Here is a 57,671-nt window from a genome sequence, read left to right as displayed (position 1 = left end):
AGTAAAAGTGAGAACCTCCGATGCTTTAGCTGAGGAGAGTATGTCAGAATATGTCAAGCGATATAGATATTTTGATAATTGCTGATGAAAAGCAAAAGATAATGAAATTGTTATGGGATAATAACTATGATGAACCTTTTGAATTCCACATAAAATATAGGGATGAAGCAAAATAATACTACCATAAATAGAGCCTTTTCCGGGAACTCTTGATAGAGTATATCAATTAATGTAATTTTTGAATAGAAATAAATCTAATGTTTTTCATAAAGTGTTGGGAAATTGTATATAGATAAAATAGTGTACTACATTTATTCATTCAACGGTATCATTGGACGTTTCTTCCAGTGACTTTCTCTCAGTCCTAACATATTCCGGCTTGAATATGTACAATAATGCTACTACTATAAATGCCAGAATAAAGAATGTCCCTGCTATATAACCTATATACTCAATTCCAAATACGACTATCATTGGCGTGAACAGCCCAAATATTCCGGCCTCGAATCTCATGGTAAACCAGACGAATCCTTGCCCAGAATTTCTCAGGCTTGTGGGAAAATGCTCCAGTGACAGAAGTCTTGTTGTTGTCCATATCCCCAGACCTTGTCCGATCCCAAATAACAGAAATGAAGCAAGAAGAATATACACATTCTTCAGGAATGGGGGGTATACAAGCAGGAAAAATGATATGGCTGCCATGGCAGCACTTGTCAGGTAAAGTGGAACCCGGCCAACCCTGTCTGAAAGGTAATAGAATATGACCAGCCCTGGAACTATGGCGCTTGCAAAGTAAATGGCCTCAAATGCATATGTGTCCCTGAGGCTCACAATATGGAGGGAACTGAATATATATGGGAAGAATTCACCATAGGTTGATGCAGGTATCCCCCACATTAGGTAAAGGAACCAGGCAAGAAGCATATACCAGCCATATTTTTTGAATAATTCCTTATATTTGTCGATACTAAATTTTTTATTCTCCTCGTCCTTAATATTTATGTGAAGCAGTTTAGCCGATTTCTCCAGATCAGTTTTATTTCCACGCATCATATCGTACCTGGGCGATTCTGTTAGATCTCTCCGAAGTACCCAGCTTATAAAGGCAAGAAGTCCCAGCATAATCCATATAACCCTGAAAAGCACCATTCCTGTATTATATAGAGCAATTGCGATGCCAAGTTCGACAAGGACTCCTACGTACCACATTATTGTTGTAATACTCATTAGCCTGCCACGATAGTTTTTTGGAGAAAATTCCGTTATTAGACTCCAGGATGTAGGAACATCGGCTCCAACTGCCATGCCAACAAGTGCATAAAATATCATTGCCCAGACTATATTAAAAATACGGAAGGGAAAAATTCCAGTTATTGCTAGTAATATTGCGGATACTCCATATATTATCATGTCTAACTGGTAAATGAATTTTCTGCCAAATTTATCCCCAAGCCTGCCGAACCCAAGGGCTCCGAAGGCTGCACCAAGAAGTGTGATCAATGCAGGAAGACCGTCCTCAAAAGTTGTAAAATTTAACAAAGTTCCAATTGCCAACAATGTTATACCAGTACCGGCCAGCATACCGGCATCCAAAAAATCACCTAAGGAGGCGATAAAAGTCCATTTAAAATGAGTACTCGAAAGGGCAGCATCGTCATAAGTTTTACTCTCCACCATCAATTCACCTGACAATATATTTGTACTATTGTATATATATTAGATTCCAAACTATTCCATAGAACATTTACTAAACATATGTAAATGTTAATATATTTATTCCTAAAATTCCAACTCACTGATACTGGGATCGTATGCCGAAAGTACATTTTCATATGGTTTTAACATATCATATGCTCTATAGCACTCAAAAATATTTTCAGCTATGCCCATAGGTATAAAGTTGTCTATATTTCTACTCTTAAACGATGCGTCGGTAAAAACAATATCTCCACTGTCTGTATTTATTATAAATGCCAGTGATGCCCGATGATGGCATCCTACCCATAGGGCGCTGATTCCAGGTATTAGTTCGGTTTCTGTTTTGGCCTCAAAAAAATGTATTCTTCCCCTCGCATCAAATGTTAGGTATTTTAACACGTGTTCAGGGATGAACAAATTGCGATCGGAATTATGGTATCCCGGTATCACGATATCCTTTACCCAACCTTCTTTCAGTATATGGTATCGCGCATTTTTGAATTCATTAGCTCTACCGTTGGTATAGTCTTGAATGGGTGTAAATGATATGTTCCTGATATCTGCAGCATCGAAACCGTATTCAGATAGGAGGTGTATAGAGTCTATAGAGATAAATTTTGCACGTTCCCCCGCAAATTCAACCATTGCACTGTTACGTTCATCAATATTTTTTGGCATTCCTGTATTAATCAGAAAATTTGTTTCATCGTTATACGCAAGCAGCATATGGAAATGAAGAGTTTCCCATTTTCCCCAGCCAGACATTCTATACACTTCCGGTGCCGGAACCTCAGATTGCCCCACCTTAAAAATTTTGACCTTGAATACATTTTTTGCCATTTATACCAGATATGTTATTCGTTCTCATTAAATAAAATATTCCCCGGACATTTCCTAAAAATATTTTAATTCCTGCATCTTGCTTATAACCATATGAAAAAAATCACAGGCATCATTCCAGCAATTCCTACCATATTCAAAGAAAACGCAGAGATAGATTTTGATGGTTTAATAGAATGTATTAATTTTGCCGTTAAATCCGGAGCCAAAGATGTCTGTTTGGTTAAAGTTAAAGTTAAAACAGTTCCTGGATAAATTCAGCATTCCCTGAACATATCACTTCTGTTTTTATAGTTTATATTCTAGTCCGAATCCTGGCTTGTCACTCAATGTAAAGTACCCATTTTTGGGGAAGGGTGTACCCCCCATATGCTGTTCCATCCATTCTCTGTACTTTGTCAGGAATTCAGCCACAGGAGTAACACTTTCTGGTTCTGAACCGATTACATGAAGGTTATAGACATTGCCCGTATGGGGGACTACTATGGCACCGTATGTCTCGGCCAGTGCGGTTATTTTCTTCATGGGTGTTATTCCTCCAGTCCATACAGCATCTGGTTGGAGTATTCTTATTCCTGCATCTAGAAGCCTCTTGAAATCATAAATGTGGTAGTGGTGCTCACCTTCGGATATGGGAATTCCTGTTTTCCATGAAAGCATTTTCATTGCCTCAAAGTCGTCTGGCATCAGTGGTTCTTCAATCCAGGCTATATCGTATCTTTCAAGTTTTTTAACCATCTTCAATGCAAAATTATAGTTCCAGGACATCCATGCGTCCCCTGCCAGTTCAATATCATATCCCACCGCTTCCCGGATGGCCTTTACCAGTTCAATATTCTTTTCTATACCATTAATATCAGAGGGTCCTGAAATAAATCTCATTTTCATTGTTTTATAGCCCTGGGAAACATATTCCCTTGCTTCATCCTGCAAATCTTTGAAGTCTATTGGATGAAGATGCGAAGCATATGCTCTTATATGTTTTCTTGTTGCACCGCCCATTATTTTGTATGCCGGTACTCCAAGGTACTTAGAATATATGTCATACATCATAATATTTATAGCGCTGAGGGTATGCATCAATACCCCAGATCTGCCCAGAGGGAGCGATAATCTATAAAGCATATCCCATGCCCTGTTAATTTCTGAAATATCAAATCCCACCAACTTTCCAGAAAATTCTACAACGAAACCAGCCACATCGGACGTAGTGTTATAGAATGAACTATATTCTCCTGCCTTCATTTCCAGTGTGTATACTTCATTTATCATTGCGGCTTCAGTGGGAGATACTTCACCTAGCGCATCCTTATAATAATCCGTGGGTTTCACATATCTGTAAATAGGCTGGCTGACCTTTTCTCTGCCGATTATGTTAATGCTGTCTATTTTCATATAATCATATTTTTAAGCCTTAATGAGTATTAAATCTATATCCGGATATGTTCATAAGATACTTAGGGATGCTTAAATGCAATATTTCGGTTTCTTGGAAACATTATTATTTATCCAATTTCCCATTTTTTATCCCTTTACAGATGATTTTTATATCATTATAATATAATATTTTATGAAAGCCGCTATAATCACTGTGGGTAACGAGATACTGAGCGGGAGGACAGTTAATACAAACTTCTCGGACATAGGCAAAATATTGACATATTCTGGATATGAAGTAATAAGGGGCATTGTAGTGCCGGATAGACTGGAGGATATTGCCGGTGCCTTCAAGGAGGCATTTTCTATTGCAGATCTTATAGTCTCCTCAGGTGGGTTGGGCCCTACATATGACGATATGACACTGGAAGGATTTTCCATGGCTTTCAATCTAAAGATGGTTGAAAATAACGAAGCACTGGACATGATAGTGAAAAAGGTACATGAACTGACCCCTGAGAGAGAGAAAATGGCATTAATTCCGGAAAATTCAATACCACTTGAAAACAGTGCAGGTACAGCACCTGGTATATATATTGAAATGTCAGGAAAGGTATTCATAATTCTTCCAGGGGTTCCAAGAGAAGTTGAAGCAATATTAAAAGAAGTAAGGGATAAAATAAGAATAAAAGGTTTCCACTATGTTGATAAATCTATGAACCTTTATAATGTAAAGGAGAGCTTAATAGCCCCATTAATAAGAAAATTAATGAAAGAGTATGGTAATAAGGTGTACATAAAAACCCATCCAAAAATTGACGAGAATGGAAAGCCATGGGTTGAGATTGAAGTTTCTGCATCTGGCACAGATACTGATGAATTAGAAAGTTTCGTGTCCCATATTCTGGAAATAATAAAAACAGATGTTGAAAAACATAATTATGCATAAATTTTTTTATGTTAACTCCTGATTGAGTGTTTTACCTTTCCGATAACTTAATTTGTAGAAATATTATTAACCGCTATGAACAAGGATTTAGCCAGAAAGCTTATCGCCATAGTGGCATCAAAGAAGGCGGATGGTTACAGCAAATCTGATTTTACAAACATTCTTTCCTTTAAAAGGTCACTGCTACCGCCGGATAATATAGACCGATTCATAAGTGTGTCTCTGGAGGACAAGCTCATAGTTGAAAAAAACGGGAAATATGTGCCAAACTTTAGCACTGAGGGAGTTATAGTCCCACTGGATTTTTCAGTAAGTGTTGATGAACTATTCTCTGAAGCCACAGAAAAGCCACTCATTGATAGAATGCTGGAAGCTGCATCAGCATCAGGTAAAATGACTAAGAAAGAGGCAATAATAAGGGCAAAAGAGCTTCTATCCGGAATGCAGTTTATTGATTTTGAAACGGCTATGATCACGGTATTATCAGACAGTGGCATAGATGTTTCACCCTTTGTTTCGGAGAAGGAAAACAGCTTCTGAAAAATTCAATATATTATATGAAATGCATCAGATACAGATGAGGATACCTTTATTCCTGTATCAGAGAACTGTGCCCTGCCACATATTATTCCATGATCACGGAGTTTTTCCATGCTTGATTCCATGGATTTGGTATCCTGCACTGTTATTCTGGCATAATCAGCAATGTCCGCGAAGTAAAGTGAAAGATCGTTGGCTTTTATTCTTTCCATGGTTTCAAGGAAGTGTTTATCAGGGTTTTCAATATAGTCAAGCCTTTCAGCTATTTCTGAATTAAGATTGCCCAGCCATAGAGGGCCCTCCATAGAATTCCTGTATTCCGGGGAAAGCCCGGAATGCCTGTCAAAAGTTCCTATGTGTTCAAGCTGTGCATCCGCTTTGTGTGAGGATGATACTATCTGGAATATTATCCTGTAATAGTGTGAATGCCACAGTGATATAATGGGTATTGCAGCTTTGTCCATGGCTGCAGCTCTCTTTACAATTTCTCCGATTAGGAGCCTTATTCCTGATTCGTGCCGGTAAACATCGTTTATGATAAATGCTCCGTAACGCCTGAAAGTTTTTATGGGCATGGAACCGGTCAACGCTGTGAGATCCGTTGCTGTAACACCTATGTAGCCCCGGTTCCGTATATTTATCATTGCGTCATCAATATATGGCAATACCGATCCATACGGATCTATATCTATATAATCGAAAAGATAATCATTTAATATTGCCTGGAACGTTTTATTGTATGTTTCAATGTTAGAATTGTTCAGTTCCCTGTTCATATTAATATATTCATATGATTTTTTGTTGATTTCCGATATAACTGTCTTTATACCTGCTTCCCTGTTTATCCTAAGTCCTCTTATGCCTGTACCGCCAAATGCATCCAGGGCTATCCTTGGCTTTGCTGTTTTGAGGAATGATATGGTAACATCCCGGTTAAGTTTCTGATCCATATTATAGAAACCTGCGGTTTTTGTTCCGGGTCCCTTGATGGAAAAGTTTTCCGTGGCAATAAATTCTATGGACCCTTCGGTAATTGTCTTAAATTGATTCTTCTTCTCCATTCAATACCTTTAAAATTTTAAACGGGAGTATGTTCTTGTTTATTGGAGTTATATCGAAAACTCTCACACTTTCATATCCACGGAATTCCTGAAGAACAGGATTTCTTGATTTTTTATGGAGTGTGACAATTATGGATTTGTCGGATTTCATTGTTTCCTCTATTTCATTCTTTATCTGTTTTGTTGTATTTTCAATTTTGCCAAGTTCGTCTATTATTATCACATCTGCTTCCTCCCTTGATTTCTGGAGACTTGGCACCAGTAATTCCTCCAGTGACTTAGTATCAACCCCCAGTTTGTCTACTTTTACCCTTGAAATAAGATCAATTCTGGCAAATTCCACTCTCTTTTTGGTAACTATATCTGTGATATAATAGGCTATTACCTTCCCATGTTCAATCTTTTCCGTTACAATTGTTCCCTCTATAACTTTTCCGTTGTTTCGAAGCATTTCCATAATTTTATTCAGTGCCTCGGTTTTTATTGAACCGATTGGCCCGGTTATCCCTACTTTTATTGCCATTGTTATTCCTCCAAATACATCAGCGGGTAATCCAGATCCTGCATGTACTGCATCCTGGCATTTACCTCCTGATCCTTATATTTTATGGTTAGCCTTACATCCAGCATATCCCCCGAAAGAGACATATACCGGAATGATGTGTTACCGTGCCCGTCAATGTTGATACTTACCGAAACGCTTTTAACAAATGGCTGTAACATTACGCTTTTTTCTATTGTCCTTTCTATGTCTTCCCTGTTGCTTTCATTTATGGGCACGCCCGTATACTGATGAAAGATTGCCCCCAGTTTTATGCCTGACTCGAATATCGCCCTTTCCCTATCTGTGCAATGAAAATATTTGCGGGCTGGGTCTATCATTATTTAGTGTATTGCATATAATTAATTAAAGATTGTTTTTTTATTGGCGTGGTTTTTTAAATGTTACTATAAGTACATAAGGGCTATTTAGATGCATTTATATGCATGATTATGATAACTTTATCAGCAAACCATCTAGATAGGTGAACCACTCTAATGTGGATCTACAGTCAGGCAAGACTGGACAGGACATGAGGTTCCCTGTCATAAACATGCACAACATAGGAGATCAATAACTATAAAAGGAGAAGAAAAGAAGATGGATATAAGCACGAAGAAGGTCGAACTGGTAAAATACGGCGAGGGATTGAGGTGAAATATATGAATGTTTACAAAAATCTCATGGAAACCCTGAAATATAAAAGGGTACACATGACATTAATTGATCCAGCTGCTCAAATTCCGGATAGGGCTGTAGAACTTGCTGAAAAGGCGGATAAAGCTGGTACAGATTTTTTTCTCATTGGGGGATCAACTGATATAGACTCCCGTTTAATGGATAAGACCATAAGCAGAATAAAGGAGAAGACAGATAAGCAGGTAATTATATTCCCCGGTTCAAGAAGCATGATAAGCCGTTATGCTGATGCAATTTATTACATGATGCTTATGAATTCGACAAACATAGACTATATAGTTGGCCATCAGATTGGTTCAGCCGGTATTCTTAAAATGCTAGGCATAGAGACAATCCCCATGGGCTATCTCATTTTCGAACCGGGAATGACGGTTGGCAGAGTTGGCAATGCAAGACTGATAGGGAGAGAAGATGAAAATACAGCACTTTCTTATGCCTTCGCAGCTGAATTTTTTGGATTCAAACTACTGTATCTGGAAGCGGGATCAGGAGCACCTGAACCTGTGGGCGGTAATGTTATAAGAAGAATAAAGGAATCAGTGAAATTACCGGTTATAGTTGGTGGTGGTATACGGGATTATGCAAAGGCAAGGTCTGTTATAGAGGCAGGAGCTGATATAATAGTTACAGGCACGGTAATAGAAAAGCATGAAAACCCATATATAGCTCTGAAGGACATAATAAACGCTATTTAAACATTATATCTTCACAAATTTCTGTTAATCGCCTAAATTATATTAGGAAAGAGAAAATATAGAAGAATGGAAGATAACAGCCTCAGCGACCCGCTTTATTTTCTTTACGCAATTCAGAGAAGCCCCTATGGTTTCAATCTTAAATGGAAGCATATAAAGCCTCTTATATCCTATATGTTTGGAGATGAAATTTTTGAGAAGCTTAAGGATGGGAGAGTAATAGGCACATATGCAGATGACAACATACTTGAAATAATCAATATTCCCAATATAAGGTATAATATATCCGATTCAGAAAAAGAAATTCTATTCCATAAATTTATAGATTACGTATCAGGACACAGCCTCATAATTGGCCTTATGAAAATTATGTACCTTGACAGAAAATTTGCCCAGTTCCTTATGGACTTATTAAATCAAAATCCCCAGAAAACATCCGATGATTTTACCAATTCTTCGGCATTTCCAATAGTGAATTTACCAGATTTTTATTATTCAAATTCATTTGCTGATTACTGCAAACCATATATAGAAAGCTTTACGCTTGACATGAAAAATCTTATAAAATACCTTGGGAGGGAATGGTTCATAAAACTGTCATTATTCTTAGAGATGGGTCATTTAACAATAACAGCTTTTCGAAATCCATAGAAAATAATGGATATGAATCCATATCAGGAGTAAAGGAATTAATAGAAAATGATTATCTTTCCCAGATCATAGTAAATCTTGATTCCTTCCTCAATGACAGGACTGTTAACAGAGCACTCATGACATATGCATCAAGGTCTGTGAGGGAACGTGGCATAAAAAGATTCTACGACTGGCTCTCAATAGCAAACGATATCATGGTGGGTTTAGAATTCGTTATTGGAAGTATATTCTTCCTGCCCAGCGAGTCAAAATATTCAACTCTGGGGGTTTATCTGTTCATAATAGGCAGTACACAGCTACTGATAAGGCCAATGATAAATATAGCAAGAAGAATTCATATATTTATCCTCCATAAAAACGCATAAAATTATTTCTTCCTGAGAACTCTTAATCTCTCTATTGTCTGAGATATTTCATCGGGTTTCATTTCATTTATATTTTTTCCTGAAAATAATGAAATTGCCGATCTAGTCAGCATTATTGTTTCTATTCCCGTAGCTATGGCCGCAACTATAAGCACCGTGAAACCTATGATGAATATGTGAATATGATGCGTGCCATAACCCGTATTTAATGTGAAATAAGTGAATGCAAAGAATGCTAAAATAAAAACTAAGGAGAGAGTGAATGTAATTAGCCTTATTCTGAAGAGCCTGATCGCCTCTTTTCTGTCGAGCTGAGCCATAACGAGTTAAAACAATGACAAATATTAAATTTTGCATTATCAAAGTTATTGAATGGATTTATATAAATAGATTAAACAGAGCCAAAAACGTAGGGTAAATACATACTAAGGCAGGTGGATTAAACCACATTATGAATACGGTATTCCATAATCATTACCATAATGGAGCTATAGTTAAAATCATTATACATGAATAGATAAATTTAATTTATTAATTAAAATACGTCTCCATGAAGGTTAAGGTTCAGATCAGATATTTGCCTAATGTTGAGGATCCAGAAGCGTTGAGTATAAAAAGAAACCTGGAACTGATTGGATATGAAGGGATAAAAAATATTTATTCATATAAAATTTATGAGTTCGAGACGTCACTTGACAGGGAAGACAGTATCAAAGAAATAAGGGAAATAACTGAGAAACTTCTGACAAATCCCGTTATACAGGAATATAAAATAGAAGATTTAAGTGAATAATTATGTATAATATAATTGAGGGCACAAATGAAGAACTTACTAAAATAGCATCAGGCCTGGGGTTGACATATGATGAGATAGTAATGCTCAGGAACTATTTCCGGGGGCTTGGCAGAAATCCAACTGACATTGAAATACAGGCTATCGCCCAGGGATGGAGCGAACATTCCTGCTATAAATCATCCAAACTTTACCTGAAAAAATATTTTTCTGGGCTTAAGAGCGATTATACAATACTCACAATGGAGGATGATGCAGGTGTCATATCATTTGACAGCAACTATGCATATGTAGTGAAAATGGAAAGCCATAACCATCCCAGTGCTGTTGAACCATATGGTGGTGCCGCAACTGGAGTTGGAGGGATTATCAGAGATGTTCTTTGCATGGGTGCACAGCCGGTGGCACTGGTTGATTCCCTATATTTTGGAGATCCAGATAATGAAAAGGGCAATTTAACCGAACGGTTTATAATAAACAGGGTAGTTGGAGGAATTAGAGACTACGGAAACCGTGTCGGCATACCCACAGTTGCTGGCTCAGTGAATTTTAACCCCATATACAATGGCATGCCTCTGGTAAATGCGGGGTGCATAGGCATTGTAAGGAAAGACCATGTGGTCAGGAGCAGGATAAGCAAGGAAGGAGACCTGCTTATTGTATGTGGTGGCAGGACCGGAAGGGATGGAATACATGGCGTAAATTTCGCCTCTAAGATTCTCAAGGCAGATAATGAAGAAAACAGAAATGCTGTACAGCTGGGCAATCCCATTATAAAGGAGCCACTCATACATGCCATACTTGAGGCAAATGAAGCCGGAATAATAGACGGAATGAAAGACCTTGGTGGCGGAGGGCTCTCAAGCGCAGTGAGCGAAATGCTTTTTGCCGGTGACATGTCAGGAATTATAAACCTTGACCGGGTGCTTTTGAAGGATAGTAATATGGAACCCTGGGAAATATGGGTCAGTGAATCACAGGAAAGGATGTTTCTGGCAATTGATCCGTCAAACCTTGAAAAAATAAAGAAAATTTTTGGAAAATGGGGTATAGAATATTCTGTCATAGGTGAAACCCTGAAGAGCCCCAATCTCATAATTCAACACAATGGAGAAAAAATACTTGATATGGATCTGTCATTCCTTACAGGAGGTCCTGTATATGCAAGGAGCTACAGGAAGCCTGAAAAAGTGGAAAAAACAGTATTAGACCGTGAGCCGGAGAACTACAGAAATTTTATTCTGGAATTCCTGTCCAACCCGAATATATGCTCAAGATTCAATATAGTAAGGCAGTATGACTTCACAGTGAGGGGGGATACCATTGTAAAGCCATTTGCCGGCATGCCTAACCATGAGACACACTCGGATGCAACAATCATAAAACCTGTGGAAGAATCCTACCAGGGTCTGTGCCTTACTTCTGGATCAATTCCGGAAATGGTAGGAATAGACCCATACTGGGGAACAATGCATGTTCTGTCTGAGGGGTACCGGAATATACTTAGTTCTGGGGGCACACCACATTCAGTAGTGGATGCACTGAATTTTGGAAATCCGGCAAACCCTGAGACAATGTACAGATTTATTGAATCCATTCATGCCATATCAGATTTCTGCCGGGCAACCGGGCTGCCACTCGTATCCGGAAACGTTAGTTTTTACAATGAAACAGAGTGGGAAATACTGCCCACCCCAAATATGCTCCTTATTGGAAAAATAGAGGATATTAGAAAGGCAAAGACTGTTGAGGCAAAGCATAGCCGTAATCCAGTCTATCTTGCTGGAACAATATTACCGGATCTGGCTGGTAGCCAGTATTCGTCTGCAATGCATACCAGACACAGTATATTGCCCCATATGGATATAAATGAGCTTATTGCCCTCAAGGATGATATAGATTCTTCAAAGGATTATATTGAATCCATGCACGATATCTCAACTGGCGGGCTTCTAATGTCCATTCTTGAGATGTCCTTCGGAAGCCACTACGGCATAGAGGCTGATATATCAAGCATTCCGGGAAGAACTAATGAAAAACTCTTCTCAGAACTGGGAAATGGCATACTGATAGAGGTAAGGAAGTCTGATGAGGAGAAATTCCGTAAATCCTTTAGCAGGTCTAAGTTGGAAAAAATAGGAGTTACCATTGAAGGAGAGGTAAGAATTATGGAAAACGGAAGGTATATATTATCTGAGAAAAGCAATAAACTACGTTCTGTATGGGAAAAAGGCCTTGATTCCTATATTTAGCCACATAAATTTATAATAATAGATACTAATATAGCTTTATGTCCGATTATATACACGAATTAAGATTCATGGAGGATAAGAATTTAACCCTGGAAGTTAGTTACAGGCTCAACTATGAGGATAAGGCATGTGGGTCTATACGTGTGTTTTCAGGGCAAATAGATCCAGAAAAGGACAATTATGAACTCTATATGGAAATTATTGAGTGCGGTCTTACAGCTGAAGAGGTTAATCAACGTGTAAAGAAAATGGAGGATGAAATCAATCAGGGAACACTGGATCTTTCACTTTGACAATAATTATATAATGATTTTAAATGCAAATAAATGGCAGGCAAGAAAGTAATTGTGGGAATAATACTCATGGTAATAGGAACTTCGCTTGCTATAGGGGGAGTTCTCACAATTACCGGAGAGCCATCGGGAAATACTGTAGATAAGTATTCAGGTGATATTTATACATCGCCTAGCTTCAATTTTTCAAACAATATGGTGCTTATAATGGTATCCTCTAACAATTCCTCTGCCGGCCTCGTCAGCTGTACAGAGTTCACGGAACATGCGTCCGGGTTTAATACCTCCAATATAGGGAATTATACTGTAACGCCAGAAAAATACGTTGATGGGGAACCATATTATGCAAATTTAAATGGCACGTATAAATATGTAATCATTACAGGCCATAAACCAACCATGGACTATAATTTTATTAAAGAATCAGAATTTCTAAGGGTTACCGATGCAAGCTATATTGCTGCCTTAGGTGCACTTCTTACAGGTTCTGGAATAATACTGACTATGGTTACCATACTTTTCAGGAAGATAAATTCCCATAAATAAATGGATTTTTTATTATTATGGATCTGATACCGCTCCGGTTATGTAACAAAAAAAACTTTAAACTAAATGTAATAGGCTTATATGATCGTTTCACCACTGGATTACCGATATGGCAGGGAAGATGTAAAAAACATATTTTCAGAAGAAACAAGATTACATATCATGCTCAATGTTGAAAGTGCAATAGCCCAGGCAGAGTCATATTACGGCATTATACCTGAAGAAGCTTATATGGACATAAAAAGGGTTGTTGACAATAATGAAGTAAAGATAAGCAGGGTAAAGGAAATAGAATCATCCATCAACCATGATGTTATGTCAATAGTAGAGGCACTTACAGAAAAATGCACAACTGGAAAAAATTATGTGCATTTTGGTGTAACATCAAACGATATAAACGATTCCGCATCGGCAGTCCAGATTAAGCGTGCTCTCAGTATAGTAACTTCTGATCTTGTAGGGTTGAGCAAGGCACTCATCAATGTTATAAGAGAAAATGAGGATACAATAATGGTGGGCAGGACACACGGCCAGCATGCATCCCCAATAACCCTCGGACTGAAGTTTTCTGTGTATCTTTCAGAGATAAACAGGCACCTTGAAAGAATTCAGGAGGGAAAGAAAAGGATGATAGCCGGAAAAATACTGGGACCTGTAGGAACAGGTGCAGCACTTGGAATGAATGCACTGAAAATACAGGAAAAAACATGTGAAATACTGGGGATAACACATGAAACGGCATCAACCCAGATAGTTGGGAGGGACAGGTATATAGAATACCTCTCAATAATAAACAATATATCGGTATCCATAGAAAAATTTGCAACTGAGGTAAGGAATCTCCAACGCCCGGAAATATATGAATTGTCAGAATATTTCGATATGGACAGGCAGGTCGGATCAAGCTCTATGCCATCAAAGAGGAATCCCATAGTGTCTGAAAATATCGTCAGTCTGGCACGACTGATAAGGTCTTTCATAATACCTGAGTATGAAGCTGGTGTGCAGTGGCATGAAAGAGACCTTACAAACAGTGCACTGGAAAGATTTACCATACCATATGTATCTATACTTGCCGACGATATTATAACAAAAATGACCGGTGTTATTAGTCATCTGTTTATCAACAGTGAGGAAATGAAAAAAAGGGCATACGGTGATCAGTTCATTATGTCAGAAAGTGTTACAACAGCATTAACAAGAAATGGCATGCCAAGACAGGATTCACACGAATTCGTCAGAGAAGCATCTATGTATGCATACGAAAATAAAATAACGTTCAGGGAATCACTGTTACATAAGGGCATACTTAACTTCATTTCTGGGAAAATCCTCGATGAAGCAATGGAACCAAAAAACTTTCTTGGTGTCTCAAAGGAAATTTGTGAAAATTCAATACGGAATTCCGAGAACCTTGAAAAATATCTAGCAGGTGAAATATATGATTGAAAATTTCGAGGAAACAAAAAGATACAAATTAATATTAAACGAAATCAACGGTGAGGAAAAATCCATTACCGGTATACAGAAATCACTTGAAGAGAAGGGAATAAGTATGCACAGGCTGGTACTTACAGGCTATCTGAATGCCATGGTTGAGCTAGGAATATTGCGGGAAAGGGAGATAAAACCTGCAAGAATATTTTCCTTCGCGGCCAATAGCAAACATGATATATACAGCATAGTAGGTTCAAGCATGAAGAGACTGGACGAGGAAAATGCCGGGTATAATTCATTATTAGTACTCCACTTCCTGTTTGAGAGGCCTATTTTCACCAGAGAGCTGGAAAAGTGCAATGTAAGTATTCCAAGCAAAAATGTAAAATCCATAAATTCACAGTACAGAAGTGACTATATCAGAAAATTGGCGGAAATGGATATAAAAATACCTGCCACCAGCCTACTTATTGAACCAGTAGATGTGGATAAAATTCTTGTAACAAAACTTTTGAACTATATTTTTTCCAGTGAATATGACCTCAAAAAATACATGGTAGTAAATACAAACCAAAAAACACTTGATTGATAAAAGTTATATCTCTTAAATATATTATAAAAAGAAAGAGTATGACAATATATATGTACGTTCTTGCGTATAAAATGAATGGAAGATTTTGGGCACTTCCAGAGGAAGAAAAGGAAAAGATAAACAGCAATATTATCAGTTTCGTTGGTGAATTGAAACAAGATCTTATTAGCATAAAATATTACAAATCAATCAGGCATGACAATGATATTCTTTTCTGGTCAGCCTCAGAATCACCACTTATCCTGGAAAAACTGAAAGAAGGTATAAACTCTGCAATAGGAATTTACGGGAAAAGTGAATACAGTATGTTCTCACTCTATGAGCATTCTCCATATACAAATGCAAAAAATAGCCTGGAGGATACACTAAAAACAGAACCGAAAAAATATTTTGTTGCTTACCCGATGAGCAAAGACAGAGAATGGTACCTTATTAACTATGAAGAGCGGAGAAAGATACTTGCAGGGCATATAGGAACTGCAAGAAGTGACAAAGAAAGCCCGGGAATAGTTTCTTACACAACATACTCCTTTGGACTGGGAGATCAAGAATTTGTCGTACTTTATGAGCTTGATGACCTCGCTGCATGGTCACACGTCACAGAAAAATTACGTGAGGTAATGGCTAGAAAATGGATAATCAACGAATCGCCCATATTCGTTGGAATATACAACGGGGATAAACTGGTGGTTTAATATGCCCATAAAAAACTATTTCAGGGGATTAGATTATTTCAGTCAGCCTCTGGAGCTGGAAGATCTAACGCCAGACAAACTTCTGAACCTTAAGGATAAATATGCCCTGATCGATGTCAGAACAGGCTTTGAATACAGGCATGGCCATATAAAAGGTGCAGTACACTACAAACTGGGTGAAGAGGATATGATAGAAAAGAAATTTCCAAAGGAGGATCCCATAATTCTCATATGCAAAACAGGACACAGGAGCCGTGCAGCAGCAAACAGACTTGTAAGGCTCGGGTATAAAAAATTATATCACCTTGAAGGTGGCATGAACAGATGGAGAAAAGAAAAATTCCCTGAGGAAAAATAATTTATGCGAGTCCTAGCTGTTCCAGTTCATTCTTTTCCTTAGATTTCTTTTTCAAAATATATCTTGTTATATAACCGGCAATAGCATTTGCCGTTTTTTTGGTCACAGTTTTCTCTATGAAACTGTGTAAAATTTCCTTATTGTGATTGAAATCCTCATTGAAAAGATCCTTGTTATTATCAACTAATTCTTCTGCTATTCTTTTTATGTTAGACGGCCTTATACTTCCCATTGGCACATTATTTTATAAGCATATATAAATCATTTCATTTACGCAATGCCATTTAAGATAACATAGATTTGATGGAAAATATTAGATAAATTTCTGAAATACAATAAATGAGATCTGCCAATTATATGTCAGAGGTTAAAAACTTAAACCAATTTAATATAAAAAATAATTATTCTTTAGGAGGTACAACGGTTACAGGTATGTCAGAATGGGCAATAATCCCTGAGCTGACTGATCCCAGTATAAGTTTGCTGAATCCACGTAACTTCCTTGTTCCTGTGACTATTAAATCAACTCCTTTTTCCCTGGCGGTGGTCAATACTATTTTTGGTATGTCCTCACCGTTTGAACTTATCTTAATTAGTTCATATTTTGCATCCTCTGTGTCCAGAATCTTCTTAGCCTTTTCAAGGATTTGATTCGCTGTTTTATCCTGGCCTTCATATACAGATTGAGGAATATAGGAATCAAAACTTGCACTTATCCCAACTATGGTAGGTATCACATAAACAATATAATATTCTTCTGTGGTGCATTTCAATCCAAGAGCGTACTTAAGTGCTTCTCTGGCCCCTCCCGACCCATCATATGATACTAAAATTTTCATATAAAATAATATGGTAAGACTATTTAAAGTTATTTAATAATGATGTTGCATATATTGAAACAGTGAAATTATACCATGTTTAACCATAAATAAAGGCTTAACAATAAAATAGGTATTTATATTAAAAAATAATACCAAATATACATTTATATTTGAGGTGACATATTGAAACGAAGTTCAAGAGACTGGAAGAAAAAAGGAAACATGCGTTGGAAATGGAGAAAAAAGAAAATAAGAAGATTAAAGAGAGCAAGAAGGGCAAGCAAGCAGTAAACCATAGATTTTTCTATGGTGGCTTTCACATTGTATCAATGCCAGTTTTTAGAGTAAAGTCATATATTTTCGTTAAGGAAATGTTATAAAGTTTTTATATGGAACTGATATATTCTCATTATCCATGAAACCAAAAGTATCAACATCAAATTATACCGCACTTCTAAAATCAAATTTAGCCCAGGCCATCAAGGTTCTTTATAACACAAGAAAAACAACATATTATCCTGCAAATAGAGATTACCCCAAATTAAACGAGGCCCTTGAAATTTTTAAATCCAATATAAGTGACCTTGAAACTAAGGGTGCAATGATAACTATGAATTTTAATGGAAGTTTCATATACAAAAAACTTGATGCAGCCAGAAAGGACAGCCTTCTTAATTTCCTTGACTTTCTTCTTATAATTCCACCACCAAAATTTTCCATAAGGAAAATCAGAAAAAATGCTATAATAAATGAAATAACAGTACCGAGGCTTTCATCAATTCTAGACGCATTGCTACACTTTAAATTCCCCAGATACTGGATAGACAAACAGGATGAGTATGAATCTATTGCCATTGCCATCATGGAAATAATAGAGGAGAACGCGGAAAACATGGAGGTGGCGGAATCAATATGGAGACTAAATAATAATATACCTGAAAAAAATTATGAAGCTATAAATAATTATAAAAATAAAATAAAAGAATGGTTATCTATGGGATTAATCCTATGATCGACCCTTTTTAATTTCTGGCATCACCAGTTTTGGCATCCAGTTAACATGCTTGTATGATGCCACCGCAATTTCTTCAAGAGTTAGTCCCTTAGTTTCCGGTGTGAAGAATATGGTAAACACGAATGCAAGTCCCATTAAACCCAGCAGTACGAAGAAAAAGGATGATCTGCCTATTGTGCTGGTTATAAATGGAAACATGAAGGCAGAAAGAAATGCCGCTATCCTTGTTACGCCAGTGGCTCCACCCATTGATGATGCCCGTAGTTTTGTTGGGAGCAATTCTATAGCATAAAGCCCCATAGTATTTCCTGGTCCTAGATTACCTATTCCATAGTCAATTACAAATGCCACTATGCCGACTACTATTCCCACACTTGCAACTGCAGCTTGATGCAGCGAAAAACATGGCCATGCCTATTGCCATTCCACCAAAACCGATGGCCTGAAGTGGCCTTCTCCCTACCCGGTCATTAAGGAAAACTGACCCGAGAGCTCCTAGGAATCCCACAGGCATGTAGAATATAAATGAAAACATAAGGGAAGAACTTCCCGATATTCCAAGTGAAGTCAATATTATGGGTGAATAGAGTCCTATACCGTAGGCTGCAAGATCGTAGAGTATCCACTGGAACCACACTATTGCTGTACGTTTCCCATATTCGCCCTTGAATAGTGCTGTAAAGGAACCGGCGGCAAAATTTTCTTCCTTTTCCCTTTCGGCAATTATTGCCTTTATGTCGGCCTTGGTAATTCCTATCTTTTCCGATATTGTGTTCAAGTTTTTTTCAGAAATTTTTGATTTTCCTGGTTCCATTATGTTCCATCTCACTGACTCTGGCATTTTTGTTCTCAGGATTATTGTAACTACTGCAGGAATTGCACCAATTGCCAGTGTCCATCTCCACCCAGTTAAAGGATTTATTAGATAAAACACATAACCGATTAAGAATGCTACCCCAGCACCAACGCTCCAGAAAGTCCAGACCCAGCCATATCCAGCACCCCTCTTTTTGTTCGGGTACATTTCAGTGGTGTATACAGGGCTTAATGCATAATCCGCTCCTACTCCCCATCCCACGAAGAACCTGAATATTATCATTTCATAGATATTCGTAGATACTGCCGAAAGTATGGCAAAAACGGCAAAGAATATCAAATCGAATATATACAGATACCTTCTGCCAATATTATCAGCAAAATGCCCAAAAAGAACTGCACCAACAAATGCGCCAAGAAGTGCTGATCCTGTAACGAAAGATTCGGTAAATGCACTGTACTGGAATATTTTATAGGTAACCAGCACAAGGGTAAATACAGATATCACACTCAGATCGTAACCATCTAAAAAATAACCCATTGCAGACAGAGTTGTAATGACTGACCTGCCAGGAATTTTAACCTGATTTTCCGATTCATTAGCTGTCATCCAACATTTAGTTAATTGTATGATATAAATTCATCTATATATCACGTAACACCCACTTATTTCTATATATATCTGTCATGTTTTATTGAAAAACAATTAACCATGCCAGTCAACTGCTCCGAGCTAAAAAGTAATTAAAAATATTTGCACCCACCATCAATCCTTCACCATTCAGGGCTTAAAAAACCTTCTAAAAGGATAACAGATCAGCCCTAGTATAGAATGTTGGGAAAATCCATACGGGGACGAGATGAAAGGGAGAGTATGGGACTTCCCCCTTCTAATTTTATATTGCTTTAAAATATATGTTTTCTATTGAAGAATATATTCTATATAAGGAAAATTGTATAATTATGTGACCTGTAATAGGATTATATATATTGAGATCGCCATTTATGAGCCCAGAATAGACAGGGAGACTGGTGTATTGGAAATCACTGGAAAACGGAAACATAGACTATATAGTATAAAAGAGTTAATTTGAATTGGACTTATGACATCAATGTTTTTGCACAGTTCAGAGTTTTTAAGTATGAATTCAGATAGATAAAGAAACAGAGAATAATAGAGTTATATGACAGACCTGCGATCTCAGATGATCTGGGAATCAGATTTGAATTTCTTTCAGGAAGGATACTTTCCATAAAATCTGGGAGCTATATCAGCGGTGTTTATTGTGGCAAGTATTCACATTCCAGGCAGGCCATGCATACTGATATCAGGAAAGCACGATTTTTTCTTCTTGGAACAATAAATAGACAGCTAAACAGAATACTGTTTTATAGTATCCCCTTATTCATTACTATGGTAGCAAAGAAAATGAATCCAGAAAAGAAAGTGTATGGAACGTACAGCAACAGGGATTTCAATAAGCCAATACCGGAATTTGCATTTCAGGAGGAGGGGATGGCTGCCAGGGCCGCCTATGAGATGATACATGAGGAATTAAAGCTAGATGGTACACCGGAATTAAATCTTGCAACATTTGTTACAACATACATGGAACCAGAGGCAAAGAAGCTGTACATGGAAAATGCCCATAAAAATTTCATAGACAGTTTTGAATATCCGCAGATCAAAAAGGAAGAGACAAGAATTGTGAATATACTTTCAAGACTTTTTAATGCCCCGGAAAGCAGTAACTTTGCAGGAACATCCACCATTGGGTCCTCAGAATCTATCATGCTGGCACTACTTGCACACAAATGGAACTGGAAGTCAAAAATGCAGGCACAGAAAAAGGATATATCAAAGCCAAACATTGTATTCGGTGCTGATACCCATGTGGTATGGGACAAATTTGCCAGATATTTTGATGTTGAACCAAGGGTTATTCCTATTGATTCAACCACAATGGTGGTAAATCCCGAAAAACTTGTGAAAAATGTTGATGAGAATACAATAGCCGTAGGTGCTGTATTGGGAACAACGTTTACAGGTGCATTTAATGATGTAAAGAAAATAAATTCCCTGCTTGAGAAATTGAAATCAGAAAAGGGCCTGGATGTGCCCATACATGTAGATGCTGCCAGTGCAGGCTTTATAACACCTTTCATAGAACCAGACTTAGAGTGGGATTTCCGGCTCAGCCATGTGAAATCAATAAATGTTTCAGGGCATAAATTCGGGCTTGTATACCCGGGAATAGGCTGGCTCCTGTTTAAGGATAGTTCAGATTTGCCTGATGACCTTGTTTTCTATGTAAATTATCTGGGAAATGACATGCCAACATACACATTGAATTTTTCAAAAAGTGCAGCAAACATTGCACCACAGTACTATAATATTATCAGGCTCGGAAAATCTGGATACAGAAACATAGCTGATAATATGATGTCAAATGCCAGGTATCTTGCCGACAGGATAGCAGAGATACCAAATATGGAGGTTGTAAGCCGGGCTGACCATATACCGGTTGTCACATTCAAACAGAAGGAAAAAGGTAAGTATAGCCTCTTTGACCTTTCTGCGGCTGTAAGAAGTTTCGGATGGATAGTACCGGCCTATTCCCTGCCACATAATGCCCAGGATACTGTGCTCATGAGAGTTGTGGTGAGGGAAAGCTTTAGCAGGGACCTTGCAGACCTGTTCCTTGAAAACCTGAAGGAGGCTATGAATAATTTATCTGGAAGTAAGATAAAAGGTTCAGGTATATCAAGCCGCAAAGGACACGCCGTTTCCTGATCCTCTTATTTTTTTCTCCTTTTGGAAAGTTCGTTCATTATATCTGAAAGTTTTATTTGCTCAAATGAGAGGTATACAAGCAGATGGTAAAACAGGTCTGCAGTTTCATAAATAATCCGATCCCTACCCTGGGCAAGTATTGCCTCTACAGCTTCCTCACCTACCTTCTTCTTTATATTTTCTTCACCAGATTCGAAAAGTTCAGTTGTATATGAATTCTGCCTGGGGTTTTTCCTTGTTTTATCAATTAATGATTCCAGTTCCAGAAGAACTTCCATAGAATAGTCTATATCACTTCTCCCTGCAGGTTTCCCTAATTCTCTGAAGCAGCTTTTTGTTCCGAGGTGACATGCTGGGCCTTTCTGCCCTACCAGAAACAGAAGTGAATCACCATCGCAGTCTATCATGATATCCTTTATTTCCTGTATATTGCCACTTGCCTCCCCCTTCATCCTTATCCGCTGCTTGCTCCTCGAGTAATAGTGCATAAGTCCCGTTTCTATACTTTTCCTGTAGGCTTCTTCATTCATGTAGCCAAGAGTTAAAACTTCCATAGTTTCAAAATCCTGTACAACTACGGGCATAATGCCCTCAAATTTTAAATCATAACCTGACATTTATACCATTCTCCTTAAGATATGCCTTGATGTCATTTGCCGTATATTTTCCCTCATGGAATATTGACGCCGCAAGTGCTCCATCTGCTCCCGCCCGGAATGCTTTCATGAAATCCTCAGGAGAACCTGCGCCACCAGAGGCAATAACCGGTATGTTTACCATTCCTGTTATTTTTTCAATAAGTGCAGTATCAAAACCGTTCTTGGTACCGTCTGTGTTAATGGAAGTGACAAGGAGTTCCCCTGCACCAAGGCTTTCTGCTTTTTGTGCCCAGGTAACTGTATCCATTCCTGTGTTTACGGTACCTCCATGAGTGTATACATAGTATCCATCCTTAGTGCGGCCTGAATCTATGGCTATGACAGTATTGGCACTTCCTATCATATCTGATATTTTTTGAATTATTTCAGGATGTTCCACTGCATATGTATTTATGAATATACGATCAGCCCCATTCCTGATTATGCTTACCATATCATCTATATTTTTGAGCCCTCCGCCCACAGTAAAGGGTATGTATATCTCAGATGCAACTTTTCTAGCAAGGCTGGACAAGATGCTTCGATGTTCATTTGTTGCCCTTATGTCAAGAAAGACAAGTTCATCTATGCCCTCTGATTCATAACGTTTTGCCAGCAGGACAGGGTCACCTGAGTCATGGATGTTCTCAAATTTTATTCCCTTTACAACTCTCCCGCCTGCGATGTCCAGTGCACCTATTATTCTCTTTGCAAGCATTTTAATTCCTCCATACCTATATTTCCGTTGTATAGCGCTTTTCCTATTATGGCACCGTTAAATCCTATATTTTCAAGTTTCTTTAAATCCTCAATAGAGTTTACACCACCTGCGTAGATAAAGTAGCCATCGTCCCAGAATTTTTCAATGGTGCTTATATGACCGGTACCGTCACTATTTATTGAGGTAAAAATGAAACGGTTTGCAATACCCTGGACTTCCCCATAGAACTTTTTGTATGTGATTTTTGTTCCATTTGCCCATCCATTGTATTTTATGTAGCCATTATATGCATCTATACTGATTGTTATATTTTTATATTTTTCCGCAGCCTCTTCAAGAATCTTTCTGTCAAGGGATGCTGTTCCTAAAATAATGCTATCTACACCCATCTTATAACCTGAATCAATGGATTCCATTGTCCTGAATCCTCCGCCGACCTGCATAAATGATTTTACATTTTTTCTGATATTTTTAATAGCATTCCTGTTTGCGGTGTTTCCAGTGAATGCCCCGTTAAGGTCAACTATATGGAGATTCCCTGATATTTCTGAAAAATCTATGGCAAATTTCAGCGGGTCACCGAATGATTCTTTTCTTTTTATATCTCCATTTTCCAGGGATACTGCTTCTCCGTTGTATATATCAATTGCAGGGTATATATCTATCATTTTAATCCCCCGAAGTTCTTCAAAACACGTACTCCGTTCTCCCCGGATTTTTCTGGATGGAACTGGACACCGTAAATATTTCCTTCTCCTATCCCGGAGGCGAATGTATTTCCATACTCAGTTTCCATGATGGTAAATTCATTTTCTGGAACGTAATATGAATGCATAAAATAAAAGAATGAATTGTCCGGTATACCTTTCATGATTAATGATGCTACCTTTAATGATACAGTATTCCACCCCATGTGAGGAGTTTTAACACCTTTAAATTTCTTAACCCGCCCCTTAAGAATTCCTAAACCTTTTCCAGATCCCTCCTCACTGTCCTGGAAGAGCATTTCCAGACCAAGACAAATGCCCAGATAGGGAATTCCGGATTTAATCTTGTCCATTAGCACACCTTTTATAGGTTCTATAATATTTGAAACATACTGGAATGAGCCGACACCGGGGAAAAATTATTTTTTCTGCTTTTGCTATCTCATAGGGATTGCTGGTTATAGTTCCCCCAACAACTCTATTTATATTTGACAGGTTACCTGTATTTATGTCTATTATAGCTATCATAGCATCCCCTTTGTGCTTCTTGTATATTTTGATTCTTCCAGTGCAGTTCCAAGAGATGCTCCCAGTGCCTTAAAAACGTTTTCCGTTATATGGTGCGAATTTATACCACTGAACTTTATTATATGTAGTGTCATGGACATTGTCCTTGCAAGTGCCCACAGGAACTCATAGAGGAGATTCAGTTCAAAGCCTTCAGCATCACGGAACTCTACCTGGAAGTTGAAATATGCCCTTGAAATGTCCAGGGAAACCAGTATAAGTGATTCGTCCATGGGCATTGTTGCGCTTCCGAATCTTTTTATGGGCCTTCCACCAATGGAGGCAGACAGTTCCTGGCCTATTGTGATCCCCAGGTCCTCCCATAGGTGGTGCCTGAGATCAAAGGAACATTTTATCTGTACATTCCTGCCCATGTAGAAGAATAGTGTGCGCATCATATGATCCAGTATGGGATCTCCTGTTTCTATAATGGTATTTCCGGAATCGATATTTACCTCTATTTCTGTTTCCCGTGTATTCCTTATCATGACCTTACCTCCATGGATTTGTAATGAAGAGGCATTCCCTCTATTTTCGCAAGTTCCATTCCAAGTTCACGATCTTTCATAAAATCCTCCCTGGAGACGCTTGCAAAGGATGTTTTTTTCATAAATTCATCCACTGTAAGTGCTGAAGAAAATCTGGAAGTGCCACCAGTTGGCAATAAATGATTAACTCCAAGGAAATAATCGCCGGCAGGTACCGGTGCATACTCTCCAATGTATATGGCTCCTGCATTTTTGATTCTGCTAAATATTTCCATAGGGTTAGATGCCTGTATTTCCATATGTTCGGGGGCTATTTCGTTTGCCTTTGATATGAGTTCATCCATGTTTTTAAAGGCCATTACTTCTATTCTGCCGTTTTCACCTGTAGATGGAACCTTACCGGTGGTCAGTAGCCATGCCTTTGATGTTATGCCATGTTCAAGCTGTGAATTCAGGTCAGCCATTATATATTCATTATTGCCCGTGCCATCTGATATTACCAATACTTCCGATGGACCGTAAAGCCCGTCTATTCCAGTGACTCCGTAAACCTGCCTCTTTGCCTCATTCACGTATGAATTTCCCGGGCCAAATATCTTATCCACTCTCTTCATGCCAATTCCATATGCCATAGATCCAATGGCCTGTATTCCTCCCAGTCTGTAAACTTCCCTGATTCCAAGAATGTCAGCAATGTACAGGGTGTATGGATTTACTTTTCCATTACTTTCTGGTGCAGATGTTATTACAATGTCCTTTACACCTGCTATTTTAGCTGGTATCCCTATCATCATCACAGTGGATGGCAGAGGTTTTTTTCCAGGTATATACATGCCTATACGTTCTATTGGAGTGTATCTTATCCCATATATGGAACCTCTGAAAAAGCGCATTTTATCGTTGCTGTACTGGATAGAATGATTTTCATATATGCGCCTGTAAGTTTTTTCTATTATGCTTTTCTGGTACTCCGGTATTAAGTTCTTTGCCTCAACAATCTCACTTTCAGGAACCCTGAAGGGAGTGCCGTAGCCATCAAATTTCACGGAATATTCAGATACTGCGTCCATTCCTCTGAGTTTAATATCATTCAATATATTTTTTACATACTTTTCCATTTCCATTAAATTCACCTGCCTTTTCAATAAAACTGTTTATTTCCTCATACTTTATTTTCTGAGATACCCTGTTTACAACCACTATTGCTGAAATATCCATTATCTTCCTGATTTCAACTAATTTGTTTTTCCTCATGGTTTCACCTGTCTGGACTATATCAACTATGGCATCTGCAATTCCTGTTTCCGGTGCCAGTTCCAGGGAGCCATTCAATGTTATTATGTTTGCATCTATGCCCATGGATGAAAAATATTTTGACGTTATATTGGGATGTTTTGTTGCTATGTCAAGGCCATCAAGGTCTCTGAGCCTGTATTTCCTCGGTGCTATTATGCTAAGCCTGCATTTCCCAAAATCTAAGGATAATGGTGCAAAAAGGTTACTCCGGCTTTCTGCAAGCGTGTCTGTTCCGCATATGCCTATGTCACCTGCGTATTCTGTATATACAGGTACGTCCCTTGCCCTGGGCAAGATTATCTCATTTCCATCCTGACGGAATATGAGTTTTCTACTGTCATTTATTTCCACTGTTATTCCTGCATTCCGGAGGAATGCGAGAGAATCATCCATCAATCTGCCTCTTGGTATTACGAATTTCATTTTTCCACCCTTTCATGAGAACCATGATATAATTTTGACAGTGCCTGTAAATCAAGGGAAAAACCACATCCCCTGAGATTTTTCATTATATAGTTTCCACCGCCTCCAAGAAATTCCTGCTTTCCATAGATTTCGAATATCAGACCGTTGTAGTATTCCGGCTGCCTTACTGTTCCAAGATCTATAATGATCCGGGGGTCATCAATTCTTTCTATTATACTGTCGAGCTTATCTATTCCACTTTTCCTGGTTCTAGTATCCATGATCTGAAGAAGCTTATCCTTGTCATCTATTTCCATATCCTGTATCTGCGGATAGTTTCTGCTTTTCACAGCCCTTATGAGGTGTTGCCCATCCTTTTTCCGCACATAGGAATCGAAAATTCCCGTCAGGCTTATATCTATATTATAATTTTTAATCCCGAGATTATCAAGAATTTTTATTGCCATCCTTAGTATTTCTATGTTGGTTTCATCCTCGTCCCCGCCCATAATCTCGGAACCTGCCTTCAAAGATTCGTTCAGATACTCATCACTCTGCTGTGAAATATAATAAATTTTGGAGTTTTCTGTGATATGCCTGTTCATGAGCCTGAGTGTTATGTCTGGTTCTAAAACAAATATTTTATTTCTGTAAATAAATCTAAAACCATCTACTTTGTCCGATTTCAGGAATGCTGGGGGAAATATCTCCGTATATCCAGAATCGTGGAAAGATTCCCTTATGGAATAGGCAATCTCACTTAATTTCCTGTCTACCATTCTCAAGATAACCACGGCTGAATAAAGTACTGGATGGCAGACTATCAACATTGGTTATCCTGCTATGATGATGTATATGTACAGCTATCTTCGAAAAAGCACTATAGCTGGCTATGCGTCTTATATACATCCCTGTTGCCATAAAACATTTATTGTAATATCATATATAATAATTATTGATAAAATTTATGTTTAGAATATTAATTTTAATATTATACACATCTAAGCCACCCAGCAATACTGCAATATATAGTTTTCTCAGTGCCATGTTAATAAGGCCATTAACCGTAATTAATTGTAATATCAGCAATCCATAATGTTGTCTATTGAGCAGTTACATATACAATGATACTATTAAATTATCTATTCCTATTGACCTATTATAAACCCCTATTATATCCCATGGAAATCGCTTTCCATTTCCCATAGCAGGGAAAAATCAACAGGAAATCGCACCACTGCACTCTTTTATCGAAAAAAAATAGCCGCCGAATTCAATGCCTCGGCTTGCGGTAATTAGCTTAATGACGGTATCATCGCTACAAGAAATATTAATATTCGGACATAATTATGTACACAACTCAAATCTTAATACCACACAGCAGATTACTTTATATGACTGAATATAAGAATAAAATATTGTACGGCTTAACAGGTGGATATACTCCCATGAAAATTGTAAGGTTTACTGTGGTATTTTTTGCCATACTGGACGCAGCAGCCCATTTGTATGCTCTTCCTGGGGCCGCTCCACTTGTTACCTTTTGGCTTGAGATTGAGGTTTCGGCTTTTATTGTAATTTCTATGGTTTTCCTTTTAGGATTAAAAATATGGTATATTCCCAGTGTAATTTTCACCCTGTTCAATATTTCAGTTTACTTTATTTCAGGAATAACCGCGTTGCCACCAATATCATTTTCACCTCTGGTAGGGCATGTGGAATTTCTCCAGTACTCATTCGGAAGGGCTTTTTCACTAGTCGGATGGTTATATATTATAATAGTTGGCTTAATACTCATACGATATGACAGGGGTTCAAAACTGAATGATCTGATGAGACAGGACCCCAACTAATTTCTTTTTTTGTAAAAATAACATTCTCATTTCTGTTTCCTCCATTTATCAATCTTTTAATCACTTTTCCATTCTTTTTTTGAACAGGGGTCTTCTCTATCTGTTCCGTATCCTTATTTCAAGAGGTCGGTTAAACAGGATCTCAAAATGTGATTTACAGGGCAATATGAACACGTTGTGTTATAATAATTACCACAAACAATTTTTAGATTCAGACCAACATCCTCCACGGTTATAAAAGATGAGCCAAAATCTCGGATCCAATAAAATAAATAATATTTATCAGTGGTTTAATGAGCTCCGGGAGGGAATACTATATCATCAAATTTCCTGTATTTTTCCTCATCGAACCTGAGTAAATCCGGATTCACATTTTGTTCCACTGCCATATAATATGCCAGATAGTAAAGTGGAACCACGTTTAAGATGGCGTTTAAGTATTCATCTCCAATATCTGTAATATCGATACTGTAATCGCCATCTCCATTAATTGTGACCGTCTTTGTTCCAACCACCCGGCATGCCTCCACTATATCATGGGTTCTGGAGCTCACAGTATTACTGTTTATTATGATTACAAGGGATTTTTCATCTATGAGTGATGTGCATCCATGTATGAACTCCTCCAGTTCGATTCCCTCAGCATGTATGTGTGCTGCTTCCTTGATCTTCTGTGCAGCTTCCCTTGCAACAGGCTCCTCTGGTCCAGCTCCCAACACAAATATCCTGTTAACGTATGAAATATCATGGGCGATTTTCTTCATCTTTTCGTCCATTGACACCACAAGGCTCTTCAGGCTCGTTATGATTTTATTAATATCAATGTCCAGATTAACATAATTTGAACCAATGTACATTGCCGCAATAGCATTGTCAAAAAAGGATTTTGTATTGCAAAGGGACTTGTCATCCGCATCAATAACTATGCTTTTATCCGATATGCGCGATATAGGTGTATTGTGGTAATGTGTAATACCAACTATGTATGCAAATTTCTTCTGGTACACCAGCGAGTCTATTGTTGATTTTGTCTTGCCACTGTTTGAAATTCCAACTACGGTACCATGCACTGGTACATAATAGTTCAGAAGTTCAAAGGATTGTACAAAAGCATATTTAGCATTAGTCTTGTAAAGGAATCCAGAACCAATCTGGGCTGCATGGTATGCAGTACCGTTTCCCGTGAACAATAAAGAATCCCTTGATAGGAATGAATAATCTATATTTTCCATTACTTTTTTTGTTATATCCAGCGATTCCGGTGTTTCCCGTATCATATCATACATATAATATGGATGCCCTGTTCTTTTTCCGGGTACTGTATCAGTCATGGGCATATAATGCTGGCAAGCATATATTTATTTTCATTCACCATACGACTTTTAAGCCTGTTCCAGAATGTGCAATACGTTAAAATACTATTATGAATTAAAAGCCCTATGGTAGACCCCGATTTTAAGACTCTGATTGAATTATCAACAAATGCAGGCGATATGACTGCAATTGAACCTGCTATGCTCAGAAATTTCCTGAATGAGAGTTCGGTAAGTTCGCAGGGAGAAAAAATAAAAATCAAGGAAATTAAAGATTATAAAATTAAGCTGGATGGGCGGGTATTAAATGCAAGAATGTATGATGATGCAAACTCAAAATCGGCCATTGTATATTATCACGGCGGTGGCTTTCTTTTCGGCAATATTGAGACCCACGACAATTACTGCCGTTTCCTTGCCAGAGAATCTAAGGTAAAAATTATATCTGTTGAATACAGGCTGGCTCCCGAACATAAGTTTCCTGATGCCTTCAATGATGCCTATGATTCTTTTCAGTATATATACCGAAAGAGAAGGGAATTCGGTATAGAAGGCCATATAGGTGTTGGTGGTGATAGTGCCGGGGCGAATCTTTCAGCTGCACTCTGCCTTAAATGCCGGGATGAAGGAAGTGAAATGCCTGCCATGCAGATACTTTTCTATCCAAGCCTTGCACCTGATAATTTTTCCAGGTCATTTATGGAATATTCAGACAATTATGTCATTACAGGGAAAATGATACAGTTTTTTGGAAGTATGTATTCTAGAGATATGAAAGACCTTATAAATCCTTATTTTTCACCGCTTGTAGCAGATGATTTCTCTAATCTTCCACCGGCAATAATTATAACAAATGAATATGATCCCTTAAGAGACCCGGAGGAAACATATGTTAAAAAACTCAGGCAGGCAGGAGTAAAAGCCGTTGGAATAAGAGGTATAGGGATGATACACGGGTCGGCCACAGATTTTGAGATTTCAGAGGGGGCAAGAAACATTGTCAAGATGGTTGCCAGAATAGTTCCTGACTACCTATGAAATTACCTCAAAACCTTCATCTGTTTTTTTCAGTAACCGTGAATAAATTCCCCATTCAATAAGTATTACTTCAAGGTCATGGTTTCCATCAGGATTGTTGAATGTTGGTACATTGTTTTCCTTTAGTTTGTCTATTATATCCTCGAGGTTAAATGACCTCATAGCAAGGGCAGTTTTAAATGGTTCAATATTCTTTAGTGACTCCCTTATAATCTGCTTTCTTTGATTCATCCCGGATTTTATGTATTCTATTCCCTTCTCCGCCATTGATATGTCCCCTGATTCTGCATTCACCAGGCCAAGATTGGCTGCGGTGTAAACTATTGGCATTAAATCGTCCAGGTCAACCTCCATTTCCTTTTCCAGTTGATATAGGTCAGTTTTTCCTTCAAATATATTGTTAAGTACATAAAGCAATCCCAGCAGGTCGGCTATCCTCGCATCAGGGTCTATTACATCCATAGAGTGTATATATAAACTATATTTATAATGTTAATGTTTTTGAACATATTTTTGATTTTCCAAAATTAATGATTTAAAGAAAAATTTATTTTTCCTAGGCTGCATATATCCCTTCCTCTGCAACGTATTTTTTCTGGGCAAGATCCATCATTTTTCTTGTGAACAGTACGGAGTAAATAGCTACTATTATTCCGAATATAAGGGAGCCCCATGCAGCCACCGCTATATCCCCATTTGCAGTGGCAATATCTATAGTTTTCATTAAGCCCGTATGAATGGAAAGTGAGTGTGTGCCATATATATCCGGCCAGTATTCCCCTATCATAAGTCCACCCCATGCACTGTTTATTGTAGATGATATTCCGCTTATAAGATAGGGAAATGTAGAGGGTATCACTACCTTTCTCATCTTCCGGAAATATCCTAGCTTGAGATTTTTTGTAATTTCCCAGTATTCTGCAGGCATGGCCTTTATACCCATCCAGAATGCATAGAAAACATAATAGAACGTACTCACAAAACCGAGAGACAGAACGTAGATTTCATTGGTAAAACCTCCAAATATGCTCAGCATGAACGGTTCGGTAAGTATGAACAGGAATGGAAAATATATGGGTGCAGGGTAAGCACTCAGGGACTGTATAACAGGTATTGCATATTTCTCTGCCCTTCTGTTTACTGCAAGATAGTACCCAAGGAATATTGCTATTATCATGGACGCTAGAAGTATTAAACCAACCCTGAGGTAATCATATCCAAGCCCAGTAAGCAGGAATGGTGTTTTGCTGAAAAGTACTCCCCATTCAGCAGGTTTAACTGATATTATTAAGGAAACCGCTTCGTAGAGTATTACAGCAAGTATTATTATGCCTATTGTTGCGAATATATACTTATATTGTCTCTGTTTCTTTTCCTTCTTTTCATATGTTTCCTGATGTTTGTCCCCTTCCCTGTATTTATAATACCTGGCCAGCCTTGTAAAGGGATTTTTTGAAAGTACGGCAAAAACCCTTGCCGTTTCTCTTATATTCAGTCTTCCACGCTTCATTACAGGGGCATCTGTATCAAGAGTATATCTCCCCACTGCATATTTGCTGAATTCCCTTAATACGATTACTATTGCTACTATTACTATTCCCAAGATAAGCAGTGCCATTTCTATATTGAAAAGCTCTGCATTGGCCACAAATGTGTCCAGAACTGAACCTATTCCGAATGACTGGTATGTATGGACACCGACCTCAAAAACCTCGCTGACAGTTATATAGAAAAAACCATCGGAAACGCTGGGAAACAGATTTGCAGTAATCCTTGGAACAGAAAATGGTATGTAAAGATATCTCAGTTTGGAGAATAAGCCGAATCCGGAATTTCCAACAACCTCAACCATTTCCCTTGGAACTGTTTTAAAAGCCTGATATTCTCCCATCCATATATTCCAAACCACCGCGGTAAAGACAAGAAAATCTGCCGCCAGTTCAACCCCTAGCGTTCCACCTATTCTTGCTATAAATATTACAAGAACTATAGGAAAAAACGTAATGACCGGAACCGATTCGAATATTTCAATAAGAATTATATATGTATTCTCAAAGAATTTCGATTTTATTGAGGCATAGGCAAGGAACCATCCAGTAATTATGGAAAGTATTATGAGTCCTATTACCCGACCTGCCGTAGCAAGTACAGCCAATATTATTAATATTATTGCATCCATAATTACACCTCATTTCTTCTTCCTCGGTGGCGTCAGATAGCTGTAAAGCATATCTAAATTAGCATTAAATTCATCACTTCTGGGATTTCTAGGCCGGGCCATGGTGACCTCTACTTTCCCAACAACTGTTGCAGGTATATTGTTAAGGATGTATATTTCATCTGCCAGCTCAAGTACCTCTGTAAGGTTATGGGAAACCATTATAACAGATTTTAATGGTGTTTCACCGCTAAAAAGTATATTGTATATATCCTGTCTGAGACCTTCTGCTGTGAGCTCATCGAGATGTGCAAATGGCTCGTCCATAAGAAAAACATATGGATCTGCTGCAAATGCCCTTGCTATTGCAACTCTCTGGCGCATTCCTCCACTCATTTCCTTGGGATACAGATCCTCAAAGCCATCCAGGCCCACTCTGGATAGGGATTCCTTGGCTTTTTCTACCATCTCATTCTTTGACATGTCCTTTGTTTTCATTGACAGCATTACATTTTCCTTTGCATCCATCCATGGAAATGTAACTATAGACTGATGAATCAATGCAACCTCGGGTATGGGTTCATAGAGTGGTTTGCCAAGCAGTCTGACAGTTCCCCTATCCGGTTTCAGAAATCCTCCCAGAATCCTCAAAAGGGTTGATTTCCCTATTCCAGAGGGGCCAATAATAGCAATAAACTTTCCCTGCCCAGCCTCTATGTTTATATTTTCAAATACATCGTAGCCGTTGTCGTATGAAAAATATATCCCTTCCGCCTCCAAAATTGAATTTGTTACCATTTGATCTTTAATTCCTACCTCCATTATGATTCACCTCTTATGGTGAAAATACCCCCGATCATAATGGTTATTTATTGAACATTATATATGTTGCTAATTCACGAGGCTATCTCCAGACCAATATTAAAATAATATATATAATATTATCCCGTTATAAAATCTTGAAATTGTTTGATGGAAGTCACTGTTTATTTTTAAAAAAATGCCACCAATGTGATTGTTTTTTCTCAATTGTTTTCTTTTTTAACTTTTTATTTCCGTTAACCGGTTCCAGCATAACGTCATTACCAACAAAAATGAATCCAAGTGTGATATTGTCTATATTTTTCCCAATCCAGTTATCATCCCTATAATCCCTGAATTTGTCATTGGATACTATGAGACAGTTTTTTTCTCTGGCGTAGTCTAGAATGAATGTGTCAGCCTTTATTCCTGAAGGAGAAATAATAAGTGTCCTATTTGCCACCATCTGATTGAATTTTTCCGTATCATCTATAAGATACCTTATATTTGCATCACATATTGTTATTATTTCAGAAGCCTTTAATGCCTTCAATTTATTAATGACTTCCAGTATATTGTTCAAAACTGCCTTCTTCTTTTGTGAGTTTTTAAGGCCGTAGAGAGCAACATTGCTTCCGTCGATGATAACGGTTGACCCAGAAATTTTATTTTCATACATAATTTAAATCTGATGCAAATTAAAAATAAATAGGTTCGCTAAATTTATTTAATCTCCCAGTTCCTTCAGTTCTTTCTTCGAAAATAGTATTTCCTTTAATTCCCTGTCAAGTTCCGGGTCATTTCTCCTGAGAAATTCCAGAAGCAATGAAAAATGCTCCTTCTCATCATCCCTGTTATGCTTTATGACATCTTTTAATTCCTGATCCTTTGTTGCATCAAGCCTTTCGTCATAGAACATTATGGCCTGCATTTCCTCTATAAGGGACTGTCTTGCTCTTGACATATCCCTTGTTTTCTCATCCAGATTATTTGCTGTTTCATACATTGGCATAGTTTATACAATATAATTTGCAATATAAATGTATTGTTGATGCATGGTGAAATTATTATATTTATTAATGTAGAATTAATACCATGTCATGGAAAATCGGGTAGAGAAAATAATGAAACTTTCGAATAACCTAGACAGGTTGAATGAACTATTTGAAAAAAATGAAAGTCTGTATTCATATTTAGGGATAAAAATTACAAAAATAGAAAAGGGATATTGCCAACTTTCACTTCCCTACAGTAACAAAATAACAAGAACAGGAAATGTTGTACATGGAGGGATAATGATGACTGCGGTGGATTATGCTGGTGGCATAACAACAATGACTGTGAATGACGGGATGGATCAGGTCACCCAGGAAGTGAAGATTAACTTTTTGGCGCCTATGTCAAAGGGGCCATTCAGAATAGAGGGAAAAGTGATAAAACCAGGCAGAACTGCGGTAATAGTAGAAATAAAGTTCTATGATGCGGAGGACAGGCTGGGAATTATAGCACTTGGAACATGGTATGTGATAAGAGACAGAATGATAAAAAAGAATGATTGAATTATCTACACATCGTAACTAGAGTAATATCATGACTTTACATCTATTTTATTTTTATTAACCTAAGAGTATCATTTTTCAATGTTTTCCAAATACTATGGGGTGGGTACACTAATCTTTAATCATGCTTTCCATATCCATTATTTTACCTATGATATCAGAGATCTCTGATTTGCATTCCAGTTTTATTGTTACACTCTTTCCCCTTTCTGCGTAATCGAGATTTATGTGCTCAGGTATCCTACTGTGGATATAAGGGAAAACAGGTTTATCATGTAAATGGATTATATTATACAAGAATTGTAAGATAATTTCCACATAGTGAAATAGTATATTTAATAGAATGGAAATATTTAAATAAAATTAATATATATATATATATATTATGAAACAGAGATATATAATGTTGATATCTGTAGCCATAGTAGCTTTGTTTATAATGATGGCATTTTCAGATTCTGTTTATAGTGATAAAAATAATAATATGCAAAATAGTGCTGATAGCAGCAATAATGTAAAAATTGGGAATATTACATTCATGCACAATTATAACATATCCAGTAATTACATATCAACCAGCAATATAAATAAGACATCAATAAACAGGGTATACAGTTATGAAAATAGGGATGTTAAAAATAATGATAATAATACAACTTCCTATAAGTACGATTACATAGCAACAAACAGTACAAATTACTTATTGCAATATTGTAATAATTCTAATGTAAAGTATACAATTGCATATACAGATACATTCAAGCATTATAAGGTGGAGATAGGGGATATAATATACAGGAATGGCAATGAGAATATATCATATGTCTATGCCAATATAGTTCCTATCAATTCGTCTAAAATATTACTGGGAAATGAATTTACACTGGATAATAAGGGTACATACGGCAATGTAATGGAAAAATTAATAAATAGTATAAAATTAATATCATTTAATTATATGTATTCCGGTAATAGGACATTAGATAGGTTTGGCATAGAATATTCATATATTGCATCAGCAATGAATGGTATGTTAAAATCAACGAATAATGGTATTAAGAATATTGGCATTGATAAAACAGTAGGGATTGCAATAGATTATAATGAAGCTAGCTGTATTTTTACCATAGCCTATACAGTCTTAGCAGCGTTAACAATAGTTCTCTCAATACTAGCAGCTGTTGGCTCTTATGGTACATTAACACCATTGGCCGGATGGGCATTTTTCTTCGCTGTTAATGCATTTGGGTTAAGCATAGGGGGTGTAGCAGCAACTTGTTAAAAAATAATAGAAAGATAATAAGGAGTGAAGCGATATTATTCGGAATACTTTTCTTAATGTCAATAGCAGGGACAATTCTATTTAAGGGTAATTTGAGATATATTTATGTTGCCATTTCTCTATTAATGGGCACTGGATTTTTAATGCTGACTTATTCTCTCTATAGATGGAGTAATACAAATTATTATAACATTAAACTTAAAAAATCCAAATATTATTGGATAGCTATAATTGCAATAATTTCAACAGCTATCAATATCTATGAAGTATCAATAAATGAAGTGCCTTTTATATTTATAACATTATTAATTAGTTGTATAATTATAATTCTAATAACGAAAAAATAAGATCCTACGTATTTATCTATACGTCTATATTTTTTTATGTGTTTGCCACCAATACATGTTTTGGTCCTTATTTATAATGTGGTATCTAGAATTCCTTAACATAAATATGTAGGTTATTGGCTATAAAAGGAAGATTATTCTTTAATTTTTCTATCTAATTTTCTTTCCTGCTTCGTGTCAGTTATTTGAATTTTGAACTTTATTATAATTCTACATTAAATGATATTTATTATGGTGCAAGAACACAAAAAATTAAAAAATTAAATGTGCCTGTGGAATACAGGGGATTCAAGTCCGATGAAGATAATACCTCTACACTGAAAGGTTTGATATAAACCCCTATGTCAATGCAAGTTCTGTCAGTGAAACTATAACCATATATGCCTCGGCGTGAGCTAACTCCCACAATATAATTATAGTAATATGATATATTTATTGATGAAAGGAGTAGAAATAGCGTTTCAACTTAACAATGACAAAGAGAGTGATGTTGTTATGGCTCTAGGGAATCTAACAGGGAATTATTTCAAGAATGTGGAACATATGGATATCACATGGAGGATTTTTCACGTTACACTCGACAAAGAAAAATATTACAGGGTTCTATACAGAGGCGAAAAACTGTCGGATTTGCATCCCGAAAACAAGAAGAGAATTAAAAAGAAATTTGACGAACTTGGCAAAACAGATTATAATACCTTGATGAATGAATATGAAAAAGAATCTGGAAAGGAAGGTTTTAAAAAAGTAGGCATAAAAGAACTCACAGAGGAATACGATCTATGGCAGGACAAATTATGGAATTATATTTAATCATTTTTCGTTACGATGATATCCAGCCCACGCCATTTCAATTTATAGCCAAGGGCAGGTAGTACACGTTCCGGTATAAGTCCCTGGCTTTCAACGTAATCAAACATTTTTTCCGTTTCCGGATATAGTTTATCCAGTTCCTTCTTAATTGAGTCTATTGAATTGTCATCAAGTTCTTTGTTCAACGTCTTTTTTGTGGAATATTTTTCCTCTAAAATAGATTTCAGTGCTGGAAAATCTATGTCTTCATAAAAGGCTATCTCTCCCCTTATTTTTTTGTCTTTCTGCCTCATAATGTAAACGTTTTCCCAGTTTACATTGCCCTCTAGATTTTTCTTGATTTCATTGTCCTGCTTAAAATATGTTTTGCCTGTTATGTTTATGTACACATCTCTGTTTCCTACCTTCATTTTATAGTCAGGGAAATAAACATTCCCACCGATTATTACAGGTTCAGCCTTTTTGACAAAATCATAGTTTATTATTTCCTTTTTTGGGGCTTCGGGGAGATAGTAGGAAATAGCATCGCTGAGCTTAAGCATGTATATCTTTACTGTTTTTTCAAATTTATCCTTGATCTTTATATCTGCTTCTATTTCCCATTTTTCCAGCATGCTAATTTTACGTATGAGCTGTGAAAATCTTGACCCATAACGTTCTGTTGTTTCAAACATTTCAAGTGGACCTGTGATTTCAACTGACTGCAGTGCACCTCCTTCTGTCCGTGCGTTGAACAACAGCCCCAGTCTTTTTATTGACGTTATTGTATAACTCCAGTCTGATGATTCGGTAATATGCAATATGCGACACCTCATCATTATGGTCTCAAGCTGCTCAAGATTGTATGCCCTTGCAATTTCTATAGTTGTTGCGGAGTATACCTGGCGAAGGACCATCTCGCTTTCCTTGTCAGCATAAAGCCCGTTGACTATTTCTTCCATGCTTAAGCCGTATTTTGCTTCCACAGGCTTCAGAATCTTGCGCTTTTTCTCCTCACTTACTGGCGGTATCCTGGCGACCTTGAAAACATCGTCCCGCAGTGCTGGTGCATCGACATTGACAGGTGGTTCAAACACAGAATTCCTGAAAAACAACAGTGAAAGGGCTTTTACAGTTTTGGCGCTTCCCGAGTTTAGCTCAACTTCCTTAAGTGCCTTTGATAGGGTTTCCCTATTGTTGCCCAAATTGCTATTAAAGACTGATTTCACTTTTTCAATATAATCGCTGTTTTCATCTGACAGGAAAACTGGGAATATAAGCCCCGATTTGAGCTTACGCACTATCATTAAGTCCGACGGGAACACCTTTTCTCCTCCTCCTTGAAGTTCCATACTCCGTTGTGCCTGAGGACACCAGCTCATATAGATAGCTGTCCTTCCCCTCGGAAGGCCGGAGTATTCTGCCCAATCTCTGCCTGAATTGCCTTGTGCTTCCAGATCCGCTCATAATTATTGCTATGGAAGCATCAGGGACATCAACACCCTCATCCAGAATCCTGGATGTGGCCAGCACTGTAATTTCACCGGATTTAAACATTTCCAGATATTTTTTCCGTTCTTTTCCAGAAGTCATGTATGTCAGGGCTGGCACGAGGAATTCCCTTGATATTGTATATGCAGTGGAAGTGTCCTCTGAAAATATTATTATTTTTTCACCTGCATGCTTGCTCAGTAAGTATTTAAGATATTCCACCTTCCTCTCTGCATTGAATGCAATTTCCCTTGACCGCCTCCATGCCATGAGTGCCTCCTTTCCCTCCGGATTCCATGAGGTCATAATCAAATGTTCAAAATCCATATTCCCATTTAGCTTTATGTTTCTTTTTTTCAGATAAGATAAGAATATTTCATGATTTTTCTCATATTCTTTCTCAGCTTCCTCACTGAGGTCTATTGGTATCCTCACTATCTTGTAATTTGAAATAAAATCATTCAATTCTTCATATCCCAGTTCAAAGACTTTTCCTCCCATATACTTTTCAAGCACTTCATGGAGCATGTCGTCCCTCTCATATGTTGCAGTAAGCCCCAGTCTATATGGAGATGCATAAAACTTCGCTATCTGCAGATAGCTTTCCGAAGCCATGTGGTGAACTTCGTCGGCTATTATGAACTTGAAACGGTTTCCAAGGCTTTCTGCCATTAAATATGCGGAGTCATATGTGGATACGGAAATGTCTTTTATTTCTTTTTCTCCTCCACCTATCTGACCTATATCCATATTCAGGAGATCCTTCAATTTTTGCCTCCATTGTATAATGAGCTCTATTGTAGGTGCCAGAATGATTGTGGGGACCTTTAGCATGGTTATTGCATATATGCCCAGTATAGTTTTGCCAGCCGCAGTGGGTAATACTATTGTTCCAGAATAATTATTCCTCTCCCACATTTCAAGGGATTTTTTCTGATAGGGCCTGAGTTTTATTTCTGATGATATTTCAAGTTTCTTACTAGTAAAAACCCTGTCCGTAATGCCCTCTTTTTTTATTATATCAGCATAACGGTATGCAGGTGCCCTGTATTTTTTGATCCTATCATCATATGAAAATATGCCAGCATAGTTTTCATCGGATATTATGCTGCCCCCCTTGAAAGATATTTCCATGATGCTATATATGAAATGATTTAATAAGTTTGCTCATTGGATTCACCAAAAACCCTGTTTCTTGGAGTACCCTCAAGGATTGTTTTTCCATAGGCGGTAGTGTCCTTGAATGCTTTCATTTCAATAAAATTCTTGAATGAGTCACGGTCCTTCCATTCTGTGTAAACCATGTATTCTCTGGGGCAGTCAACGTCCTGATATAATTTGCCATCCAGGAATCCTGTTTCAGGTTTGCTCTTAAGGAGTTGCAGAACATTGTTAAAAGTTTTCACAAAATCATCATTATGCCCTTCTTTAACCTTATAATACAAACCAACATGGATCATAAAAATGGAATTATGACAACAGTAATAAATATTTTGAAAAATAAAAAAATTAGTAATCTCCACCTGGAGGCATACCGCCCATTCCACCTGGAGAACCACCCTTAGATGACCTTGTTGCTATTACATCATCTATCCTCAGTATCATTACGGCTGCTTCTGTAGCTGCCTCTATTGCCTGTTTTCCTATTCTAATTGGTTCTATTACACCGGTCTTTTCCATGTCCTCTACATTTCCGGAAAATACATTTATTCCGTATGTTTTATGGCCATTTGCATGTTCGCTTCTTATTCTTATGAGTATGTCTATGGGATCAAGTCCGGCATTTTCAGATAGGGCCCGGGGATTTCTTCAAGGGCATCGGCAAACTTTTCTATTGCAAGCTGCTGTCTTCCACCGACCTTTGTTGCATAGTTCCTGAGATTAAATGCCATCTCCTCTGCGGCAGACCCGCCACCAGTTACATATGCTCCGTCTTCCACAGCGGCTGCAACAACATGCAGTGAGTCAGTAAGTGATCTTTCTATCTCATCTGCAACGTGCTCTGTGCCAGCCCTGATCAAAAGGCTTATTGCCTTGGGGTTCTTGCTTCCGGTAACGAATGTCATATAATCATCGCTGATCTTTCTTTCCTCCACGGCTGCGGCACTTCCAAGATCGGATTCTATAATCTCTTCAAGGGATGAGACTATTGTTGCACCAGTTGCCTTGGCCAGTTTGTCCATATCGCTTTTCTTTACTCTTCTTACAGCGTATATGCCAGCCTTGGAAAGGTAGTGCTGTGCCATGTCATCTATTCCCTTCTGTGTAATTACCACATTTGCGCCCGTTGCCTTTATTTTGTCAACCATTTCCTTCAGCACATCTTCTTCCTGGCCCAGAAATTTCTGTATCATTGAGGGATCACTTATCTGCAGGTTTGTGTCAAATTCAGGCTTCTTAATTTCAAGTGCGAGGTCGAGCAATGCTATCCTTGCGTTCCTGACAATCTTTGGCATGTTCGGATGAACCTTTTCCTTATCCAGTATTATTCCATCTATTAATTCCGTCTGGTCAATTTCTCCACTGTTCTTCTTGACTACCTGAAGGTTGTCAAAATCAACAAGGTATTTCCCATCCCTTTCTTCAGCTATGTTTTTTATGGCATTGTATGATATTTCACCAAGAAGGTCTTTATGTACAGATGCACTTTTACTGTTAAGTGATGTTTTTGCCATCTTTATTAGAATTTCCTTGTCCTTAATGGAAACTGGCTTAGATATCTCATCGAGAACCCTGCTTGCCTGTGCAGCAGCAGTTTTGTAACCCTCCGTGATTACCGTGGGGTGTACATTCTGTTTCACCAGACCTTCTGCCTGGTCAAGCAATGCTCCTGCTATTATAACTGCTGTTGTTGTTCCGTCTCCCACATAGCTGTCCTGTGTTTTTGAAACTTCCACCATCATTTTCGCAGCTGGGTGTTCCACATCCATCTCTTTCAATATAGTAACCCCATCATTGGTGATTACTATGTCACCTAGTGAGTCCACAAGCATCTTATCCATTCCCCTTGGACCTAATGTGGATCTAATGGATGTGGCTATTGCCTTTGCAGCATCTATATTCTCGAACATTGCATCTTTTCCGCTTTCTCTTTTTGTTCCTTCTTTAAGGATAAATATGGGTTGACCACCAATCATGATTATCAAGTAAGTAAAAATAAACTTCTATATATAGTTTACTATATTAGCTTAAATTATATTATACAATATAAATATATATCATTGAATATATTAAATATCTACCAGTACTGGCGATTTTTTGCGAAATCAGTTTCAGCATTCAGAAGTCGTCTTATAAGGTCATCTTCATTAAGATATGACACCTCCAGTATTCTGGATGCAATCTCAGGACCAACCCCCCGGGCAGCCATAACCATAATTGCCGTAATTCCATGCTCTCTTACCAGATGTGCATTTTTTATTAGCCTTTTTCTGGCTTTTTCATCTATTTTCTTTGAAAATGATTCTTCATCGAATTTTGAAATAGAGGCTACTAGCCTGGAATGGCAAATGGGACATTTTATTTCATCAATATCCTTGATTTTTCGTGTTCTTTTGTTTCCACATGATGTGCAGTAAAGTATTACTTCCTCATTCATAAGGCGCTTCCGTATTGATTCAAGTATGGTTTTGGTAGGCTTAAGCGGCATCATCCTCTCTGAATAATGGGATAAAAATATGTTGGAAGAGTCGGATATTTTATTTTTAAGTATAAAATTTGAGTCATTTATGTTTGTAAGATATTCCCTGAGCACATTTATATCCATATAATCAAATATGAGTTTTCTAATGGAATCCTCATATACAACAGTATCATAGTATGAATCAACAATTTTCTCAAACCTTATCCTGGTTATGTCCGCTTCATTTGTGATGATGCCAAATTTTCTTGCCTCATAAAGAAAAACATTATTGAAAAACCTGGATCTTCTTGCAGAAGATTTAACGTAGCCATCCAGGTTATTTATGTCTATATTCAAGATAAGGTTCTTTACATCCTCAGCCAGTATGTTTCTGGAAACTCTCATGTATATATGGTATGGTGAATAGTCCATCTCTACACTTTCCCCGGTGATGGATGTCAAAAGCCCAGATAATATCTGTGCCAGTGTAAAATTTCCAAGACTCCCGAGAAGAATCTGGATTATAATCTCAGCGTTATGTGCTTCAATTATAATTTTATTTAGGGTTGCCATGTCATTTTTATACCATTCCTCCAGAGCTTTTTTGCCCCTATCATTGAGGAATTCTGGAATTGCCTTATTCTCCCGGTCCCGAGAGACCCTTGAAGCAGCTTCATAGAGTACTGGTATTTCTTCTCCTGTCCAGTGGGGTGCAATAGCCGCCGTGCTGAATGGTTCTACATATATTTTATCATCATCTATTCTTATTGTTCTCCATGTTGTACCCTTTATAACAAAATAAGAACCTGGAGATATCTCGTTTATAACATACTTTTCATCCAGAGTCCCTATAAATTTCTTGTTGATTACATCGATTACCCTATAATTTTTTTCACCAGCTATCATTGATATATTCTCTATGAAGTATTTAAGAATGGGATAACGCTTTATGATAAAATTTCCATCTATAATTATTTTCTTTGTTCTGGAAAGAAGTTCCAATACAGAATAATAATCATCAAACTGCAGTGTTTTAAATGGGTAAGCACCAGTGATTATCCGGTACAGGTAATTATAATCCACTTTCCTGGAATAATTCAATTCAAGCATAACCTGGTTTGCAACCGTTGACAGGGAATTTTTCCGTATCATAACATTTTCCAGTTCCCCGGATTTTATATTTCCAACTATTGCCTTTGCTTCCTCCAGTTCTATTACGTCGTTGCATATTACTATGCCCCTTGAAAGTTTCTCTAATGAATGCCCGGCTCTTCCTATCCTCTGGATCATTTTGTTTATCTGCCGGGGTGAATTGAACTGTACAACCATATCGGCAGATCCCACATCTATGCCCAATTCGAGGGATGACGTGCATATAAGGGCCTTTACCCTGTTTTCCTTGAAATCCATTTCAGCGGTTTCTCTTGTTTCCTTTGACAATGAACCGTGGTGTACCTCTATATCCGGGTTTTTCAGCCAGAGTCTCAGGCGAAATGATATATCCTCGGCAACATATCTTCTGTTAACAAATACTATGGTTCCCTTATTCTCCTCCACTATGGAATGTATTTTCATTATGGAACCGGCATACTGGTTATCACAGGCCATTATTTCCGCTGTTTCTTCATCACTCACTGGAGGCAACATAACCTGTATATCCATTTTTTTGTCTATTACAGGTTTTAAAATTCTGCATTCAATCGAGGGTGAAATGAAGAGGGCGAGCTCGTCCTCATTTCTTGCAGTTGCCGAAAGTCCGATAACCTGAAAATTGCCGGCAAGTACTTTCAATCTCTCCATGGCAATGGCGAACTGCGATCCCCGCTCATTCTGTGCCATTTCATGGACTTCATCGACTATGACATATTTTATATTCTTTATGTGTTCACGAAGGCGTTTTCCCATCATGAGCAGCTGCAATGACTCAGGCGTGGTGATAAGTATCTGTGCGGGATTCCGTGATATTTCATTTTTCTGTGCCTGTGATATATCGCTATGCCGTACCTGTACCCGTATATCAAGGGTTTTGCAGTAGTCGAATATACGTGACAGCATGTCCCGGTTCAATGCCCTCAATGGAGTTACATAAAGAAGTGCTATTGATGGGGGTTGTCCTTATAGATCTTATTCAGCAGTGGCAACAAAGCCGCTTCAGTCTTGCCTGAACCTGTGGGTGATATTAAAAGTGTGTTTCTGCCTGCCAGTATCTCAGGAATTGCCAGTTTCTGCGCCTCTGTGGGATTTATAATACCGTTTCTTGCCACACTTCCCTTAAGTGCCGGGTCAAGCATATCAAAAACATTTTCCTTCTGAATGGACATTGTTCTATATAAATAGCAGAATGTTATTTAAAACATTTTAGTTTGCGTGTACATTATAAATATGGCAACTGTATTCAATAAATATTTTAAATAATTAATAATACACCTGTATGTTGCTTCCAAAACAGATTTTTTTTACAAGGGGAATAGGCCGAGGAGAAACACAGCTCCAATCATTCGAAAATGCATTGAGAGATGCAGATATTGCTGCCTACAACCTTGTGAGTGTAAGCTCAATCGTACCCCCATATGCAGAGATAATTGAAAAAACAGAGGGTATAAAGCTGCTGTCATATGGACAGATATTATTTACTGTTCTTGCAAGGAATTCTTCCAATGAACTTAACAGAATGATTTCGTCTGCCATAGGCGTTGCCGTGCCTTCGGACAGGAGCAAATGGGGATACCTGAGCGAACATCATACATTCGGGCAGACTGAAAACGACTCCGGATATTTTGCTGAAAAACTTGCTGCAGAAATGCTTGCCAGCACTATGGGACTTGATGACCATTTAAAATGGGATGAAAAGAAAAATGAGTATGTCCTGGATGATAAGATACTGACAACAAAAAATATTGCAGCTACTACTGTTGTGCTGAAACCTAATGAGTGGGCAACTGTAATAGCAGCTGCTGTATTAGTGGTGTAAATGGATCATGATATAGATATAAAATGGAGAGACAGGTGGGAAAAAAGCCACATATTTGAACCTGTTGCTGAAAATTCTAAGCCAAAGTTTTTTGTTACAGTTCCATGGCCATACACCAATGGGTCATTACATGTAGGCCATGGCAGGACATACACACTTGGAGATATAATAGCAAGGTACAAAAGGCTAACAGGCTTCAATGTGCTTTTCCCAATGGGATTTCATGAAAGCGGAACACCTATACTGGCTTTTTCAGAAAGACTCAGAATCGGTGACAAAGACACAATAAAACTTTACAGGAATTATCTGATGGAGTATGAAAAACCAGAAAACATCGACAGGATACTTGAATCATTCAAGGAACCTCAAAATATTGCAGAATATTTCTCAAAGGTTATAATAAAAGATTTTATGGATCTGGGTTATTCAATTGACTGGACAAGAAAATTCACTTCTGCTGATCCGTTCTATCAGGAGATAGTAAAATGGCAGTTCAGGCAACTGGAATCAAAGGGGCTGATAAAGAAGGGAAAATATCCAATACTCTATAGCATCAATGATGAAAATGCTGTTGGGGAGGATGATATAAAGGACGGAGATACAGATAAGGTAAGCATTGAGGAATTTACAGGTGTCCTGTTTAGGGGAGATAAATACTATCTCATGGCGGCCTCCCTGAGGCCTGAGACTCTTTTCGGTGTCACAAATATCTGGGTAAACCCTTCCGCACAATACGCAATAGTACGTTATAATAATATGGACATAGTAATGTCAAAGGATGGCTATACTAAATTCGCCCTCCAGCATGAAGATGTGCAGTATGTCAGTTCAGTAACTCCAGATGAAATAATAGTCCAAAAATTCAGGGTACCAATACAGAATGATATGGTCAGTGTAATAAAGGCTGACTTTGTAGATCCGGATAATGGAACAGGAATTGTTTACTCTGTGCCCGGACATTCTATATTTGATTATCTCTATTATAGGAAAAACAATATAAAAAGTAGCATAAAGAGGGTTGTAGAGGTAAAAAGTAGGATTACTGTAGAACAGCTTGTTGGAAAATACGGACTGGAAAATAATGAAAGCCACCTAAAGGATGCCACACAGGAGCTATATAAGGAAGAATTTTACAATGGAACTCTTATAAATTCAGGTCCATACAGTGGAATGACTGTAGCAGGTGCCAGAGATACCATAAAAAGCGACCTGATGAAAAATAATATGGCAGTTATATTTTATGAAACTAACAGAAAGGCAGTAACCAGATCAGGATCGAGGGTCATAGTGGCAGTATTAAAAGATCAGTGGTTTATTGATTATTCCCCAAAATGGCTTAAGGAAAAGGCCCATGACCTTATAAATTCCATGCGGTTTTACCCAGAACTCTATAGAAAACTAATGATGGATGCCATCGACTGGCTCAAGGAGCGTCCATGCGCCAGAAGGAGAGGTATAGGCACCAGAATGCCATTCGATGAAAGCTGGGTTATAGAATCACTTTCAGATTCTACAATATACATGCTTGCCTATACGAATAAAAAAGAACTTGAAAATATATACAACAGGCTAAACAGGATCCCTGATGATATACTAGATTATGTCCTTCTTGGCAAGGAAATTCGTGGAAAGTATGAGAATTACGTAATGGACAATGCTATCTCAGCAAAGAGGGAATTTGATTACTGGTATGGCAATGACTTAAGAATTACAGCTCCACCACATATATCAAATCATTTAGCATTCTTCATTATGAATCATGCAGCCATATTTAGGGGAGAAAAGCTTCCTGGAGGACTTATGATTTCAGGTCTCGTCATCTCCAATGGAGCAAAGATTTCCAAGAGCAAGGGTAACGTTATTTCACTTCTGGAGATTACAAATAGGTACTCAGCAGACATATACAGGCTCTTTATGACTGTGGGGGCGGATATTTCATCACTCCTTGACTGGAATGAAAAAGACCTTTCCTCAGTAATAAAAAGGTACTCTTACTTTATAGGGCTTCTGGATGGTTTCACAGACCCCGGGGGCGGTGAAGGGTACATATATACCTGGTTCACGTCTGCTTTCTATAAAAACCTGAAAACTTACATAGGAAATATGGAATCCATGAACATCAGAGATGCATACATAGCAATTTTCTATAATGTGATGAATGACCTGAAGAACGTTGAAAATCATGGTGGAGACATAAACAAGGCCATTAGTCCCATTCTTGCAGACTGGTTAAAGGCACTTTCTCCTATTATGCCATTTTCTTGCGAGGAGTACTGGCACCGCCATATTGATGATAATACCTTTGTGAGTACCCAGACTATAGATACAAACATTGACAGCAAAATTGATAATGAAGTTCTAAAATCCGAAAATTACCTTAACAGGGTTATATCTGATATAAGAGAAATACTAAAAATTATACATATTGAACCTAAAAAGGCTATTATCACAGTTTATGGAACAAAACAGGAGAAATTCATAAAAGGGTACGTGGAGAACAGCCTGGAACAAGAATATAAATCTATGATACCTGATTATATGAAAAATAAAAATAAGATTGATACAGAACCCCTGGATGAATACAGTATACTGAATCGCAACAAAAAATATATTGAATCATTGCTGAACATGGAAATAATACTGGTTAAGAGTAACCAGATATTAAAGAAAAATCCCTGGCCAGGAAGACCCCGTATAGAGATTGAATAATCAGACATCCATTACAAAAATAGCGAAACCATCCTCTGGGTGGATTTCAAGATTGTAATATGTAACCGCCTTTATCAAATGTCTATACTCGGGATTTTCTGGGATTTCGGATCCATATAGTGTTGCAGTAAGTCTTTTACTGGACAATGTTACCCGTGCCCTGTGAAATAGTATGTTTTCAGTTTCCATGTAAAATAGTATATCGTTAAGTAGCTCTATGAAAATGTCATCTAATGTTTCCTTTTCTATTTTTACTGTTCTGATAATGTTATTGCCCATGGCATTCTGATCAATGATCAAATCTGAAAGGGCCGTAACAGAATTTTCAAAAATTGACTCATAAGTATTACCATAGACTTTTACCCTGAGGTCGGCCGTGTGATCAAGAATGTCATATAACATAGTAGATGATGTTGCCTTAGGATATAAATATACAATACTTTCTGGCCAGTGAATTCGACAGTTACTATGAAATTTTGGCTCTTCCTACATTCGTGTGGGTTGTTCTATGGAGATGAAATCCAAAAAATCTAGATATTACTGGAATCACGTTGCAGGGTTATCAGGATATAGAGTCATTGCCTTGAATATCCCGGGAAATAGAAATTGTTTGTGAAGATCCGTGAATTTAATCCACATAAAAGTCGAATGACCGAAATTTAATATATAATGATCTCATTAATAATTTGAGGTGAAAAATGGAATTAGACGAATATGGCAGGACCTTTGGAGTAGATGAGGAAATTGGTGAATTTTTTGACGACGTCAACGCCCACTGCCCGGTTGTGAACTTTGTTTGCTAAGGGTGTTTAATTGGTTTCAAACAAATCTTTAAAACTTATTATTTTGCCAACTGAGGAATGCAATTTTAGATGCAAATATTGTTATGAGAATTTTAAAATTGGAAAAATGAATCCTGATGTTGTAAGAGGGATAAAAAACCTTATTAAGAATAGATCGAGTGATTTAGAGTTTCTTTATCTTAACTGGTTTGGAGGCGAACCCCTTCTTGCTTTTGACATTGTAAGGGATATTATGAAATATTCTATTTCACTCTCGGAAAAATACAATTTCACAGTGTCATCGGAAATGACAACAAACGGCTCTTTGCTGACGGAAAACAAACACAAAGAGTTAAATAAACTAAAAGTAACTAAATTCCAAGTTAGTTTTGATGGTGATTCTCTCATTCATGATACATTGAGGGTTATAAAACATGGTTCTGGAAGTTTTGATATTATATATAATAATCTGTTAAATTTTCATGAAACATCTATAGATAACAAAATTATTGTGAGGTTGCATCTAAATAGAAACAACCTTGAAAGTGTGGAATCTTTCCTGGAAAGACTTCATAAAGATGTCGGAAACGATAACCGCTTTAACATCCTGGTTGAACAATTGCAGAAACTGGGTGGAAAAAACGATAGTAAAATCCCGGTTATAAATGTAGAAAGAGAAATACGATCCTCTTATCAAAGAATTATTGAAAAAAGTAAATCTTTGGGGTTCATGACCGTAAGTCCATTGGATGACAAAAATTATGTTTGTTATGCTTCTATGTTTAGTTCATATGTTATACGTTCCAGTGGTGAGATTGGAAAATGTACAGTTGCTCTTTACGACGATAGAAATACCATTGGATTTCTATCTGCAGATGGAAAGGTGCAGTTAGATAAGAAAAAACTGGAATACTGGGTTAGAGGTCAATTTTCAAGGAATCCGGAACAACTCGCCTGTCCTCTACATTCTAGGTGAATAATTTTTGACTACAGAAAATAAAGATAATATTGGGAGATTATCGAGAAATTTCAGACTGCAAACTTCTAGCGCTTTTGCATCGCATATTGGTGAATCAATAGCATCATTACTGTTCCTATGGATCATTCTTATATATTCAAATAGTTCAATTTTAGGTGGGTTATACGGAGGAATTGGTTATGGATTGGGACTGTTATATCTACCCATTTCTTTTTATACTTCCAGAATTAAGAACAAAAAGCGCCTTGTAATTAAGTATGAAACATTTAGAGCAGTTAGTGTCCTGCTTGTATTAGGTGTCCTATTTACAGGAATACATTCTTTTGTGATCATAAGTATTTTTGCAAGTTCTATTATTCTTACTACGGGAGCCCTTATTGTCAGCCCTATTCATTCTATGTGGCTGAGTGAATTTGTAAAAAAAGAACAGTACCACAGGGCATTCTCTCTGCGATACATAGTCCACTCTGCAAGTTCAATAATGGGATCAGCTATTGCTGGAATGATAACATATTTTTCTTTTTATTATGGTGTCATGATATTCTTCGTTGCAATGTTAATTTCAACAATCCTTACCACAATGCTCAAACCAAAGAATGATAATATCCCAGCACAAGAGAATAAGGGATTCCGAGAAAGCATCTCAAAAGCACTTGCAGATAAGACAATAAAGCAGTACCTTTTGACGACTGCATTATTTGAGAATTCTATTGGAGCACCTATGTACCTAATCGTAGAAGCTCTTGTTTTAATAAGCTTTTCAAAGTCACCTCTGGCACTGACACTATTGATCGTAGTTACATTAGTAGGTGGTATCGTAGGCCCTGCCATCAGCTCAATATTTCAACATGGCAATATCAGAAAGAAAAATATTGTGCTTAGTATACTGATTATACCCACTCTGGTGATTGTACCATTTCTGGATTCCTACCTCCTGGTGGCTATTTCTCTGTTTGCGTATGGAGTGATTGCCTCATCGGCTGGTCCTTTTGTTGAAAGTCTTCATTATCAGATTGCAGAGGGTGAACAACTGCTCTATCTGACATCAGCACACAGAACTATAACTGGTATTGGCTCAGCAACAACAGTTATTATGGTTGGAATCGCCATAAAATTTTTCGGGGTTTCGATAGGATTTTACATTTCGGCAGCATTTGCTTTTATCACCGCAGTGTCATATATTCTATCAAAGGAATTAAAAAAATTCAATACGACGTGAGGAGTAAATATGAAAAGGGCGAATGATAAAAGGAAAATTACAATATTATGGGGGATTACAGGTTCAGTAGGTTCAGTTAATATACCTAATTATTTAGCCCAAATAATGGGTAAATTGAATTGCCAAATAATAACAATTATGACAAAAGCGTCGCAAAATTTTTTATCCCCATATATAGTCGAGCTTATTACAAATGGACCAGTTTATAGGGATATGTTTCTTTCAATTGACGGTGTTAAAGTACCACACATCGATCTGACAAAAAAAGCAGATGTTTTTATCGTTGTCCCAGCCAGCGCTAATTCATTAGGAAAAGCAGCTAATGGAGTTTGTGACGATCTTTTGTCGACATCATTCATTGCATACGATAATTCTATCATTTTTGCTCCCAATATGAATGAAAAAATGTGGAATAATAAAATTGTCCAGAGTAACGTTGAGAGATTGAAGAGCTTTGGACACATAATTATAGAACCAGGTGAGGGAATAGAAATAAGCGATGGAACAGTGAAAGGAGGTTCAATGCCCGGTCATGAAAAGATTCTTCATACAATCATAGATTATCTTGAACATCGTTGTTAGGCTTCCTAATTACCCAACTTTTTGAGCCTTTTGATCACTACATCCCTGATTTTGTTCTGATCTTTCTTATGAATATCGTAGTGTATAATTAAAATCTACAGAGTGTTTACATGTTTCGGTGGATTAATGATAATTACAGTTTTGTAAATAGTGAGTGAAATAGGTTAAAAAATTAGTTATTTAATAAAAAAATTTATTGGTCTGGGTTTACAGAGGATATCATAGGAATTTCATCCTTATCCAGATCAAGCCCGATTTCCTTTGAAGTAAGGTTTCGGCCAAGGCTCCTTTCATAGAATCTTATGATCCTCTTCTTCTCTTCAACTGTGTATTTCCTGAAGTATTTGTCCCTTTTCAGGTCAAATCCGGTCTTCTGCTCATACACATTTGCAGGTATTGAGTACTTTCTCTGGGTTGAATCCCTGTAAAGTTCAGGTATAACATTGAATGCACAGAAAGGTATGACTCTTCCATCTGGCATTGCATAATGGATATCACATCTCTCTACACGGTCAACATCATATGTGTATGGATCCTGGAAGTGCATGAATCCTATAAACAGAGACTTGTAATGGAAAGCCTTCAGTCCATGGTAATCACCCTCTGTGAAAGCGTTGTATACCATATCCTTCAATTTGAATCCTTCCGGAGCTTTGCTGTAATCAACAAATTTTTTCAGGTGAAGCAATAATTTGGTCACGGATTCCACTTTCTTCGGTGCCTGCCATTTTGCGTATTTTATGTCGTCTCCCAGTTCTGATAGGTATTCAAACATTCCCTTGACATCAACAAATCTTGTTACAGGTATTATCTTGTCGTTGTCAATGAATATGTATGTTCCCATTCCACAGGCAAAGTGTATGGACAGCTTATATGTGGGATGCCCCTTAAGGGCTGAAACAAAGTTAGATACATCTGTTGTTGCCGGTACAGTGAAGAAATCTTCCCTCCCTATTGCTCCGTCAAGCTGTTGTTCTATCTTCTTTATCGCTCCGGGTATTGTTATTCTCTGCCTTGCCCTAGCACGATCTGACATTCTTCCCACAAGACTTACTGGCTGGAAGTTAACTCCCCTCACAACATCCATATTTGATTTTGCGAATTTGATCATGTCTCCCAGGTACTGGTCATTTATTCCTCCAATAACTGTGGGAACAAGAACTACTCCCATGGGCGCCTGTTTGTAGTGTTCCAGTGCCATAGGTATCTCCCAGAAGTTCTTGGGGTTAGATCTTGGAGTTGGTCCATCAAAACTTGTGTAAACTACATTTGAACCTGCATCTCTAGCTCTTTTAACGAAATCTGGGTCATAAGCTGCCCTGACACTGTTTGTGTTCATTTGGACATGTTCATATCCTTCTTCCCTGGCTATTCTGATAACATCTATTATATCATCCCTTAACGTTGGCTCTCCACCTGTTATCTGAACTGCATTTGCGCCGACAGGTTTCTCGTTTCTCATTCTCCTGAGCATTAATCTTATCTGGTCAAGTGACGGTTCATATATTGGCTCGTTTTCCTTCGCATAGAAGAAACAGTACCAGCAGGATAAATCACATCTGTTTGTTATAACCACATTGCCCAGTCCTGTATGGGATTTATGCTTTACACAAAGTCCGCAGTGTGTTGGGCATATAATTTTATCTGCATATACTGCAACATTGGGATTCAGTATTTTTGTACCTTCCTTGTCCTGGAATTTCTTTGCCTCCTCATACATGTCATAGTCTTCCCAATATTTTTCCTTTGTTATACCGTGCTCTGGGCATTCTTTTATAAGGTCAACTTCTCCGCCTTCCTCATATACTATAGCCGGAATTCTCATCTGATCGAATTTCTCTTCATCTGCGCAAAGGGGGCATAAGCTTTCTGTTACTCTTAAAACAAGCATATCATCTGTAATTAAATGGCCCATACTTTTCAAAAACTCATCCACAGTTTTGAATGGCGCATTCCTACTTATCTCAAAGTCATTTGCCAACCTGACTTCGGATTTATTTCTTTCTTCTGTCAATACCATCTTAATTCACCTTTTTAACTAATCATGTTAAGCATATAGAATAATATATATGTTTTGTCTTTATTCTTGCTAATTATGCAAGACACTAATTAGCCGTGATAAATACAAAATACAAGTTTATATATAAAGATAAAACATATTTGCATTATAATTTCTTGTTAAAGGCTAATTAAAATGTAAAATTAGTCGATAATATTTCATAACAAATTGAAACGAAAAACAATAGAATTCGATAATATTAATAAAAAGAATTAATGATGTATTTTCAATTCATTCAAGAAATATTATAAAAATAAAGATTATCATATTATACTCATGCAAAGCAGGTAATCAATACTTTTTATTTTGTATTCTTAATTCCTTTAACAGGCTATTATACATATAGTCTATGTTTGCGGAATTTTGAACCTTTACTCCTTTTTCAGATAGATAACTTTTAAGTTGTTCTCTGGTTATAATTCCCTCACTGTTGCTCAAATTTTCATTTATAATTGCTGGAATTAATTTCAATAATCTCTGCCTTTCCTCTGATTTTCTGTTGTTTTCTATTTTCCTACGAGCTTCACGGTTAACCTTGTCTATTTTTAATTTTAAATCCTGTTCGATGGGAAAATCAAAATTTATACCCTTATACATCCAGAAGCTTTTCATATGCCCATCTAAATCATCATTTATGTTATCTGCAGGATCGTAGTTAAAGTACTGGATCATATCCTGGACAAGTGAATCCACCGATTTTTCATTTACCTCCCTTGTAAGTGGAAGTATTTTCTTTTCATCGTTCTCTTCAAGAAGGTCATCAATACTAAAGGTATTCAGTTCGGAAAACCAGTCAGCTTCCTCATGATATTTATAACCAACATCATTGTATATATACATTATATCTATTTCAGCAATTTTATTCTTATATTTCTTGCAGTCTACAGTAGAACAGTCCATGTCTTCATCCTCAAAACGTTTGATAGAAAGCACAATAGATTTTATGCCACTGTCCCTGGCATTTTTAAGGAATTTTGCAGCACCACCCATACGCTTGTCCCATTCAAAACTAATAACTATATCCACATCCATAGAATAATATATGGAAAAGCCGTTTTTCTTTGAGTAATTTACAATGCTGTCCCACAGTAATTCCATTTTATCTTTCATCTTACTCCCTCCAAGGAGACCCCAGGCAAAAACGTGGGTAGGAATTGGGCGGTGAACCTCAATCCATTGCTGTATTGTACTATTTTGACCTTCATAGTGCTTATGTCCATATTTTTTTCTCCTCCTTTTATAACGATTGATTTTCCATGTTGTGTATGTATCTTTCCAGTCTCACTAATCAACTATTTCGCTATTCCTTACAGAACAGGCCCTTCTCTCAGGTAGGGGTAGTTAACATTAGACTATGATACAAATGATTAAGCCTAAACTCATATAAAAATATTTTTAACATATAAACGGGAAGTCCCCTTTCGTTAGAGGGGGGATGAAAGTGCAAATTTTATAGCCTATTAAGTTATTATACAACTATGTCACCATATAATCTGGATAAGGGTCAGCATTCAGTGTACTCTTTGTATTACCACTTTATTCAGGTTGTAAAATACAGAAAGAAAGTATACTATATTAATTTTACTTTTAGTAATTATTCTATATCAATTACATAGCTTACGCTAATTATGCCAGAAATCACGATTATTATCTGTTTAATTTGCTGTTTAATTTACTAATTCTTCAGGATCCTTGAAATCCACATTGTTCTTCATTACGGAGTATATTATATTCAATAACTTGTTTGAACATGCTACTATAAGCTTATTTCCACTCATACCATTGTCCTTCTTATAATTGTAATATCTTCTGATTACAGGATTGAACCTTATTGCTGATACTGTTGATAGATATAATGCATACCTCATTAATGGATTTCCCCTCTTTGATATATGTGATGTAATATTGTAATCTCCTGATTGCCTTGTCATGGGGTCCATTCCTGCATATGCCCTCAACTTTACAATGGAATCAAACCTGTTTATATCCCCTATGGATGAAAGCATAATTGAACCTGTTATTGTTCCCATTCCGGGAATTGTCTTTATCCTGGAATCAATTTTATTGTATTCTTCCTCTATAATCTTCCTGGTATTATTCAACTGCCTGTTCAATAGTTCTATTGCCTCAATATTTATTTTTATGTCATATTTCACTGCATTATTACTGTTATTTCCCTTTATGATGATATTCCTTATTTCATCATACTTCTCCATGCTGATATGTTTTATCCTGAATTTATTGTTTATAATGTCATCAATATTGTTTATTGTATCTGTAAAGTATCCGGAATCTATATTGACAGTTGATGAAAGACCAGGATACAGTAGATCCATATCCCTGATTAACTGGTTCTTTACCGCTGTAATCTTCCTGCTTATCCTTATATATGTGTTTATATATTCTTTCAGGTCGTCATACTGGTTCTCCATGCTGATTGTATTATTTTTATATATTATAATGTATCTTGCTATGGCCTCTGAATCTATTCTGTCTGTCTTGTTCTTTCTTATCCTTGAACTCTTTAACAGCTTTGTTTCAATGGGATTCCCCAGTATGGGATTATAACTGTTTTCAATTAAATAGCTGTATAAGTTTACATGGTAAATATTAGTTGATTCCATTCCCATCCTGATATTGTCATAGCTGTTTACTATGCTTAGAAACTGTTTAAATCCATCATAGTTGTTTATTATTATCCCTGTTTTTATTTTATTCAATTCACTGTCTATAATGCAGTAGTCAAACTTCCTTTTAGCTATGTCTATTCCAATATATATCATATTATATTCCTCCGGATCAGTTCTTTCCTTCCATATTCATAGCAGTCTTGCCTATTATCGGTGCATTAAGCACAATATACATTATTCGCATATTTGAATATGAAAAGGGTAAATACATACTAATTGAGGTGGATTAAACCACAAGATTTTTACAGTATTCCCTGATCATTCCCATAATGGTGTTATGGTTAAAATCATTATACAAGATGTTTTAAAAAAATATGTAGACTCACAGGAGGCAAAAAGGCATGAGGGCTTATAAATTCAGAATATACCCGAATAAAGAGCAAATCAAAAAGATAGATTATATTCTTGATTTATCCCATAATTTATACAATGCAATGTTAGAACAGAGAAAGATGGCATATGAATTAAAGAAGGATTTTTATTATAATATAAATGTTAATTATACATACCAGCAGAATCAATTACCAGAGTTAAAAAATGAATTCCCTGAATATAAATATATATATTCACAGGTACTTCAGGATGTTGCAAATAGGTTAGACAAAGCATATGATAATTTCTTTAGAAGAATAAATGAAAAAGAAAAAGGTAAAAAAATAAAAGCAGGTTTTCCAAGATTTAAATCAAAGAAAGTATACAAATCATTTACATATACACAATCTGGATTTGAAATATTAGATAAAACACATTTAAAATTATCAAAAATAGGAA

At 37.1% G+C, this 57,671-nt stretch carries 61 protein-coding genes and 3 pseudogenes; 30 read left to right on the top strand and 34 right to left on the bottom strand.

The window, feature by feature from the left end:
* The first annotated feature begins 50 nt into the window (after nt 1-50).
* Entirely contained in the window at nt 51-176 is a 126-nt protein-coding gene (locus AMDU4_RS00345; protein ID WP_021786015.1) for a hypothetical protein, read from the top strand.
* Nucleotides 177-315: 139 nt separating this feature from the next.
* Here the strand turns inward: AMDU4_RS00345 and AMDU4_RS00340 are convergent, their stop codons facing one another.
* Together AMDU4_RS00340 and AMDU4_RS00335 are read right to left on the bottom strand one after the other, a co-directional pair.
* Complete coding sequence (locus tag AMDU4_RS00340) at nt 316-1,677, bottom strand: MFS transporter (RefSeq protein ID WP_021786014.1); 1,362 nt, start codon at nt 1,675-1,677, stop codon at nt 316-318.
* Nucleotides 1,678-1,779: 102 nt separating this feature from the next.
* On the bottom strand, nt 1,780-2,538 hold the full coding sequence (locus tag AMDU4_RS00335) for a hypothetical protein (protein WP_021786013.1): 759 nt from the start codon (nt 2,536-2,538) through the stop codon (nt 1,780-1,782).
* Nucleotides 2,539-2,631: 93 nt separating this feature from the next.
* Here AMDU4_RS00335 and AMDU4_RS00330 point away from each other — a divergent pair, with 93 nt between their 5' ends.
* Nucleotides 2,632-2,793 (top strand): hypothetical protein, encoded by a 162-nt coding sequence (locus AMDU4_RS00330; protein ID WP_021786012.1) that lies wholly within the window; start codon nt 2,632-2,634, stop codon nt 2,791-2,793.
* A 33-nt stretch (nt 2,794-2,826) separates the two neighbouring features.
* Here AMDU4_RS00330 and AMDU4_RS00325 read toward each other — a convergent pair whose 3' ends face one another.
* Nucleotides 2,827-3,933: an L-rhamnonate dehydratase gene (locus AMDU4_RS00325; protein WP_021786011.1), complete on the bottom strand. Its 1,107-nt coding sequence runs from the start codon at nt 3,931-3,933 to the stop codon at nt 2,827-2,829.
* A 175-nt stretch (nt 3,934-4,108) separates the two neighbouring features.
* Between AMDU4_RS00325 and AMDU4_RS00320 the strand changes: the two genes are divergently transcribed.
* On the top strand, nt 4,109-4,864 hold the full coding sequence (locus tag AMDU4_RS00320; RefSeq protein ID WP_021786010.1) for a nicotinamide mononucleotide deamidase-related protein: 756 nt from the start codon (nt 4,109-4,111) through the stop codon (nt 4,862-4,864).
* Between the two features lie 75 nt (nt 4,865-4,939).
* Entirely contained in the window at nt 4,940-5,404 is a 465-nt protein-coding gene (locus AMDU4_RS00315) for a DUF2240 family protein (RefSeq protein WP_021786009.1), read from the top strand.
* 5 nt (nt 5,405-5,409) lie between these two features.
* Here AMDU4_RS00315 and AMDU4_RS00310 read toward each other — a convergent pair whose 3' ends face one another.
* The 3 genes from AMDU4_RS00310 to AMDU4_RS00300 are packed head-to-tail and all read right to left on the bottom strand — an operon-like array spanning nt 5,410 to nt 7,347.
* Nucleotides 5,410-6,465, bottom strand: coding sequence for a hypothetical protein (locus AMDU4_RS00310; protein ID WP_021786008.1), 1,056 nt, complete (start codon nt 6,463-6,465; stop codon nt 5,410-5,412).
* On the bottom strand, nt 6,443-6,988 hold the full coding sequence (locus AMDU4_RS00305; protein ID WP_021786007.1) for an NTPase: 546 nt from the start codon (nt 6,986-6,988) through the stop codon (nt 6,443-6,445). Before AMDU4_RS00305 ends, AMDU4_RS00310 begins: the two co-directional genes overlap by 23 nt.
* Nucleotides 6,989-6,990: 2 nt before the next feature.
* The gene (locus tag AMDU4_RS00300; protein WP_021786006.1) at nt 6,991-7,347 is read right to left on the bottom strand and encodes a dihydroneopterin aldolase family protein; all 357 of its coding nucleotides are present in this window, start codon (nt 7,345-7,347) and stop codon (nt 6,991-6,993) included.
* Between the two features lie 321 nt (nt 7,348-7,668).
* On the opposite strand from AMDU4_RS00300, the gene AMDU4_RS00295 reads away from it, so the two are divergent.
* The 3 genes from AMDU4_RS00295 to AMDU4_RS00285 all read left to right on the top strand — a co-directional run bounded on the left by AMDU4_RS00295 (nt 7,669) and on the right by AMDU4_RS00285 (nt 9,419).
* Nucleotides 7,669-8,400 (top strand): geranylgeranylglyceryl/heptaprenylglyceryl phosphate synthase, encoded by a 732-nt coding sequence (locus AMDU4_RS00295; RefSeq protein ID WP_021786005.1) that lies wholly within the window; start codon nt 7,669-7,671, stop codon nt 8,398-8,400.
* A gap of 66 nt (nt 8,401-8,466) precedes the next feature.
* Nucleotides 8,467-9,051, top strand: coding sequence for a hypothetical protein (locus tag AMDU4_RS00290; RefSeq protein WP_021786004.1), 585 nt, complete (start codon nt 8,467-8,469; stop codon nt 9,049-9,051).
* Entirely contained in the window at nt 8,982-9,419 is a 438-nt protein-coding gene (locus AMDU4_RS00285; protein ID WP_290703750.1) for a YrhK family protein, read from the top strand. The genes AMDU4_RS00290 and AMDU4_RS00285 overlap by 70 nt, the downstream gene beginning before the upstream one ends.
* A gap of 2 nt (nt 9,420-9,421) precedes the next feature.
* On the opposite strand, the gene AMDU4_RS00280 is transcribed toward AMDU4_RS00285, so the two are convergent.
* Nucleotides 9,422-9,739 carry a hypothetical protein gene (locus AMDU4_RS00280; protein ID WP_021786003.1) on the bottom strand — a complete coding sequence of 106 codons (318 nt, stop codon included), beginning with the start codon at nt 9,737-9,739 and terminating at the stop codon, nt 9,422-9,424.
* 230 nt (nt 9,740-9,969) lie between these two features.
* On the opposite strand from AMDU4_RS00280, the gene purS reads away from it, so the two are divergent.
* From purS to AMDU4_RS00240, 8 genes are all read left to right on the top strand, one after another.
* Nucleotides 9,970-10,212 carry a phosphoribosylformylglycinamidine synthase subunit PurS gene (purS, locus tag AMDU4_RS00275; protein ID WP_021786002.1) on the top strand — a complete coding sequence of 81 codons (243 nt, stop codon included), beginning with the start codon at nt 9,970-9,972 and terminating at the stop codon, nt 10,210-10,212.
* Between the two features lie 2 nt (nt 10,213-10,214).
* Nucleotides 10,215-12,464 carry a phosphoribosylformylglycinamidine synthase subunit PurL gene (purL, locus tag AMDU4_RS00270; RefSeq protein WP_021786001.1) on the top strand — a complete coding sequence of 750 codons (2,250 nt, stop codon included), beginning with the start codon at nt 10,215-10,217 and terminating at the stop codon, nt 12,462-12,464.
* A gap of 38 nt (nt 12,465-12,502) precedes the next feature.
* A complete protein-coding gene (locus AMDU4_RS00265) occupies nt 12,503-12,757 on the top strand; it encodes a hypothetical protein (protein ID WP_021786000.1) in 255 nt (84 codons plus the stop codon).
* A gap of 33 nt (nt 12,758-12,790) precedes the next feature.
* The gene (locus AMDU4_RS00260) at nt 12,791-13,303 is read left to right on the top strand and encodes a hypothetical protein (protein ID WP_021785999.1); all 513 of its coding nucleotides are present in this window, start codon (nt 12,791-12,793) and stop codon (nt 13,301-13,303) included.
* An 81-nt stretch (nt 13,304-13,384) separates the two neighbouring features.
* Nucleotides 13,385-14,752: an adenylosuccinate lyase gene (purB, locus tag AMDU4_RS00255; RefSeq protein WP_021785998.1), complete on the top strand. Its 1,368-nt coding sequence runs from the start codon at nt 13,385-13,387 to the stop codon at nt 14,750-14,752.
* Nucleotides 14,745-15,329, top strand: a complete 585-nt coding sequence (locus tag AMDU4_RS00250; protein WP_021785997.1) for a hypothetical protein — start codon at nt 14,745-14,747, stop codon at nt 15,327-15,329. The genes purB and AMDU4_RS00250 overlap by 8 nt, the downstream gene beginning before the upstream one ends.
* Before the next feature lie 41 nt (nt 15,330-15,370).
* On the top strand, nt 15,371-16,027 hold the full coding sequence (locus tag AMDU4_RS00245; protein ID WP_021785996.1) for a chlorite dismutase family protein: 657 nt from the start codon (nt 15,371-15,373) through the stop codon (nt 16,025-16,027).
* 1 nt (nt 16,028) lies between these two features.
* Nucleotides 16,029-16,385 (top strand): rhodanese-like domain-containing protein, encoded by a 357-nt coding sequence (locus tag AMDU4_RS00240; protein ID WP_021785995.1) that lies wholly within the window; start codon nt 16,029-16,031, stop codon nt 16,383-16,385.
* Nucleotide 16,386: 1 nt separating this feature from the next.
* On the opposite strand, the gene AMDU4_RS00235 is transcribed toward AMDU4_RS00240, so the two are convergent.
* Nucleotides 16,387-16,617, bottom strand: coding sequence for a 30S ribosomal protein S17e (locus AMDU4_RS00235; protein WP_021785994.1), 231 nt, complete (start codon nt 16,615-16,617; stop codon nt 16,387-16,389).
* A 169-nt stretch (nt 16,618-16,786) separates the two neighbouring features.
* A complete protein-coding gene (locus tag AMDU4_RS00230) occupies nt 16,787-17,224 on the bottom strand; it encodes a universal stress protein (RefSeq protein ID WP_021785993.1) in 438 nt (145 codons plus the stop codon).
* A gap of 165 nt (nt 17,225-17,389) precedes the next feature.
* Here AMDU4_RS00230 and AMDU4_RS14040 point away from each other — a divergent pair, with 165 nt between their 5' ends.
* Together AMDU4_RS14040 and AMDU4_RS00225 are read left to right on the top strand one after the other, a co-directional pair.
* On the top strand, nt 17,390-17,497 hold the full coding sequence (locus tag AMDU4_RS14040; protein WP_081142907.1) for a 50S ribosomal protein L41e: 108 nt from the start codon (nt 17,390-17,392) through the stop codon (nt 17,495-17,497).
* 124 nt (nt 17,498-17,621) lie between these two features.
* Complete coding sequence (locus AMDU4_RS00225) at nt 17,622-18,218, top strand: hypothetical protein (protein WP_021785991.1); 597 nt, start codon at nt 17,622-17,624, stop codon at nt 18,216-18,218.
* Here AMDU4_RS00225 and AMDU4_RS00220 read toward each other — a convergent pair.
* A pseudogene (locus AMDU4_RS00220) lies at nt 18,213-19,578 on the bottom strand (MFS transporter). The gene AMDU4_RS00225 and the pseudogene AMDU4_RS00220 overlap by 6 nt on opposite strands.
* Nucleotides 19,579-20,451: 873 nt before the next feature.
* Between AMDU4_RS00220 and AMDU4_RS00215 the strand changes: the two are divergent.
* The gene (locus tag AMDU4_RS00215; RefSeq protein WP_021785988.1) at nt 20,452-21,831 is read left to right on the top strand and encodes a glutamate decarboxylase; all 1,380 of its coding nucleotides are present in this window, start codon (nt 20,452-20,454) and stop codon (nt 21,829-21,831) included.
* Between the two features lie 5 nt (nt 21,832-21,836).
* On the opposite strand, the gene hisIE is transcribed toward AMDU4_RS00215, so the two are convergent.
* From hisIE to AMDU4_RS00170, 8 genes and pseudogenes are all read right to left on the bottom strand, one after another.
* Nucleotides 21,837-22,448 carry a bifunctional phosphoribosyl-AMP cyclohydrolase/phosphoribosyl-ATP diphosphatase HisIE gene (gene hisIE, locus AMDU4_RS00210; protein WP_021785987.1) on the bottom strand — a complete coding sequence of 204 codons (612 nt, stop codon included), beginning with the start codon at nt 22,446-22,448 and terminating at the stop codon, nt 21,837-21,839.
* A complete protein-coding gene (gene hisF / locus AMDU4_RS00205; RefSeq protein WP_021785986.1) occupies nt 22,435-23,187 on the bottom strand; it encodes an imidazole glycerol phosphate synthase subunit HisF in 753 nt (250 codons plus the stop codon). Before hisF ends, hisIE begins: the two co-directional genes overlap by 14 nt.
* Nucleotides 23,169-23,858 (bottom strand): HisA/HisF-related TIM barrel protein, encoded by a 690-nt coding sequence (locus AMDU4_RS00200; RefSeq protein ID WP_021785985.1) that lies wholly within the window; start codon nt 23,856-23,858, stop codon nt 23,169-23,171. Before AMDU4_RS00200 ends, hisF begins: the two co-directional genes overlap by 19 nt.
* A pseudogene (hisH, locus tag AMDU4_RS00195) lies at nt 23,855-24,425 on the bottom strand (imidazole glycerol phosphate synthase subunit HisH). The gene AMDU4_RS00200 and the pseudogene hisH overlap by 4 nt, the downstream one beginning before the upstream one ends.
* Nucleotides 24,422-24,952 carry an imidazoleglycerol-phosphate dehydratase HisB gene (hisB, locus tag AMDU4_RS00185; protein WP_021785982.1) on the bottom strand — a complete coding sequence of 177 codons (531 nt, stop codon included), beginning with the start codon at nt 24,950-24,952 and terminating at the stop codon, nt 24,422-24,424. Before hisB ends, hisH begins: the two are co-directional and overlap by 4 nt.
* On the bottom strand, nt 24,949-26,076 hold the full coding sequence (gene hisD / locus AMDU4_RS00180) for a histidinol dehydrogenase (RefSeq protein ID WP_021785981.1): 1,128 nt from the start codon (nt 26,074-26,076) through the stop codon (nt 24,949-24,951). Before hisD ends, hisB begins: the two co-directional genes overlap by 4 nt.
* A complete protein-coding gene (gene hisG / locus AMDU4_RS00175; RefSeq protein WP_021785980.1) occupies nt 26,039-26,671 on the bottom strand; it encodes an ATP phosphoribosyltransferase in 633 nt (210 codons plus the stop codon). The genes hisD and hisG overlap by 38 nt, the downstream gene beginning before the upstream one ends.
* The gene (locus tag AMDU4_RS00170; RefSeq protein ID WP_021785979.1) at nt 26,668-27,483 is read right to left on the bottom strand and encodes an ATP phosphoribosyltransferase regulatory subunit; all 816 of its coding nucleotides are present in this window, start codon (nt 27,481-27,483) and stop codon (nt 26,668-26,670) included. Before AMDU4_RS00170 ends, hisG begins: the two co-directional genes overlap by 4 nt.
* Before the next feature lie 564 nt (nt 27,484-28,047).
* Here AMDU4_RS00170 and AMDU4_RS00165 point away from each other — a divergent pair.
* Complete coding sequence (locus tag AMDU4_RS00165; protein WP_290703744.1) at nt 28,048-28,506, top strand: hypothetical protein; 459 nt, start codon at nt 28,048-28,050, stop codon at nt 28,504-28,506.
* Nucleotides 28,507-28,796: 290 nt separating this feature from the next.
* On the opposite strand, the gene AMDU4_RS00160 is transcribed toward AMDU4_RS00165, so the two are convergent.
* Complete coding sequence (locus tag AMDU4_RS00160) at nt 28,797-29,837, bottom strand: SIS domain-containing protein (protein WP_290703741.1); 1,041 nt, start codon at nt 29,835-29,837, stop codon at nt 28,797-28,799.
* A 108-nt stretch (nt 29,838-29,945) separates the two neighbouring features.
* On the opposite strand from AMDU4_RS00160, the gene AMDU4_RS00155 reads away from it, so the two are divergent.
* Complete coding sequence (locus AMDU4_RS00155; RefSeq protein ID WP_021785976.1) at nt 29,946-30,857, top strand: alpha/beta hydrolase; 912 nt, start codon at nt 29,946-29,948, stop codon at nt 30,855-30,857.
* Here the strand turns inward: AMDU4_RS00155 and AMDU4_RS00150 are convergent.
* The 5 genes from AMDU4_RS00150 to AMDU4_RS00130 form a co-directional block, all read right to left on the bottom strand.
* Nucleotides 30,852-31,319: an AAA-associated domain-containing protein gene (locus AMDU4_RS00150; protein WP_021785975.1), complete on the bottom strand. Its 468-nt coding sequence runs from the start codon at nt 31,317-31,319 to the stop codon at nt 30,852-30,854. The genes AMDU4_RS00155 and AMDU4_RS00150 overlap by 6 nt on opposite strands.
* 94 nt (nt 31,320-31,413) lie before the next feature.
* The gene (locus AMDU4_RS00145; protein ID WP_021785974.1) at nt 31,414-33,036 is read right to left on the bottom strand and encodes an ABC transporter permease subunit; all 1,623 of its coding nucleotides are present in this window, start codon (nt 33,034-33,036) and stop codon (nt 31,414-31,416) included.
* A gap of 9 nt (nt 33,037-33,045) precedes the next feature.
* Nucleotides 33,046-33,837 (bottom strand): ABC transporter ATP-binding protein, encoded by a 792-nt coding sequence (locus tag AMDU4_RS00140; RefSeq protein WP_021785973.1) that lies wholly within the window; start codon nt 33,835-33,837, stop codon nt 33,046-33,048.
* 157 nt (nt 33,838-33,994) lie between these two features.
* Nucleotides 33,995-34,495, bottom strand: a complete 501-nt coding sequence (locus AMDU4_RS00135) for a hypothetical protein (RefSeq protein ID WP_021785972.1) — start codon at nt 34,493-34,495, stop codon at nt 33,995-33,997.
* A 48-nt stretch (nt 34,496-34,543) separates the two neighbouring features.
* Nucleotides 34,544-34,828 carry a hypothetical protein gene (locus AMDU4_RS00130; protein WP_021785971.1) on the bottom strand — a complete coding sequence of 95 codons (285 nt, stop codon included), beginning with the start codon at nt 34,826-34,828 and terminating at the stop codon, nt 34,544-34,546.
* A gap of 88 nt (nt 34,829-34,916) precedes the next feature.
* On the opposite strand from AMDU4_RS00130, the gene AMDU4_RS00125 reads away from it, so the two are divergent.
* The 4 genes from AMDU4_RS00125 (at nt 34,917) to AMDU4_RS00110 (ending at nt 37,817) form a co-directional block, all read left to right on the top strand.
* Entirely contained in the window at nt 34,917-35,375 is a 459-nt protein-coding gene (locus AMDU4_RS00125) for a PaaI family thioesterase (RefSeq protein ID WP_021785970.1), read from the top strand.
* Between the two features lie 385 nt (nt 35,376-35,760).
* The gene (locus AMDU4_RS00120; RefSeq protein WP_021785968.1) at nt 35,761-36,657 is read left to right on the top strand and encodes a hypothetical protein; all 897 of its coding nucleotides are present in this window, start codon (nt 35,761-35,763) and stop codon (nt 36,655-36,657) included.
* Nucleotides 36,651-37,004: a hypothetical protein gene (locus AMDU4_RS00115; RefSeq protein ID WP_021785967.1), complete on the top strand. Its 354-nt coding sequence runs from the start codon at nt 36,651-36,653 to the stop codon at nt 37,002-37,004. The genes AMDU4_RS00120 and AMDU4_RS00115 overlap by 7 nt, the downstream gene beginning before the upstream one ends.
* 438 nt (nt 37,005-37,442) lie before the next feature.
* Nucleotides 37,443-37,817 carry a DUF2004 domain-containing protein gene (locus AMDU4_RS00110; RefSeq protein WP_021785966.1) on the top strand — a complete coding sequence of 125 codons (375 nt, stop codon included), beginning with the start codon at nt 37,443-37,445 and terminating at the stop codon, nt 37,815-37,817.
* On the opposite strand, the gene AMDU4_RS00105 is transcribed toward AMDU4_RS00110, so the two are convergent.
* From AMDU4_RS00105 to AMDU4_RS00080, 6 genes and pseudogenes are all read right to left on the bottom strand, one after another.
* Nucleotides 37,814-39,103, bottom strand: a complete 1,290-nt coding sequence (locus AMDU4_RS00105) for a DUF790 family protein (protein WP_290703737.1) — start codon at nt 39,101-39,103, stop codon at nt 37,814-37,816. The genes AMDU4_RS00110 and AMDU4_RS00105 overlap by 4 nt on opposite strands.
* A complete protein-coding gene (locus tag AMDU4_RS00100) occupies nt 39,090-40,421 on the bottom strand; it encodes a DEAD/DEAH box helicase (RefSeq protein WP_021785964.1) in 1,332 nt (443 codons plus the stop codon). Before AMDU4_RS00100 ends, AMDU4_RS00105 begins: the two co-directional genes overlap by 14 nt.
* 20 nt (nt 40,422-40,441) lie before the next feature.
* Entirely contained in the window at nt 40,442-40,747 is a 306-nt protein-coding gene (locus AMDU4_RS00095) for an antibiotic biosynthesis monooxygenase (protein ID WP_021785963.1), read from the bottom strand.
* Between the two features lie 49 nt (nt 40,748-40,796).
* A pseudogene (gene thsB / locus AMDU4_RS00090) lies at nt 40,797-42,424 on the bottom strand (thermosome subunit beta).
* A gap of 101 nt (nt 42,425-42,525) precedes the next feature.
* Nucleotides 42,526-44,964, bottom strand: coding sequence for a helicase-related protein (locus AMDU4_RS00085; RefSeq protein ID WP_290703734.1), 2,439 nt, complete (start codon nt 44,962-44,964; stop codon nt 42,526-42,528).
* Nucleotides 44,965-45,005: 41 nt separating this feature from the next.
* On the bottom strand, nt 45,006-45,230 hold the full coding sequence (locus AMDU4_RS00080) for a DEAD/DEAH box helicase (RefSeq protein WP_021785959.1): 225 nt from the start codon (nt 45,228-45,230) through the stop codon (nt 45,006-45,008).
* Nucleotides 45,231-45,340: 110 nt separating this feature from the next.
* Between AMDU4_RS00080 and AMDU4_RS00075 the strand changes: the two genes are divergently transcribed.
* Together AMDU4_RS00075 and leuS are read left to right on the top strand one after the other, a co-directional pair.
* Nucleotides 45,341-45,880, top strand: coding sequence for a pyruvoyl-dependent arginine decarboxylase (locus AMDU4_RS00075; protein WP_021785958.1), 540 nt, complete (start codon nt 45,341-45,343; stop codon nt 45,878-45,880).
* Nucleotides 45,881-48,589, top strand: a complete 2,709-nt coding sequence (gene leuS / locus AMDU4_RS00070; RefSeq protein WP_021785957.1) for a leucine--tRNA ligase — start codon at nt 45,881-45,883, stop codon at nt 48,587-48,589.
* On the opposite strand, the gene AMDU4_RS00065 is transcribed toward leuS, so the two are convergent.
* Complete coding sequence (locus AMDU4_RS00065; RefSeq protein WP_021785956.1) at nt 48,590-48,991, bottom strand: archease; 402 nt, start codon at nt 48,989-48,991, stop codon at nt 48,590-48,592.
* A gap of 411 nt (nt 48,992-49,402) precedes the next feature.
* On the opposite strand from AMDU4_RS00065, the gene AMDU4_RS00060 reads away from it, so the two are divergent.
* Genes AMDU4_RS00060 through AMDU4_RS00050 form a run of 3 tightly spaced genes read left to right on the top strand, consistent with a single transcriptional unit; the run spans nt 49,403 to nt 52,151 of the window.
* Nucleotides 49,403-50,347, top strand: coding sequence for a radical SAM protein (locus tag AMDU4_RS00060; RefSeq protein ID WP_290703731.1), 945 nt, complete (start codon nt 49,403-49,405; stop codon nt 50,345-50,347).
* 7 nt (nt 50,348-50,354) lie between these two features.
* Nucleotides 50,355-51,569 (top strand): MFS transporter, encoded by a 1,215-nt coding sequence (locus tag AMDU4_RS00055; protein ID WP_021785953.1) that lies wholly within the window; start codon nt 50,355-50,357, stop codon nt 51,567-51,569.
* Nucleotides 51,570-51,578: 9 nt separating this feature from the next.
* The gene (locus AMDU4_RS00050; RefSeq protein ID WP_021785952.1) at nt 51,579-52,151 is read left to right on the top strand and encodes a flavoprotein; all 573 of its coding nucleotides are present in this window, start codon (nt 51,579-51,581) and stop codon (nt 52,149-52,151) included.
* A 193-nt stretch (nt 52,152-52,344) separates the two neighbouring features.
* Here AMDU4_RS00050 and tes read toward each other — a convergent pair whose 3' ends face one another.
* The 3 genes from tes to AMDU4_RS00035 form a co-directional block, all read right to left on the bottom strand.
* Entirely contained in the window at nt 52,345-54,171 is a 1,827-nt protein-coding gene (tes, locus tag AMDU4_RS00045; RefSeq protein ID WP_021785951.1) for a tetraether lipid synthase Tes, read from the bottom strand.
* 330 nt (nt 54,172-54,501) lie between these two features.
* A complete protein-coding gene (locus AMDU4_RS00040) occupies nt 54,502-55,320 on the bottom strand; it encodes a hypothetical protein (RefSeq protein ID WP_021785950.1) in 819 nt (272 codons plus the stop codon).
* Nucleotides 55,321-55,877: 557 nt separating this feature from the next.
* Entirely contained in the window at nt 55,878-56,993 is a 1,116-nt protein-coding gene (locus AMDU4_RS00035) for an IS110 family transposase (RefSeq protein WP_021785949.1), read from the bottom strand.
* Nucleotides 56,994-57,241: 248 nt separating this feature from the next.
* On the opposite strand from AMDU4_RS00035, the gene AMDU4_RS00030 reads away from it, so the two are divergent.
* A partial coding sequence (locus AMDU4_RS00030; RefSeq protein WP_290703728.1) for a helix-turn-helix domain-containing protein occupies nt 57,242-57,671 on the top strand: 430 nt, incomplete at its 3' end.

The sequence above is a fragment of the Ferroplasma sp. Type II genome (genome assembly GCF_000496155.1).
Note: the sequence above shows the minus strand (reverse complement) of the source record. Positions and strands in the feature narration are given on the sequence as shown.

Excerpts from the sequence above, each read along its gene's own strand:
- AMDU4_RS00345 (WP_021786015.1), top strand. The coding sequence starts at position 51 with ATGTCAAGCGATATAGATATTTTGATAATTGCTGATGAAAAGCAAAAG.
- AMDU4_RS00340 (WP_021786014.1), bottom strand. The coding sequence starts at position 1,677 with ATGGTGGAGAGTAAAACTTATGACGATGCTGCCCTTTCGAGTACTCAT.
- AMDU4_RS00335 (WP_021786013.1), bottom strand. The coding sequence starts at position 2,538 with ATGGCAAAAAATGTATTCAAGGTCAAAATTTTTAAGGTGGGGCAATCT.
- AMDU4_RS00330 (WP_021786012.1), top strand. The coding sequence starts at position 2,632 with ATGAAAAAAATCACAGGCATCATTCCAGCAATTCCTACCATATTCAAA.
- AMDU4_RS00325 (WP_021786011.1), bottom strand. The coding sequence starts at position 3,933 with ATGAAAATAGACAGCATTAACATAATCGGCAGAGAAAAGGTCAGCCAG.
- AMDU4_RS00320 (WP_021786010.1), top strand. The coding sequence starts at position 4,109 with ATGAAAGCCGCTATAATCACTGTGGGTAACGAGATACTGAGCGGGAGG.
- AMDU4_RS00315 (WP_021786009.1), top strand. The coding sequence starts at position 4,940 with ATGAACAAGGATTTAGCCAGAAAGCTTATCGCCATAGTGGCATCAAAG.
- AMDU4_RS00310 (WP_021786008.1), bottom strand. The coding sequence starts at position 6,465 with ATGGAGAAGAAGAATCAATTTAAGACAATTACCGAAGGGTCCATAGAA.
- AMDU4_RS00305 (WP_021786007.1), bottom strand. The coding sequence starts at position 6,988 with ATGGCAATAAAAGTAGGGATAACCGGGCCAATCGGTTCAATAAAAACC.
- AMDU4_RS00300 (WP_021786006.1), bottom strand. The coding sequence starts at position 7,347 with ATGATAGACCCAGCCCGCAAATATTTTCATTGCACAGATAGGGAAAGG.
- AMDU4_RS00295 (WP_021786005.1), top strand. The coding sequence starts at position 7,669 with ATGAATGTTTACAAAAATCTCATGGAAACCCTGAAATATAAAAGGGTA.
- AMDU4_RS00290 (WP_021786004.1), top strand. The coding sequence starts at position 8,467 with ATGGAAGATAACAGCCTCAGCGACCCGCTTTATTTTCTTTACGCAATT.
- AMDU4_RS00285 (WP_290703750.1), top strand. The coding sequence starts at position 8,982 with ATGGTTCATAAAACTGTCATTATTCTTAGAGATGGGTCATTTAACAAT.
- AMDU4_RS00280 (WP_021786003.1), bottom strand. The coding sequence starts at position 9,739 with ATGGCTCAGCTCGACAGAAAAGAGGCGATCAGGCTCTTCAGAATAAGG.
- purS (WP_021786002.1), top strand. The coding sequence starts at position 9,970 with ATGAAGGTTAAGGTTCAGATCAGATATTTGCCTAATGTTGAGGATCCA.
- purL (WP_021786001.1), top strand. The coding sequence starts at position 10,215 with ATGTATAATATAATTGAGGGCACAAATGAAGAACTTACTAAAATAGCA.
- AMDU4_RS00265 (WP_021786000.1), top strand. The coding sequence starts at position 12,503 with ATGTCCGATTATATACACGAATTAAGATTCATGGAGGATAAGAATTTA.
- AMDU4_RS00260 (WP_021785999.1), top strand. The coding sequence starts at position 12,791 with ATGGCAGGCAAGAAAGTAATTGTGGGAATAATACTCATGGTAATAGGA.
- purB (WP_021785998.1), top strand. The coding sequence starts at position 13,385 with ATGATCGTTTCACCACTGGATTACCGATATGGCAGGGAAGATGTAAAA.
- AMDU4_RS00250 (WP_021785997.1), top strand. The coding sequence starts at position 14,745 with ATGATTGAAAATTTCGAGGAAACAAAAAGATACAAATTAATATTAAAC.
- AMDU4_RS00245 (WP_021785996.1), top strand. The coding sequence starts at position 15,371 with ATGACAATATATATGTACGTTCTTGCGTATAAAATGAATGGAAGATTT.
- AMDU4_RS00240 (WP_021785995.1), top strand. The coding sequence starts at position 16,029 with ATGCCCATAAAAAACTATTTCAGGGGATTAGATTATTTCAGTCAGCCT.
- AMDU4_RS00235 (WP_021785994.1), bottom strand. The coding sequence starts at position 16,617 with ATGGGAAGTATAAGGCCGTCTAACATAAAAAGAATAGCAGAAGAATTA.
- AMDU4_RS00230 (WP_021785993.1), bottom strand. The coding sequence starts at position 17,224 with ATGAAAATTTTAGTATCATATGATGGGTCGGGAGGGGCCAGAGAAGCA.
- AMDU4_RS00225 (WP_021785991.1), top strand. The coding sequence starts at position 17,622 with ATGAAACCAAAAGTATCAACATCAAATTATACCGCACTTCTAAAATCA.
- AMDU4_RS00215 (WP_021785988.1), top strand. The coding sequence starts at position 20,452 with ATGGTAGCAAAGAAAATGAATCCAGAAAAGAAAGTGTATGGAACGTAC.
- hisIE (WP_021785987.1), bottom strand. The coding sequence starts at position 22,448 with ATGTCAGGTTATGATTTAAAATTTGAGGGCATTATGCCCGTAGTTGTA.
- hisF (WP_021785986.1), bottom strand. The coding sequence starts at position 23,187 with ATGCTTGCAAAGAGAATAATAGGTGCACTGGACATCGCAGGCGGGAGA.
- AMDU4_RS00200 (WP_021785985.1), bottom strand. The coding sequence starts at position 23,858 with ATGATAGATATATACCCTGCAATTGATATATACAACGGAGAAGCAGTA.
- hisB (WP_021785982.1), bottom strand. The coding sequence starts at position 24,952 with ATGATAAGGAATACACGGGAAACAGAAATAGAGGTAAATATCGATTCC.
- hisD (WP_021785981.1), bottom strand. The coding sequence starts at position 26,076 with ATGGAAATGGAAAAGTATGTAAAAAATATATTGAATGATATTAAACTC.
- hisG (WP_021785980.1), bottom strand. The coding sequence starts at position 26,671 with ATGAAATTCGTAATACCAAGAGGCAGATTGATGGATGATTCTCTCGCA.
- AMDU4_RS00170 (WP_021785979.1), bottom strand. The coding sequence starts at position 27,483 with ATGTTGATAGTCTGCCATCCAGTACTTTATTCAGCCGTGGTTATCTTG.
- AMDU4_RS00165 (WP_290703744.1), top strand. The coding sequence starts at position 28,048 with ATGACTGAATATAAGAATAAAATATTGTACGGCTTAACAGGTGGATAT.
- AMDU4_RS00160 (WP_290703741.1), bottom strand. The coding sequence starts at position 29,837 with ATGACTGATACAGTACCCGGAAAAAGAACAGGGCATCCATATTATATG.
- AMDU4_RS00155 (WP_021785976.1), top strand. The coding sequence starts at position 29,946 with ATGGTAGACCCCGATTTTAAGACTCTGATTGAATTATCAACAAATGCA.
- AMDU4_RS00150 (WP_021785975.1), bottom strand. The coding sequence starts at position 31,319 with ATGGATGTAATAGACCCTGATGCGAGGATAGCCGACCTGCTGGGATTG.
- AMDU4_RS00145 (WP_021785974.1), bottom strand. The coding sequence starts at position 33,036 with ATGGATGCAATAATATTAATAATATTGGCTGTACTTGCTACGGCAGGT.
- AMDU4_RS00140 (WP_021785973.1), bottom strand. The coding sequence starts at position 33,837 with ATGGAGGTAGGAATTAAAGATCAAATGGTAACAAATTCAATTTTGGAG.
- AMDU4_RS00135 (WP_021785972.1), bottom strand. The coding sequence starts at position 34,495 with ATGTATGAAAATAAAATTTCTGGGTCAACCGTTATCATCGACGGAAGC.
- AMDU4_RS00130 (WP_021785971.1), bottom strand. The coding sequence starts at position 34,828 with ATGCCAATGTATGAAACAGCAAATAATCTGGATGAGAAAACAAGGGAT.
- AMDU4_RS00125 (WP_021785970.1), top strand. The coding sequence starts at position 34,917 with ATGGAAAATCGGGTAGAGAAAATAATGAAACTTTCGAATAACCTAGAC.
- AMDU4_RS00120 (WP_021785968.1), top strand. The coding sequence starts at position 35,761 with ATGAAACAGAGATATATAATGTTGATATCTGTAGCCATAGTAGCTTTG.
- AMDU4_RS00110 (WP_021785966.1), top strand. The coding sequence starts at position 37,443 with ATGAAAGGAGTAGAAATAGCGTTTCAACTTAACAATGACAAAGAGAGT.
- AMDU4_RS00105 (WP_290703737.1), bottom strand. The coding sequence starts at position 39,103 with ATGATAGTGCGTAAGCTCAAATCGGGGCTTATATTCCCAGTTTTCCTG.
- AMDU4_RS00100 (WP_021785964.1), bottom strand. The coding sequence starts at position 40,421 with ATGGAAATATCTTTCAAGGGGGGCAGCATAATATCCGATGAAAACTAT.
- AMDU4_RS00095 (WP_021785963.1), bottom strand. The coding sequence starts at position 40,747 with ATGATCCATGTTGGTTTGTATTATAAGGTTAAAGAAGGGCATAATGAT.
- AMDU4_RS00085 (WP_290703734.1), bottom strand. The coding sequence starts at position 44,964 with ATGCTGTCACGTATATTCGACTACTGCAAAACCCTTGATATACGGGTA.
- AMDU4_RS00080 (WP_021785959.1), bottom strand. The coding sequence starts at position 45,230 with ATGTCCATTCAGAAGGAAAATGTTTTTGATATGCTTGACCCGGCACTT.
- AMDU4_RS00075 (WP_021785958.1), top strand. The coding sequence starts at position 45,341 with ATGTTGCTTCCAAAACAGATTTTTTTTACAAGGGGAATAGGCCGAGGA.
- leuS (WP_021785957.1), top strand. The coding sequence starts at position 45,881 with ATGGATCATGATATAGATATAAAATGGAGAGACAGGTGGGAAAAAAGC.
- AMDU4_RS00065 (WP_021785956.1), bottom strand. The coding sequence starts at position 48,991 with ATGTTATATGACATTCTTGATCACACGGCCGACCTCAGGGTAAAAGTC.
- AMDU4_RS00050 (WP_021785952.1), top strand. The coding sequence starts at position 51,579 with ATGAAAAGGGCGAATGATAAAAGGAAAATTACAATATTATGGGGGATT.
- tes (WP_021785951.1), bottom strand. The coding sequence starts at position 54,171 with ATGGTATTGACAGAAGAAAGAAATAAATCCGAAGTCAGGTTGGCAAAT.
- AMDU4_RS00040 (WP_021785950.1), bottom strand. The coding sequence starts at position 55,320 with ATGAAAGATAAAATGGAATTACTGTGGGACAGCATTGTAAATTACTCA.
- AMDU4_RS00035 (WP_021785949.1), bottom strand. The coding sequence starts at position 56,993 with ATGATATATATTGGAATAGACATAGCTAAAAGGAAGTTTGACTACTGC.